This is a genomic window from Paracoccus sp. MA (genome assembly GCF_020990385.1).
GTDB lineage: Bacteria > Pseudomonadota > Alphaproteobacteria > Rhodobacterales > Rhodobacteraceae > Paracoccus.
In genome coordinates this window covers 1,566,761-1,621,853 of the sequence record NZ_CP087598.1, presented here as the reverse complement: position 1 = coordinate 1,621,853, position 55,093 = coordinate 1,566,761, and the positions used below count along the sequence as shown (strand labels likewise).

54 protein-coding genes, 1 tRNA gene and 1 pseudogene (2 of these 56 cut by a window edge) are annotated in these 55,093 nt (G+C 69.2%); 31 read left to right on the top strand and 25 right to left on the bottom strand.

The window, feature by feature from the left end:
- Positions 1-462 carry the 3' portion of a LuxR family transcriptional regulator gene (locus LOS78_RS15105; RefSeq protein ID WP_230377368.1) on the top strand. 420 nt of this gene lie to the left of the window's left edge, so 462 of the gene's 882 nt are visible here — the last part of the coding sequence; its start codon lies beyond the left edge, outside the window; it ends in the stop codon at positions 460-462.
- Between the two features lie 89 nt (positions 463-551).
- Here LOS78_RS15105 and tsf read toward each other — a convergent pair whose 3' ends face one another.
- Both tsf and rpsB read right to left on the bottom strand, forming a co-directional pair.
- Positions 552-1,463, bottom strand: a complete 912-nt coding sequence (gene tsf / locus LOS78_RS15100) for a translation elongation factor Ts (RefSeq protein WP_028712296.1) — start codon at positions 1,461-1,463, stop codon at positions 552-554.
- Positions 1,464-1,573: 110 nt separating this feature from the next.
- The gene (gene rpsB / locus LOS78_RS15095; RefSeq protein ID WP_084637792.1) at positions 1,574-2,359 is read right to left on the bottom strand and encodes a 30S ribosomal protein S2; all 786 of its coding nucleotides are present in this window, start codon (positions 2,357-2,359) and stop codon (positions 1,574-1,576) included.
- Between the two features lie 293 nt (positions 2,360-2,652).
- On the opposite strand from rpsB, the gene LOS78_RS15090 reads away from it, so the two are divergent.
- The 10 genes from LOS78_RS15090 (at position 2,653) to trpB (ending at position 10,131) form a co-directional block, all read left to right on the top strand.
- A complete protein-coding gene (locus tag LOS78_RS15090; protein ID WP_230377367.1) occupies positions 2,653-3,039 on the top strand; it encodes a response regulator in 387 nt (128 codons plus the stop codon).
- 55 nt (positions 3,040-3,094) lie between these two features.
- Positions 3,095-3,170, top strand: a tRNA-Thr gene (locus LOS78_RS15085).
- Positions 3,171-3,244: 74 nt separating this feature from the next.
- Entirely contained in the window at positions 3,245-3,895 is a 651-nt protein-coding gene (locus LOS78_RS15080; RefSeq protein WP_230377366.1) for a d(CMP) kinase, read from the top strand.
- Positions 3,892-4,971, top strand: a complete 1,080-nt coding sequence (locus LOS78_RS15075; RefSeq protein ID WP_230377365.1) for a nitronate monooxygenase family protein — start codon at positions 3,892-3,894, stop codon at positions 4,969-4,971. The genes LOS78_RS15080 and LOS78_RS15075 overlap by 4 nt, the downstream gene beginning before the upstream one ends.
- 163 nt (positions 4,972-5,134) lie before the next feature.
- Entirely contained in the window at positions 5,135-6,814 is a 1,680-nt protein-coding gene (gene rpsA / locus LOS78_RS15070; RefSeq protein ID WP_028712301.1) for a 30S ribosomal protein S1, read from the top strand.
- A 198-nt stretch (positions 6,815-7,012) separates the two neighbouring features.
- Positions 7,013-7,300, top strand: a complete 288-nt coding sequence (ihfB, locus tag LOS78_RS15065; RefSeq protein ID WP_028712302.1) for an integration host factor subunit beta — start codon at positions 7,013-7,015, stop codon at positions 7,298-7,300.
- 36 nt (positions 7,301-7,336) lie between these two features.
- Positions 7,337-7,744: a LapA family protein gene (locus LOS78_RS15060; RefSeq protein WP_230377364.1), complete on the top strand. Its 408-nt coding sequence runs from the start codon at positions 7,337-7,339 to the stop codon at positions 7,742-7,744.
- A gap of 4 nt (positions 7,745-7,748) precedes the next feature.
- Positions 7,749-8,396 (top strand): phosphoribosylanthranilate isomerase, encoded by a 648-nt coding sequence (locus LOS78_RS15055; RefSeq protein WP_230377363.1) that lies wholly within the window; start codon positions 7,749-7,751, stop codon positions 8,394-8,396.
- The gene (locus tag LOS78_RS15050) at positions 8,393-8,845 is read left to right on the top strand and encodes a GNAT family N-acetyltransferase (protein WP_230377362.1); all 453 of its coding nucleotides are present in this window, start codon (positions 8,393-8,395) and stop codon (positions 8,843-8,845) included. The genes LOS78_RS15055 and LOS78_RS15050 overlap by 4 nt, the downstream gene beginning before the upstream one ends.
- A 53-nt stretch (positions 8,846-8,898) precedes the next feature.
- Positions 8,899-10,131: a tryptophan synthase subunit beta gene (trpB, locus tag LOS78_RS15045; RefSeq protein WP_230377361.1), complete on the top strand. Its 1,233-nt coding sequence runs from the start codon at positions 8,899-8,901 to the stop codon at positions 10,129-10,131.
- Between the two features lie 16 nt (positions 10,132-10,147).
- On the opposite strand, the gene LOS78_RS15040 is transcribed toward trpB, so the two are convergent.
- A complete protein-coding gene (locus LOS78_RS15040; RefSeq protein WP_230377360.1) occupies positions 10,148-10,765 on the bottom strand; it encodes a DsbA family protein in 618 nt (205 codons plus the stop codon).
- A 67-nt stretch (positions 10,766-10,832) separates the two neighbouring features.
- Here LOS78_RS15040 and alkB point away from each other — a divergent pair, with 67 nt between their 5' ends.
- Positions 10,833-11,489: a DNA oxidative demethylase AlkB gene (gene alkB, locus LOS78_RS15035; protein WP_230377359.1), complete on the top strand. Its 657-nt coding sequence runs from the start codon at positions 10,833-10,835 to the stop codon at positions 11,487-11,489.
- Positions 11,490-11,565: 76 nt separating this feature from the next.
- Here alkB and LOS78_RS15030 read toward each other — a convergent pair whose 3' ends face one another.
- Both LOS78_RS15030 and puuE read right to left on the bottom strand, forming a co-directional pair.
- Positions 11,566-12,393, bottom strand: coding sequence for a bifunctional allantoicase/(S)-ureidoglycine aminohydrolase (locus tag LOS78_RS15030; RefSeq protein ID WP_028712309.1), 828 nt, complete (start codon positions 12,391-12,393; stop codon positions 11,566-11,568).
- Between the two features lie 87 nt (positions 12,394-12,480).
- On the bottom strand, positions 12,481-13,893 hold the full coding sequence (gene puuE, locus LOS78_RS15025) for an allantoinase PuuE (RefSeq protein ID WP_028712310.1): 1,413 nt from the start codon (positions 13,891-13,893) through the stop codon (positions 12,481-12,483).
- 219 nt (positions 13,894-14,112) lie between these two features.
- On the opposite strand from puuE, the gene LOS78_RS15020 reads away from it, so the two are divergent.
- Positions 14,113-15,477, top strand: coding sequence for an NCS2 family permease (locus LOS78_RS15020; protein WP_198019322.1), 1,365 nt, complete (start codon positions 14,113-14,115; stop codon positions 15,475-15,477).
- A 357-nt stretch (positions 15,478-15,834) separates the two neighbouring features.
- Here LOS78_RS15020 and LOS78_RS15015 read toward each other — a convergent pair whose 3' ends face one another.
- The gene (locus LOS78_RS15015; protein WP_230377358.1) at positions 15,835-16,659 is read right to left on the bottom strand and encodes a DUF6635 family protein; all 825 of its coding nucleotides are present in this window, start codon (positions 16,657-16,659) and stop codon (positions 15,835-15,837) included.
- Positions 16,660-16,719: 60 nt separating this feature from the next.
- A complete protein-coding gene (locus LOS78_RS15010; protein ID WP_230377357.1) occupies positions 16,720-17,739 on the bottom strand; it encodes a YeiH family protein in 1,020 nt (339 codons plus the stop codon).
- 102 nt (positions 17,740-17,841) lie between these two features.
- Here LOS78_RS15010 and LOS78_RS15005 point away from each other — a divergent pair, with 102 nt between their 5' ends.
- Positions 17,842-18,744 (top strand): LysR family transcriptional regulator, encoded by a 903-nt coding sequence (locus tag LOS78_RS15005; RefSeq protein ID WP_028712314.1) that lies wholly within the window; start codon positions 17,842-17,844, stop codon positions 18,742-18,744.
- Positions 18,745-18,846: 102 nt separating this feature from the next.
- On the opposite strand, the gene LOS78_RS15000 is transcribed toward LOS78_RS15005, so the two are convergent.
- Positions 18,847-20,145 (bottom strand): C4-dicarboxylate transporter DctA, encoded by a 1,299-nt coding sequence (locus tag LOS78_RS15000; RefSeq protein WP_230377356.1) that lies wholly within the window; start codon positions 20,143-20,145, stop codon positions 18,847-18,849.
- 202 nt (positions 20,146-20,347) lie between these two features.
- On the opposite strand from LOS78_RS15000, the gene LOS78_RS14995 reads away from it, so the two are divergent.
- From LOS78_RS14995 to LOS78_RS14985, 3 genes are all read left to right on the top strand, one after another.
- Positions 20,348-21,244, top strand: a complete 897-nt coding sequence (locus LOS78_RS14995; RefSeq protein WP_230377355.1) for a LysR family transcriptional regulator — start codon at positions 20,348-20,350, stop codon at positions 21,242-21,244.
- 51 nt (positions 21,245-21,295) lie between these two features.
- Positions 21,296-21,856 (top strand): DinB family protein, encoded by a 561-nt coding sequence (locus LOS78_RS14990; protein ID WP_230377354.1) that lies wholly within the window; start codon positions 21,296-21,298, stop codon positions 21,854-21,856.
- Positions 21,857-22,003: 147 nt separating this feature from the next.
- Entirely contained in the window at positions 22,004-24,136 is a 2,133-nt protein-coding gene (locus tag LOS78_RS14985; RefSeq protein ID WP_230377353.1) for a DEAD/DEAH box helicase, read from the top strand.
- 7 nt (positions 24,137-24,143) lie between these two features.
- On the opposite strand, the gene LOS78_RS14980 is transcribed toward LOS78_RS14985, so the two are convergent.
- The 6 genes from LOS78_RS14980 to LOS78_RS14955 form a co-directional block, all read right to left on the bottom strand.
- Positions 24,144-25,382 (bottom strand): Hsp70 family protein, encoded by a 1,239-nt coding sequence (locus LOS78_RS14980; protein ID WP_230377352.1) that lies wholly within the window; start codon positions 25,380-25,382, stop codon positions 24,144-24,146.
- Between the two features lie 66 nt (positions 25,383-25,448).
- The gene (locus tag LOS78_RS14975) at positions 25,449-26,186 is read right to left on the bottom strand and encodes a sulfite exporter TauE/SafE family protein (protein ID WP_230377351.1); all 738 of its coding nucleotides are present in this window, start codon (positions 26,184-26,186) and stop codon (positions 25,449-25,451) included.
- 160 nt (positions 26,187-26,346) lie between these two features.
- A complete protein-coding gene (locus LOS78_RS14970) occupies positions 26,347-26,772 on the bottom strand; it encodes a heme-binding protein (RefSeq protein WP_230377350.1) in 426 nt (141 codons plus the stop codon).
- Positions 26,773-26,800: 28 nt separating this feature from the next.
- Positions 26,801-28,018 carry an MFS transporter gene (locus tag LOS78_RS14965; RefSeq protein ID WP_230378526.1) on the bottom strand — a complete coding sequence of 406 codons (1,218 nt, stop codon included), beginning with the start codon at positions 28,016-28,018 and terminating at the stop codon, positions 26,801-26,803.
- 2 nt (positions 28,019-28,020) lie between these two features.
- On the bottom strand, positions 28,021-28,494 hold the full coding sequence (locus LOS78_RS14960; protein WP_230377349.1) for a nucleoside deaminase: 474 nt from the start codon (positions 28,492-28,494) through the stop codon (positions 28,021-28,023).
- A gap of 11 nt (positions 28,495-28,505) precedes the next feature.
- Positions 28,506-29,171: an ankyrin repeat domain-containing protein gene (locus tag LOS78_RS14955; protein WP_230377348.1), complete on the bottom strand. Its 666-nt coding sequence runs from the start codon at positions 29,169-29,171 to the stop codon at positions 28,506-28,508.
- A 328-nt stretch (positions 29,172-29,499) separates the two neighbouring features.
- On the opposite strand from LOS78_RS14955, the gene LOS78_RS14950 reads away from it, so the two are divergent.
- Positions 29,500-30,888 (top strand): L-cystine transporter, encoded by a 1,389-nt coding sequence (locus tag LOS78_RS14950; RefSeq protein WP_028712325.1) that lies wholly within the window; start codon positions 29,500-29,502, stop codon positions 30,886-30,888.
- Between the two features lie 95 nt (positions 30,889-30,983).
- Here the strand turns inward: LOS78_RS14950 and LOS78_RS14945 are convergent, their stop codons facing one another.
- The gene (locus LOS78_RS14945) at positions 30,984-31,937 is read right to left on the bottom strand and encodes a LysR family transcriptional regulator (protein ID WP_230377347.1); all 954 of its coding nucleotides are present in this window, start codon (positions 31,935-31,937) and stop codon (positions 30,984-30,986) included.
- 145 nt (positions 31,938-32,082) lie between these two features.
- On the opposite strand from LOS78_RS14945, the gene araD1 reads away from it, so the two are divergent.
- Genes araD1 through yjfF form a run of 8 tightly spaced genes read left to right on the top strand, consistent with a single transcriptional unit; the run spans position 32,083 to position 41,794 of the window.
- Positions 32,083-33,072, top strand: a complete 990-nt coding sequence (araD1, locus tag LOS78_RS14940; protein WP_230377346.1) for an AraD1 family protein — start codon at positions 32,083-32,085, stop codon at positions 33,070-33,072.
- Positions 33,072-34,820, top strand: a complete 1,749-nt coding sequence (gene araD, locus LOS78_RS14935; protein ID WP_230377345.1) for an L-arabinonate dehydratase — start codon at positions 33,072-33,074, stop codon at positions 34,818-34,820. Before araD1 ends, araD begins: the two co-directional genes overlap by 1 nt.
- On the top strand, positions 34,820-35,731 hold the full coding sequence (locus LOS78_RS14930; protein ID WP_230377344.1) for a Gfo/Idh/MocA family protein: 912 nt from the start codon (positions 34,820-34,822) through the stop codon (positions 35,729-35,731). Before araD ends, LOS78_RS14930 begins: the two co-directional genes overlap by 1 nt.
- A 10-nt stretch (positions 35,732-35,741) precedes the next feature.
- Entirely contained in the window at positions 35,742-37,250 is a 1,509-nt protein-coding gene (locus LOS78_RS14925; protein ID WP_230377343.1) for an aldehyde dehydrogenase (NADP(+)), read from the top strand.
- A 41-nt stretch (positions 37,251-37,291) separates the two neighbouring features.
- Positions 37,292-38,254 carry a galactofuranose ABC transporter, galactofuranose-binding protein YtfQ gene (gene ytfQ / locus LOS78_RS14920; protein ID WP_230377342.1) on the top strand — a complete coding sequence of 321 codons (963 nt, stop codon included), beginning with the start codon at positions 37,292-37,294 and terminating at the stop codon, positions 38,252-38,254.
- 56 nt (positions 38,255-38,310) lie between these two features.
- Positions 38,311-39,807 carry a sugar ABC transporter ATP-binding protein gene (locus LOS78_RS14915; RefSeq protein ID WP_230377341.1) on the top strand — a complete coding sequence of 499 codons (1,497 nt, stop codon included), beginning with the start codon at positions 38,311-38,313 and terminating at the stop codon, positions 39,805-39,807.
- Positions 39,804-40,823 (top strand): ABC transporter permease, encoded by a 1,020-nt coding sequence (locus LOS78_RS14910; RefSeq protein ID WP_230377340.1) that lies wholly within the window; start codon positions 39,804-39,806, stop codon positions 40,821-40,823. The genes LOS78_RS14915 and LOS78_RS14910 overlap by 4 nt, the downstream gene beginning before the upstream one ends.
- A complete protein-coding gene (gene yjfF / locus LOS78_RS14905; protein WP_230377339.1) occupies positions 40,820-41,794 on the top strand; it encodes a galactofuranose ABC transporter, permease protein YjfF in 975 nt (324 codons plus the stop codon). Before LOS78_RS14910 ends, yjfF begins: the two co-directional genes overlap by 4 nt.
- A 201-nt stretch (positions 41,795-41,995) precedes the next feature.
- Here yjfF and LOS78_RS14900 read toward each other — a convergent pair whose 3' ends face one another.
- Positions 41,996-42,265 carry a hypothetical protein gene (locus LOS78_RS14900; RefSeq protein ID WP_230377338.1) on the bottom strand — a complete coding sequence of 90 codons (270 nt, stop codon included), beginning with the start codon at positions 42,263-42,265 and terminating at the stop codon, positions 41,996-41,998.
- Between the two features lie 178 nt (positions 42,266-42,443).
- Here LOS78_RS14900 and LOS78_RS14895 point away from each other — a divergent pair, with 178 nt between their 5' ends.
- The 3 genes from LOS78_RS14895 (at position 42,444) to LOS78_RS14885 (ending at position 44,331) form a co-directional block, all read left to right on the top strand.
- Positions 42,444-42,665 carry a hypothetical protein gene (locus LOS78_RS14895; RefSeq protein ID WP_230377337.1) on the top strand — a complete coding sequence of 74 codons (222 nt, stop codon included), beginning with the start codon at positions 42,444-42,446 and terminating at the stop codon, positions 42,663-42,665.
- 72 nt (positions 42,666-42,737) lie between these two features.
- Positions 42,738-43,244 (top strand): MFS transporter, encoded by a 507-nt coding sequence (locus tag LOS78_RS14890; RefSeq protein WP_230377336.1) that lies wholly within the window; start codon positions 42,738-42,740, stop codon positions 43,242-43,244.
- Positions 43,245-43,473: 229 nt separating this feature from the next.
- The gene (locus LOS78_RS14885; protein WP_230377335.1) at positions 43,474-44,331 is read left to right on the top strand and encodes a DUF2189 domain-containing protein; all 858 of its coding nucleotides are present in this window, start codon (positions 43,474-43,476) and stop codon (positions 44,329-44,331) included.
- 109 nt (positions 44,332-44,440) lie between these two features.
- On the opposite strand, the pseudogene LOS78_RS14880 reads toward LOS78_RS14885, so the two are convergent.
- The 4 genes and pseudogenes from LOS78_RS14880 to LOS78_RS14865 form a co-directional block, all read right to left on the bottom strand.
- Positions 44,441-44,933, bottom strand: a pseudogene (locus LOS78_RS14880) (transposase); the annotation flags it as partial.
- Between the two features lie 309 nt (positions 44,934-45,242).
- Positions 45,243-46,592 carry a PepSY domain-containing protein gene (locus LOS78_RS14875; RefSeq protein ID WP_230377334.1) on the bottom strand — a complete coding sequence of 450 codons (1,350 nt, stop codon included), beginning with the start codon at positions 46,590-46,592 and terminating at the stop codon, positions 45,243-45,245.
- Positions 46,593-46,653: 61 nt separating this feature from the next.
- Positions 46,654-47,160 (bottom strand): copper chaperone PCu(A)C, encoded by a 507-nt coding sequence (locus LOS78_RS14870; RefSeq protein ID WP_230377332.1) that lies wholly within the window; start codon positions 47,158-47,160, stop codon positions 46,654-46,656.
- A 56-nt stretch (positions 47,161-47,216) separates the two neighbouring features.
- On the bottom strand, positions 47,217-47,651 hold the full coding sequence (locus tag LOS78_RS14865; protein ID WP_230377331.1) for a hypothetical protein: 435 nt from the start codon (positions 47,649-47,651) through the stop codon (positions 47,217-47,219).
- Between the two features lie 147 nt (positions 47,652-47,798).
- Between LOS78_RS14865 and LOS78_RS14860 the strand changes: the two genes are divergently transcribed.
- A complete protein-coding gene (locus tag LOS78_RS14860) occupies positions 47,799-47,963 on the top strand; it encodes a hypothetical protein (RefSeq protein WP_230377329.1) in 165 nt (54 codons plus the stop codon).
- A 230-nt stretch (positions 47,964-48,193) separates the two neighbouring features.
- Here the strand turns inward: LOS78_RS14860 and guaD are convergent, their stop codons facing one another.
- Genes guaD through xdhA form a run of 4 tightly spaced genes read right to left on the bottom strand, consistent with a single transcriptional unit; the run spans position 48,194 to position 53,953 of the window.
- Positions 48,194-49,471: a guanine deaminase gene (gene guaD, locus LOS78_RS14855; RefSeq protein ID WP_230377328.1), complete on the bottom strand. Its 1,278-nt coding sequence runs from the start codon at positions 49,469-49,471 to the stop codon at positions 48,194-48,196.
- A complete protein-coding gene (xdhC, locus tag LOS78_RS14850) occupies positions 49,459-50,202 on the bottom strand; it encodes a xanthine dehydrogenase accessory protein XdhC (protein ID WP_230377327.1) in 744 nt (247 codons plus the stop codon). Before xdhC ends, guaD begins: the two co-directional genes overlap by 13 nt.
- Entirely contained in the window at positions 50,199-52,511 is a 2,313-nt protein-coding gene (gene xdhB / locus LOS78_RS14845) for a xanthine dehydrogenase molybdopterin binding subunit (protein WP_230377326.1), read from the bottom strand. The genes xdhC and xdhB overlap by 4 nt, the downstream gene beginning before the upstream one ends.
- Complete coding sequence (xdhA, locus tag LOS78_RS14840; protein WP_230377325.1) at positions 52,508-53,953, bottom strand: xanthine dehydrogenase small subunit; 1,446 nt, start codon at positions 53,951-53,953, stop codon at positions 52,508-52,510. Before xdhA ends, xdhB begins: the two co-directional genes overlap by 4 nt.
- 118 nt (positions 53,954-54,071) lie before the next feature.
- Between xdhA and LOS78_RS14835 the strand changes: the two genes are divergently transcribed.
- Complete coding sequence (locus LOS78_RS14835; RefSeq protein ID WP_230377324.1) at positions 54,072-54,968, top strand: LysR family transcriptional regulator; 897 nt, start codon at positions 54,072-54,074, stop codon at positions 54,966-54,968.
- Here LOS78_RS14835 and LOS78_RS14830 read toward each other — a convergent pair.
- Positions 54,934-55,093: the end of a class I SAM-dependent methyltransferase gene (locus tag LOS78_RS14830; protein WP_230377323.1), read on the bottom strand. It continues 578 nt past the right edge of the window; 160 of the gene's 738 nt are visible here — the last part of the coding sequence; its start codon lies beyond the right edge, outside the window — the gene reads right to left on this strand; the stop codon is at positions 54,934-54,936. The two genes, LOS78_RS14835 and LOS78_RS14830, sit on opposite strands and share 35 nt — an antisense overlap.

Sequence of the window (55,093 nt, the reverse complement as noted above, 5' to 3'; positions counted from 1 at the left end):
CTCGGCGGTCCGATCGGGATGCGGCAGGACAAGCTCGACGAGCTCTGGTCGCAGCATGGCCGGATGATCGAGGCGGTGAGCGGGCTGATGCATCTGCGGCTATCGAGCCTGCCCTATGCCGAGCCTGACTGCGTGCTGACCCTGCGCCAGCGCGAGGTTCTGGAATGCATCTCGGTCGGCCGCACCACGCAGGAAATCGCCGAGCTGCTGGACGTGACCCCGGCCACGGTCGAGAAGCACCTGCGCCTGGCGCGCAAGGCGCTGGGGGCAAGGACCACGGCGCAGGCCATCCTGCTGGCTACCAGCCGCAAGCAGATCTTTGTCGATCACGGCGCGCCCCGCTCGCCGGTGGCCCGGGCCACCGCCGCATCGCTGCAGGATGGGGCGCGGCTCGAGCCCTGGCACGCCCCGGGCCTGCATCCGCCCGGGCATCTGCAGCGGGCCCTGAACAGCGACGGCTGACCGCCGCCGCGCCGTGGCCAGCCGGGCCGCGCAATGCAAGACGCCGGTCCCGCGGGGCCGGCGTCTTTCGTTCTGCGTCAGGGGCGGGATCAGGCGCCGGCGCGGGTCTTGGCGACCTCGGCAGCGAAATCCTCTTCCTTCTTCTCGATGCCTTCGCCGACCATCACCCGGGCATAGCCGGTGATCTCGACGCCGGCTTCTTTCGCGGCCTGCTCGACGGTGACGTCGGGATTGACCACGAAGGGCTGGCCCAGCAGCGTGTTCTCGGCCACGAACTTCTTCATCCGGCCGGGGATGATGTTGTTCTGGATCACGGCCTCGGGCTTCGGCTTGGCCGAGGCGGCGTTCTCTTCCAGGGCCTTGGCGGTCTGCACTTCCAGCTCGCGCGCCAGCAGCGCCGGGTCCAGCGTGGCTTCCGACAGCGAGACCGGGTTGGTCGCGGCGATATGCATGGCGAACTGCTTGCCGATCGCCTGCGCCTTCTCGGCATCGCCCTTCAGCGCCACCAGCACGCCGATCTTGCCCAGGCCCTCGGCCGCGGCGTTATGGACGTAAGAGACGACGGTATCGCCTTCCAGCGCATGCATCCGGCGCAGGGTCATGTTCTCGCCGATGCGGGCGATGGCGTCGGTCAGCACGTCGGCGACCGGCTTGCCGTTCAGATGCGTGGCCCGCAGCACCTCGACATCGGTGGCGGTTTCCAGCGCCACGGCGGTGATTTCGCGCACCAGCTGCTGGAAATCGGCGTTCTTGGCGACGAAGTCGGTTTCCGAGTTGATCTCGACCGCGACGCCGCGGCCAGCCTTGACCTGCACCCCGATCAGACCCTCGGCGGCGACGCGGTCGGCCTTCTTGGCGGCTTTCGCCAGGCCCTTGGTGCGCAGCCAGTCGATGGCGGCTTGCATGTCGCCGCCGGTTTCGGTCAGCGCCTTCTTGGCGTCCATCATGCCCGCGCCGGTCGTCTCGCGCAGGTCCTTCACCATCGCAGCGGTGATAGCCATTCGGGTGTCTCCTTGCTTTTCAATGCGTCAGGCGGGGTTTATCCCCGCCTGATGAACGTTCCGTAAACCCCTTGCGGAGTGCCGGGCCCGGGGCTCGGGCCCCTCCGAAATCAGGCTTGGGCGGCTTCTTCGGCGGTCTCGCCGGCCAGCTCTTCCTCGACGCCCGCTTCCAGCGCGCCCAGGTCCACGCCGGCGGCGCCCATCTGGGCGGTCATGCCGTCCAGCGCGGCGCGCGAGGCCAGGTCGCAATACAGCGCGATGGCGCGGGCGGCGTCGTCATTGCCCGGGATGATGTAGTCGACGCCCTTGGGCGAGCAGTTGGTATCGACCACGGCGACGACCGGGATGCCCAGCTTCTTGGCTTCCAGGATGGCCAGGTCTTCCTTGTTCACGTCGATGACGAACAGCAGGTCCGGCAGGCCGCCCATTTCGCGGATGCCGCCCAGCGAGGCCTGCAGCTTGGCCTGCTCGCGTTCCATCTGCAGCCGCTCTTTCTTGGTCAGGCCCTCGGCGCCCGAGGACAGCGTCTCGTCGAGCGCCTTCAGGCGCTGGATCGACTGCGAGACGGTCTTCCAGTTGGTCAGCGTGCCGCCCAGCCAGCGGTGGTTCATGTAATATTGGGCCGATTTCTCGGCGGCCTCGGCCACGGCCTTCTGGGCCTGGCGCTTGGTGCCGACGAACAGAACCCGGCCGCCCTTGGCGACGGTGTCGCGCACGACCTGCAGCGCCGCGTCCAGCATCGGCACGGTCTGGGTCAGGTCGACGATGTGGATGCCGTTGCGTTCACCATAGATGAACTCGGCCATGCGGGGGTTCCAGCGCTGGGTCTGGTGGCCGTAATGAACGCCAGCTTCAAGCAGCTGACGCATGGAGAATTCGGGAAGCGCCATGTCCATGTCCTTTCCGGTTTGCGCCTTGGCGGGGCTTTCAGGGGCTAGCCCCAACCGGTGGACCGTCGGAGGATGTCTCCCTCCGGGGCCCGACCCCGCCTGTGAAGTGCGCGCGAAATAGTCCCTTCCCGCCGCGAATGCAAGCCCCGGCGGCAGGAAATGCGCCCGCCCGCGCAAGAAAACCGCAGGGATGAGGGATCGCCGGGTGGTTCGGGCACGCGCGTCAACCGAAGCTTAATTCTTCTGCGCCATCTTGCAACCAACGGTTCGGATTCGGAGGACGGCATGGAACGACGACGGTGCGGTGGCAGGGGGCCGAGATGGCGCTGACGGTGCTGGTCCAGCATGCCAACAGCGAGCTGCGCGAGCAGGTCGCCGCGGTGCTGGAGGCGGCCGGGATGGTGGTGCGGCGGGCCGCCGACGGCGCCGAGGGGCTGGCCGCGCTGGAGGCGGGTCCGGCGGACGCCATCCTGACCGGCCTCAACATGCCGCAGCTGGACGGTTTCGGCTTCATCGAGGCGGTGCGGCGCCACGACCGGCTGCGGGCGATCCCGATCCTGGTCATGGCGGTCTCGGCCGCGCCCGAGCTCAAGACCCGCGCCCGCAATGCCGGGGCTGCGGGCTGGCTGCCGCATCCGCTCGACCCCGCCCGGCTGGTCGAGACGGTGCGCATCGTCACCGCCTGACCGGCCACGCCAAGCTTGCGCCCGCGCCCGTGAGGCGCTACGGAACGGGCAGGATGCCGGTTTAGCTCAGCTGGTAGAGCAGCTGATTTGTAATCAGAAGGTCGCGGGTTCGATTCCTGCAACCGGCACCAAGATCCAGTTGCGGACGGGCCGCCGTCCGGCCGGCATCCTTGACGGTTTCTCGTGCATTCGCGGCTGGGCCGGCATGCGCGACCCCGAACCGAGGTCTGCGCCGGGCCGCCGCCGCCAGAACCCGAGGACCCCCGAGGACATGCCCTTCACCATCGCCATCGACGGACCCGCCGCCTCGGGCAAGGGAACCATCGCGCGGGCGCTTGCCCGGCATTTCGGCTTTGCCCATCTGGACACCGGGCTGCTTTATCGCGCGGTCGGCGCCAAGGGCGGCGATCCGGTCGCCGCCGCCCGCGCGCTGGTCCCCGAGGACCTGGCCCGCGACGACCTGCGCAGCGCCGAGGCCGGGCAGGCCGCCAGCCGCGTCGCCGCCATCCCCGAGGTGCGCGCGGCGCTGGTCGAGTTCCAGCGCCGCTTTGCCCGCTCCGAGCCCGGCGCGGTGCTGGACGGGCGCGACATCGGCACGGTGATTTGCCCCGGGGCCGAGCTGAAGCTCTATGTCACCGCCAGCGACGAGACCCGCGCCCGCCGCCGGGCGCTGGAACTGGGCGCCGACGAGGCGCGCATCCTGGCCGAGCTGCGCGAGCGAGACGCCCGCGACGCCGCCCGCGACGTGGCACCGATGCGCCCGGCCGAGGATGCGCTGCTGTTCGACACCACCGAGATGAGCATCGACGAGGCCGTCGCCCACGCCATCGCCCGCGCGCAGGAGGCAGGGGCATGAACCGGCGTTTCCAGCTTTCCGATCTGCGGGTGCCGGTGATCCAGGCGCCGATGGCCGGCACCGCGACACCGCTTCTTGCCGCCGAGGTCAGCCGGGCAGGGGGGATGGGCTCGATCGGCGTGGCCGCCGCCACGGCGGCCCAGGCCGCGGCGATGATGGCCGAGACGCGGGAGCGGCTGGGCTCGGACCGCTATGGCGTCAATCTGTTCTGCCACCGCCCCGCCCAGGCCGATCCGGCGCGCGAGGCGGGCTGGCTCGACTACCTGGCGCCCGAGTTCCGCCGCTTCGGCGCCGAGCCCCCGGCCCGGATCGAGGAGATCTATCGCAGCTTCCTTGAAGATGAGGAGATGCTGCGCGCGGTGCTGGCGGCGCGGCCGGTGCTGGTCACCTTCCATTTCGGCCTGCCGCCGGCCGGGCACATCGCCGCGCTGCGCGACAGCGGCGCCACCCTGGGCGCCACCGCGACCTCTCGGGCCGAGGCGCTGGCGATCCGCGAGGCCGGGCTCGACCTGATCATCGCCCAGGGCTACCAGGCCGGGGGGCATCGCGGCATCTTCGATCCCGACGGCCCCGACGACCGGCTTGCGACCGAGGCGCTGCTGCGCGAGTTGCGCGACCTGGGCCTGCCTCTGGTCGCCGCCGGCGGCATCATGGACGGCGCCGATGCCGCGCGCTGCCTCGGGGCGGGCGCGGCCGCGGTGCAGATGGGCACCGCCTTCGTCGCCTGTCCGGAATCGGCGGCGAACGACGCCTATCGCGCCCGGCTGGCCGATGCGAAGCCGGGCGACACGGTGATGACCCGCGCCATTTCCGGCCGCCCGGCGCGCGGCCTCGCCAACCGGCTGACCGCGCTGGGCGAGGCCGAGGACGCGCCGCCCCTGCCGGATTACCCGATCACCTATGACGCGGCCAAGCGGCTGCAGGCGGTGGCTGGCGGCTCGGATTACGCGGCGCAATGGGCCGGAACCGGGGCGCCGCGCGCCCGTCCCATGCCCGCGGCCGCGCTTGTGGCGCTGCTCGAGCGCGAGATCCGGGCGCATTTCCCCGGTCTCGGCGCTTGCCAGAACGGCGAATGAGGGCTATATCGCGCCCGTCAGGGCAAGCGATGGGGCCATAACGGGCCGCTTCAACAGGGTCGGGCGTATGCCGCGACCCTTATGCGCTTATCCCTGCATCTACAAAAAGACCGGCGGAGCCAACCGCATGGCCAGCAATGATCGAAAAGGAAACTGGATCTATATGTGCGCTAAAGCGACCATGGAGGAATTCGAGGCCCTCCTGAACGAAAGCCTCGCCATCGACACGCCCGAAGAGGGCTCGGTCGTCAAGGGCAAGGTCATCGCCATCGAGGCGGGCCAGGCCATCATCGACGTCGGCTACAAGATGGAAGGCCGCGTCGATCTCAAGGAATTCGCAAATCCCGGCGAAGCCCCCGCCATCGCCATCGGCGATGAGGTCGAGGTCTATCTCGACCGCGTCGAGAACGCCCGCGGCGAGGCCAGCATCTCGCGCGAGAAAGCCCGCCGCGAAGAGGCCTGGGACCGCCTGGAGAAAGCCTATGCCGCGGAAGAGCGCGTCGAAGGCGCCATCTTCGGCCGCGTCAAGGGCGGCTTTACCGTCGACCTGGGCGGCGCCGTGGCCTTCCTGCCCGGCAGCCAGGTCGATGTCCGCCCCGTGCGCGACGCCGGCCCGCTGATGGGCCTGAAGCAGCCCTTCCAGATCCTCAAGATGGATCGCCGCCGCGGCAATATCGTCGTGTCGCGCCGCGCCATCCTGGAAGAGTCCCGCGCCGAACAGCGCGCCGAGGTCATCGCCAACCTGACCGAAGGCCAGACGGTCGAGGGCGTGGTCAAGAACATCACCGAATACGGCGCCTTCGTCGATCTGGGCGGTGTTGACGGCCTGCTGCACGTCACCGACATGGCCTGGCGCCGCGTCAACCACCCGTCCGAGATCCTGTCGATCGGCGAGACCGTCAAGGTCCAAGTCGTCAAGATCAACAAGGACACCCACCGCATCAGCCTGGGCATGAAGCAGCTGCAGGCCGATCCGTGGGATACCGTGGCCTCGAAGTTCCCGATCGGCTCGGTCCATACCGGCCGCGTGACCAACATCACCGATTACGGCGCCTTCGTGGAGCTGGAAGCCGGTGTCGAGGGCCTGGTGCACGTCTCGGAAATGAGCTGGACCAAGAAGAACGTCCATCCCGGCAAGATCGTCTCGACCTCGCAGGAAGTCGACGTCATGGTGCTGGAGATCGACGAAGCCAAGCGCCGCGTTTCGCTGGGTCTCAAGCAGACCATGCGCAACCCGTGGGAAGTCTTCGCCGAGACCCATCCGGTCGGCACCGTCATCGAGGGCGAGGTCAAGAACATCACCGAATTCGGTCTGTTCGTCGGCCTGGAAGGCGATATCGACGGCATGGTGCACCTGTCGGACATTAGCTGGGACACCCGCGGCGAGGAAGCCATCCAGGACTTCCGCAAGGGCGACGTGGTGAAGGCCGTGGTCCAGGAAGTCGACATCGAGAAGGAGCGCATCTCGCTCTCGATCAAGGCGCTGGAAAACGACGCCATGGCTGAAGCGGTCGAGGGCGTGAAGCGTGGCTCGGTCATCACCGTCACCGTGACGGCGATCGAGGACGGCGGCATCGAGGTCGAATACAACGGCATGAAGTCCTTCATCCGTCGTTCGGACCTGGCCCGCGACCGTCAGGACCAGCGCCCCGAGCGCTTCCAGGTCGGCGACCATGTCGACGTCCGCGTCACCAACATCGACACCAAGACCCGCCGCCTGGGCCTGTCGATCAAGGCGCGCGAGATCGCCGAAGAGAAGGAAGCCGTCGAACAGTATGGCAGCTCGGATTCGGGTGCCTCGCTGGGCGACATCCTGGGCGCCGCGCTCAAGGGCCGCGGCTGAGCCTCGCATCGGCCGAACCTTGCGCCCCCGGAGCGATCCGGGGGCGCTTTTCATTGCGCATTTCCGCCGACTGAACCATAAAGGCTTGAAAAACACGGCAACCAATCCGGCCGGAATGCGTTCTGACATTGAATGCCGCGATGTCTGCCCTATGATCGGGCGGCAGGAGTTTGTTGGAACACCCAGACAGGAACCGCAATGATCCGATCCGAACTGATCCAGAAAATCTCCGAGGAAAACCCGCACCTGTTCCAGCGCGACGTCGAGCGGATCGTGAACACCGTGTTCGAGGAGATCATCGACGCCATGGCCCGCGGCGACCGGGTCGAGCTGCGCGGTTTCGGCGCCTTCTCGGTCAAGAAGCGCGACGCGCGGCAGGGCCGCAATCCGCGCACCGGCGAAACCGTCAGCGTGGACGAAAAGCATGTGCCCTTCTTCAAGACCGGCAAGCTCCTGCGCGAGCGGTTGAACGGCGGCGCCGAATAGGCCAGATTGCCGGCGACAATCTCTGCGGGGTAAGGCATGCGCGCGATCCGGATCTTCTTCATCGTCATTCTGGCCATCGTGCTGATGCTGCTGGCTGCGGCGAACCGCGATCTCGTCACCATCAGCCTGATGCCGGAAAGCCTGGCCCAGTTCGCCGGCGGGCGCTGGTCGCTGACCATGCCGGCCTTTGTCGCGCTGTTCCTGGCAATGGTCTTCGGCGTGCTGGTCGGGCTGGTCTGGGAATGGCTGCGCGAATCGCATCTGCGCGCCGAATCCAGCCGCCGGGCGCATGACCTCGCGCAGCTGCAGCGCGAAGTCGGGGATCTGCGCCGCACCCATGCCGCGCCGCGCGACGACGTGCTGGCGATCCTGGACGAGGCGGCGCGCAAGCCGGCGGCGCCTGCGGGCTCGGGCTCGGGCTCGTCGCTGCCCGCGCCCCGCTGATGCCATGGCCGTTTCCGTCAAGATCTGCGGCCTGACCGAGGCCGCCGGCCTCGCCGCGGCGGTCGGGGCCGGGGCGCGCTATGTCGGCTTCGTCTTCTTCCCGAAATCACCGCGCCATGTCTTGCCCGAGGCGGCGGCAAAGCTTGCCGCGCAGGTGCCGCTGGGCGTGGCCAAGGTGGGCCTGTTCGTGAATCCCGATGACGCGGCGCTGGATGCGGTCCTCGCTCGCGTGCCGCTGGACCTGATCCAGCTGCACGGCGCCGAGACCCCCGCCCGGGTGGCCGAGGTCAAGGCGCGCACCAGCCTGCCGGTGATGAAGGCGGTGGGCGTGGCCGAGCCGCAGGATCTCGATGCGCTCTGGGACTACGGCCTCGTGGCCGACATGCTGCTGATCGACGCCAAGCCGCCGAAGGATGCCGTGCTGCCGGGCGGCAACGGCCTGGCCTTCGACTGGCGGCTGCTGGCCGGACGGCAGATTCTCAAGCCCTGGCTGCTTGCCGGCGGCCTGACGCCCGAGAACGTGCATGAGGCGGTGCGCCTGACCCGCGCGCCGGCGGTCGATGTCTCCTCCGGCGTCGAAAGCGCCCCCGGCGTCAAGGATCCTGACCGCATCCGCCGCTTCATCGCCCGCGCCACGGCGCCGATCCTGTGACCGCGGCCGTCGCCTTCCGCGAGGCCCGGCGCAACGAGGTTCCCGCTGTCCTTGCGCTTCTGCGCGACGATATGCTGGGCCAGGCGCGCGAGGGCGACGAGCTCGGCCCCTATCTCGCCGCCTGGGAGGCGATGCAGAAGGAACCGGGCAACCAGTTGATCGTCGGGGTGATCGGGGACGAGGTGGTCGCCTGCTACCAGATCACCGTCATCTCCGGCCTGTCGCTCTCCGCCGCCCGCCGCGCCCAGATCGAGGGGGTGCGCGTCCGTCCCGACCTGCGCGGCCGGCGCGTTGGCGAGGCGCTGATCCGCGATGCCGAGGCGCGCGCCCGCGCCGCCGGCTGCGGGCTTCTGCAATTCACCACCAACCGCAGCCGGGCCGACGCGCATCGCTTCTACGACAGGCTCGGCTTTACCCCTTCCCATATCGGATATAAGAAACCCCTCTGACGGGCTTTCACCGTTTCCCAAATACTCATTCCGACCGCGCCGCGAGGAGAGCCATGGCCGAAGACCTCATCAACAGCTTCATGACCGGCCCGGACGAACAGGGCCGCTTCGGCATCTTCGGCGGCCGTTTCGTTAGCGAGACCTTGATGCCGCTGATCCTCGACCTCGAGGCGGAATACGACCGCGCCAAGGACGACCCGAGCTTCTGGGACGAGATGGACGATCTGTGGAAGCATTACGTCGGCCGCCCCAGCCCGCTCTATTTCGCCCCGCGCCTGACCGAGGAACTGGGCGGCGCGAAGATCTACCTCAAGCGCGAAGAGCTGAACCACACCGGCAGCCACAAGATCAACAACGTGCTGGGCCAGATCCTGCTGGCGCGCCGCATGGGCAAGACCCGGATCATCGCTGAGACCGGCGCCGGCCAGCACGGCGTGGCGACGGCGACGGTCTGCGCCCGCTTCGGGCTGAAATGCATCGTCTACATGGGCGCCCATGACGTCGAGCGCCAGGCGCCGAACGTCTTCCGCATGCGGCTTCTGGGCGCCGAGGTGGTGCCGGTCACTTCTGGCCGCGGCACGCTTAAGGACGCGATGAACGACGCGCTGCGCGACTGGGTGACGAACGTGCGCGACACCTTCTATTGCATCGGCACGGTGGCCGGCCCGCATCCCTATCCGGCCATGGTGCGCGACTTCCAATGCATCATCGGCCGCGAGACCCGCCGGCAACTGGCCGAGCAGGAGGGCGAGGGGCGGCTGCCCGACAGCGTGGTCGCGGCGATCGGCGGCGGCTCGAACGCCATGGGCCTGTTCCACCCCTTCCTGGACGATCCCTCGGTGCGCATCATCGGCGTCGAGGCCGGCGGCAAGGGCGTCGACGCGCGCATGCAGCATTGCGCCAGCCTGACCGGCGGCCGCCCCGGCGTGCTGCACGGAAACCGCACCTATCTCCTGCAGGACGACGAGGGGCAGATCCTGGAAGGGCATTCGATCAGCGCCGGGCTCGACTATCCCGGCATCGGCCCGGAACATGCCTGGCTCAAGGAACAGGGCCGCGCCGAATATGTCAGCGTGACCGATGACGAGGCGCTGGCGGCCTTCCAGACCCTCTGCCGGCTGGAAGGCATCATCCCGGCGCTGGAGCCCAGCCATGCGCTCGCCCATGTCGTCAAGATCGCGCCCGAATTGCCCAAGGATCACATCATGGTGGTGAACCTGTCGGGCCGCGGCGACAAGGACATCTTCACCGTCGCCAAGCATCTCGGCGTCGACATCCGCACCTGAGGGCGAAAGGCGCGCGCTATCGCGCGCCGCGCGCCTCGGCCACCAGTTCGGCCAGGTCCTCCTTGCCCAGATAGCCGAACACCGCCCGGTCCCCGGCGATGAAGCTGGGCGTGCCGACCAGCCCGATCTCGTCGGCCAGTTCCAGCGAGCGCTCGATCCTCTGCGTGATCTCGGGCGCCTGCATGTCGCGCTGCAGCCGCACCACGTCCAGCCCGACCTCGCGGGCGACGCGCAGCACCGAGGCCTTCTCGGCCTTGCCGCGCATCGCCATCAGGGCCCGGTGAAACTCGGGATACTTGCCCTGCGCCTGCGCGGCCAGCGCCGCCTCGGCGGCAAAGCGCGAGCCCTCGCCGAAGATCGGGATCTCATGCACCACCAGCCGCACGCCCGGATCCGCTTGCAGCAGCGCCGCCACCTCCGGCGCGCTCTTGCGGCAAAAGCCGCAATTGTAATCCGAGAACTCGACCAGCACCGTATCGCCCCGCTCATTGCCCATCACCGGTAGGCCGGGGCCGTTGAACACCGCTTCCTTGATTGCCGCGACCTCGGGCCCGCCGTGATCCTGCGCCTGAACCGGCACCAGGGGCAGGGCGCAAAGCAGCGCCAGGGCGATTGCGGCAAGGGGGCGGCGCATGGCAGGAATCCTTTGCTGTGACCCGACTTGAAAGCCATCGTCCAAGCCCCAGGTCAAGCCGCAGCACATGACAATCCCGTGGGAGGGCAGCATGGAGCCAGACCTGTTCGGAACCCGCCGCGACGAGCCCCTCGGCCCCGGCGCCATGATCCTGCGCGGCTTCGCGCCCGATCCCGCTCTCCTCGACGATGTCGCGCGCATCGCCGGCCTCTCGCCCTTCCGCCAGATGCAGACCCCCGGCGGGCGCAGGATCGGCGTCGAGATGACGAATTGCGGCGCGCTCGGCTGGGTCAGCGACCGCCGCGGCTATCGCTACGAACCGCGCGACCCGCTGACCGGCCGGCCCTGGCCCGAGATGCCGCCGCGCTTCCGGCAATTGGCCGAAGAAGCCGCCGCCCGGGCCGGCTTCCCCGGCTTCCGGCCCGATGCCTGCCTGATCAACCGCTATCGGCCGGGGGTAAAGATGGGCCTGCACCAGGACCGGGACGAGGCCGACATGGCCGCGCCCATCGTCTCGGTCTCGCTGGGCCTGCCGGCGACCTTCCAGTTCGGCGGGCCGCAGCGCGGCGACCCGGTGGCGAAGCACGCGCTGACCCACGGCGACGTGGTGGTCTGGGGCGGCCCGGCGCGGCTGAACTGGCACGGCATCCTGACCCTGAAGCCGGGGGAGCACCCGCTGACCGGCGCCGCCCGCATCAACCTGACCTTCCGCCGCGCCCGCTGACACGCCCGCTGACCGGCCTTCTCGGTTTTCCAAATACCCCGGGGGGAGCCGCGCAGCGGCGGGGGGCAGAGCCCCCTTACTTCCAGATCGGCGCGTGCCGGTTCACGTCCTTGTAAAGCAGATAGCGGAAATTCCCCGGCCCGCCGGCATAGCAGCATTGCGGGCAGAAGGCGCGCAGCCACATGAAGTCGCCGGGGCCGACCTCGACCCAGTCGCGGTTCAGCCGATAGACCGCCTTGCCCTCGATCACGAACAGCCCGTGCTCCATCACATGCGTCTCGGCGAAGGGGATCGAGCCGCCCGGCTCGAAGGTCACGATGGTGATATGCATGTCGTGGCGCAGGTCCGCCGGATCCATGAAGCGGGTGGTGGCCCAGCTGTCATTGGTGTCCGGCATCGGGATCGGGGCGATGTCGCGCTCGTTGGCGATGATCACCTCGGGCTTTTCCAGCCCTTCCACCGGCTGCCAGCGCTTGCGCCACCAGTGGAAGCGCGAGGTCGCATCGCCGTTCCGGACCGACCAGGCCATGCCGGCCGGGATATAGGCGAAGCCGCCGGGCTCCAGCTCATGCGCCTGGCCGTCGATGGTCAGGCTCAGCGCGCCTTCGGTGACGAAGATCGCCGCCTGCACGCCCGCATCGTCCTCGGGCCGGTCCGAGCCGCCCTGCGGCTGCAATTCGACGATATACTGGCTGAAGGTCTCGGCGAAGCCCGAGAGCGGCCGGGCGATCATCCACATCCGCATCCCCGTCCAGCCCGGCAGGAAGCTGGTGACGATGTCGCGCATCGTGCTGGCGGGAATGACGGCATAGGCCTCGGTGAAGATGGCGGTGTCGGTGGACAGGTCGGTCTGCGGCGGCAGGCCGGCGAAGGGCCCGGCATAGGTCGGGGTCTTGGCGGTCATTTCAGGTCTCCGTTGCGCCGGGATCGCACTGGCCCGGTCCGTCTGTGGCGGTTCCCGCCCGCCATGGCGGCAGGCGGGCGGCGGGGCTCAGGCGTCGCCCAGGATCTGCTGCAGGCGCAGCGCGCCGATGCGGCTGACCTGGCGCTCGGCCTCGGCGCGCTCGGTGGCGGTGTCGTTGTCGATGCGCCGGCGCATCGCGGCCATGATCCCCGGCTTGTCGTGGTCGCGCACCGCGATGATGAAGGGGAAGCCGTGCTTTTCCACATAAGCCGTGTTCAGCCGGTCGAACTCGGCGCGCTCGGCATCGGTCAGGCTGTCGAGGCCCGCGCTGGCCTGCTCGGCGGTGCTGTCGGCGGTCAGGCGTTTCGCCGCGGCCAGCTTGCCGGCCAGGTCCGGGTGCGCCCGCAGCACGCCCAGCCGCTCCTCGTCCGAGGCGCTGCGGAACACCTGCGCCATGCGCGCCGCCAGCCCGGCCGGAGTGTCGTGGATGGCGCCCATCTCGCCTTCCCAGACCCGCTCGGCGATCCAGGGCGAATGCTCGTAGACGCCGCCGAATGTCTCGACGAATTCCGCGCGCTCCATCTGCGAGGGGCGCTGCTTCGGCTGGTAGGGATGCGTCCTGGCCCAATGCCGCGCGATGTCGAGCCGGGTGGCGAACCAGACGCCCTCATGCTTGCGGGCATGTTCGATGAATTTCTGCACCGCGATGGCGCGGCCCGGACGGCCGGCCAGGCGGCAATGCAGCCCGATGGACATCATCTTCGGCGCCCCGGCCTCGCCCTCGGCATAGAGCACGTCGAAACTGTCGCGCAGGTAGTCGAAGAACTCGACCCCGGTGCCGAAGCCCTGGCCGGAGGAGAAGCGCATGTCGTTGGCGTCCATGGTATAGGGCACCATCAGCTGCGGCTTGCCGTTATGGACATGCCAATAGGGCAGGTCGTCGGCGATGGTGTCGGCCAGGTATTCGAAGCCGCCCTCCTCGCAGCCCAGGGCCACGGTGTTCATCGAGGTGCGGCCCTGGTAGAAGCCGCGCGGCCGCTCGCCGGTGACGCGGGTGTGCAGCTCGATGGCGCGGGCGATATGCTCGGCCTCGACCTCGCGCGGGATATCGCGGTAGTCGATCCATTTCAGGCCGTGGGTGGCGATCTCCCAGCCGGCCTCCTGCATGGCGGCGACCTGCTCGGGCGCGCGCTCGAGCGCGGTGGCGACGCCGTAGATGGTCACCGGCACGTCCTTCAGCAGCCGGTGCAGGCGCCAGAAGCCCGCGCGCGCGCCGTAGTCGTAGATCGATTCCATGTTCCAGTGCCGCTGGCCCGGCCAGGGCTGGCAGCCGATGATCTCGGACAGGAAGGCTTCCGAGGCGGCGTCGCCATGCTCGATGCTGTTCTCGCCGCCTTCCTCGTAATTGATGACGATCTGCACCGCGATCCGGGCGTTCCCGGGCCATTTGGGGTCCGGCGTCCGTGCCCCGTAACCGATCATGTCGCGGCTGTATCGCATCGCTTGCTTCCCTTTCCCTTTTCTGGCTCACTAGCACTCATCACCCTGCCGCCCATTCAGGCAACCCGCGAATTGCCATAAACAGAACCAAGATTTTCTTGAAAATCCCTGTTTATAAACATCTCGTTGAAACTCTGTCGCTATACCTTGCATTCTCGTTGAAGATGCCCGGGCATATTCTGGCCAGCACGGCGGGCGAACCGCCAATTGGGAGGAACCATGCCAGACAAGCAATCCGGCCTGACGGCCAGCGGCGCCAGCATCAGTCCAGGGGAAGGAACCGTGCTAGACAAGCAATTCGGCCTGACGGCCCATGGCACCAGCATCAGGACGGAGGTGATCGCGGGGATCACCACCTTCCTGACCATGGCCTATATCATCTTCGTGAACCCCGAGATCCTGTCCTCGACCGGCATGGACCGCAATGCGGTCTTCGTCGCGACCTGCCTTGCCGCGGCGCTGGGATCGGCGATCATGGCGCTTTGGGCCAACTGGCCCATCGGCATGGCGCCGGGCATGGGGCTGAACGCCTTCTTCGCCTTCACCGTGGTCGGCACGCTGGGCTTCACCTGGCAGCAGGCGCTGGGGGCGGTGTTCATCTCGGGCCTGATATTCCTGTTCCTGTCGGTGACCGGCATCCGGCGCTGGCTGATCGCGGGCATTCCCACATCCATGCGCAGCGCCATCGCCGCCGGGATCGGCATGTTCCTGGGGCTGATCGCGCTGAAGAACGCGGGCATCGTGGTGGACAATCCGGCGACGCTGGTTGGCCTGGGCGACCTGACCCAGACCGGCACGCTGCTGGCCATCGTCGGCTTCTTCATCATCGCGGCGCTGGACGCGCTGAAGGTGCGCGGCTCGATCCTGATCGGCATCCTGGTCATCACGGTGGTGTCCATTGCCATCGGCGCCAGCCCCTTCGGCGGGGTGATCTCGATGCCGCCCTCGATCGCGCCGACCTTCCTGCAGCTCGACGTGGCGGGGGCGCTGACCGTGGGCATCTTCCACGTCATCCTGGTCATGGTGCTGGTCGAGGTCTTCGACGCCACCGGCACGCTGATCGGCGTGGCCAAGCGCGCCGGGTTGCTGACCGAGGGGCCGACCCATACCAACAAGAACCTCGGCCGGGCGCTGATGGCGGATTCGACGGCGATCCTGGCCGGCTCGATGCTGGGCACCAGCTCGACTACCGCCTATGTCGAAAGCGCCTCGGGCGTGCAGGCGGGCGGGCGCACCGGGCTGACGGCGCTGGTCGTCGCGGGGCTGTTCCTGCTGGCGGTGTTCTTCGCGCCGCTGGCCGGCTCGGTCCCGGCCTATGCCACCGCGCCGGCGCTGCTTTACGTCGCCTGCCTGATGGTGCGGGAGTTCGAGGAAATCCAGTGGAGCGACGTGACCGAAAGCGCGCCGGCGGTGCTGACGGCGCTGATGATGCCCTTTACCTATTCCATCGCCAACGGGCTTGCCTTCGGCTTCGTCAGCTACGCCGCGATCAAGCTGGCGACCGGCCGCGCGCGCGAGGTGCATGCCGCGACCTGGGTGGTGGCGGCGCTGTTCGTCATCCGCTTCGCCTTCTTCATGGAGTGAGCGCGGCTGCCGGGGGGCTGTCTGCCCCCCGGACCCCCCGAGGATATTTCGGCAAGAAAGAAAGGGCCCGCCGGAAAGGCGGGCCCATTGCTTTGGGGTTGGAGGGTCCCGGCCGGCATCGCAAGGCGCCGCGCAGGGGATGCGCAACCGTCCGGGGCGGCAGGGGCCGGGTTCCCGCAGGTCGACGGCCTGGCGTGAAGGGCTTGGTCGGCTCGGGGCCGGCGGTGCCGCTTGGGGATGCGGTTCTTCAACCGGGAGCGGCCGGCGCGTCGCCAGCCGCGGCGTGAGGAAGGGGCCGGGAACAGCCGGCCTTTTCAACGCGAAAGCATTGGCGTCGGGCCGACGGGGCGGGTCTCTCTAGCCCCTCAAGCTGCGCCACAGGCTCAGCGCCGCGTCGGAAAGGTCGCCCAGCCGCGCCAGCACATGTTCGCGCCCGATCCCCGGTCCGGTCTTAGCACGGTCCAGCCGGTGCAGCAGCCGCATGATGCGGCGGCGGTGGATGCCGGCGGCCGTCTGGATCGGATCGGCGGCCAGCCCGGCAAAGGTGGTCAGGACCGAGGCCAGCATGGCCAGCACCGTGCCGGTCAGCAGCAGGTCCAGGGTGGAAAGCTCGCGCGGGAAGGCACCGTACCACATGCGCCCGGCCCAGCTTCCCAGCGCGAAATTCTCGATCGCCTGCGCCTGTGCCCGCAGATGCGCGATCGGCCCGGCCAGCGAGATCACCCCGGGGGTCGCGCGGTGGAACAGCAGCAGCCCCGAGAGCAGGACCAGCAGCGACGTGGTGATCTCGGAGACCGCGTTGCGGGTCTCGGCATAGTCCGAGACGGCGCGGGCCACGGTCTCGGGCGGCGCCCTGGGGGCCAGGCCCTTTGCCGCCAGATCGTCGAGGAAGCCGGACAGATCCGCCTCGATCCGCTGGGCCACGTCGGATTTCAGGAAGATCTGCCGGCGCGACAGCCAGTCGCCCGCCCGGACCAGCCCGATTCGCCGCAACAGCGGCGCGACCAGCCGCACCAGCAGGAACAGCGGCGACAGCATGACGTTGACCGGCGCGCGCAGCAGGTCGAGGCCGAGGGCGTGGCGATGCAGCGCCAGCGTGCCGCGCAGCCCGTAGCGGGCGCGGACGAAGCGGCGCACCTCGGTCTCGCGCCGGGTCAGCGGGCGGGTGTCGGCGGGCTGCATCGCGGCTCCGGTCGGCGGGGTTTCCCCTTATCTAGGTGGTGCCGCGCCCGCGCTCAATGCCTAGATCAGCGCCACCAGTCCCAGGCCGAGGGTCGAGATGAACAGCCAGGCCAGCGCGCCGAGCGCCAGCGGCCGGATGCCCTTGGCCCGCAGCTTGCGGATGTCGGTTTCCAGCCCCATCGCCGCCAGCGCCATGGTCAGCAGGAAGGCGGTCAGGCCGACGACCTCGGCCTGCAGCGCCTCGGGCAGGGGCAGGGCGCTGTTCAGCAGCACCACCGCGACGAAGCCGAGCACGAACCAGGGCGCCGGCGCCGCGCCATGCGCGGCCTTGCCGCCCCGGCGGGCCAGCGCGCCCAGCACCAGGATCAGCGGCGCCAGCATGATGACCCGGCTGAGCTTGGCGACGGTGGCGGCCTGCCCGGCCTCGGCCCCGTGCTGGAAACCGGCGCCGACCACCTGCGCCACCTCGTGCACGGTGGCGCCGACCCAGATGCCGTAATGCGCCGGCCCCAGCGCCATCATCTCGCCCAGCAGCGGCATGGCCAGCATCGAGAGCGAGCCGAAGACCGTCACGCAGGCGATGGCATAGGCCACGTCCTCGTCCGAGCCGCGGGTGACGGTGTTGGTGGCGATCACCGCCGAGGCGCCGCAGACCGAGGTGCCGGCCGCGATCAGTTCGGCCAGCCGCGCCTCGACCCCCAGCGCCCGCCCGGCCCATCTGGTGAACAGGAAGGTCGCGGCCAGCGTCACCGAGATCACCGCCAGCCCCGGCAGGCCCACCGCGCGCAGCTGCTCCAGCGTCAGCTGGAAGCCCAGCAGCACGATGGCAAGGCGCAGCACCCGGCGCAGCGAGAAGGCGATGCCCGGCCGCGCCGCCGCGGGCGTGCCGAAGAGGTTGCGCAGCGCCATGCCCAGCACCATCGCCACCACCAGCGGGCTGAGCGCCGGGATGCCCGAGAGCCGCTGCACCGCCGTCGCGGCGACCGCGATGGCGAGGGTCAGCCCCAGTCCCGGCAGGGTGGCGCCCAGCCAGCCGGCGACGGCAAGAGAATTTTGCTGGCCCTGGTCGGTCGAGGACATGATCGTGCTCCTTTGCCTGTGGGGTGGAACATGGTCCTGAAACGACGTTCAATCCATCGCATTGTATTTGCCATACCGTTCGGTTTTTCTTATGAGTGGCGCATGACCCTGGAACAGCTCCGCATCTTCCTGGCCGTGGCCGAGCGCCAGCATGTCACCCGCGCGGCCGAGGCGCTGAACCTGACGCAATCGGCGGTCAGCGCCGCCGTCTCGGCGCTGGAGGCGCGGCATGGCGTGCGGCTTTTCGACCGGGTGGGGCGGCGCATCGTGCTGACCGAGACGGGCGAGGCCTTCATGGCCGAGGCCCGGGCCGTGCTGGACCGGGCCGAGACCGCCGAGATGGTGCTGGAGGATCTGGCGCGCGAGCCGCGCGGGCGGCTGCGGGTCCATGCCAGCCAGACCGTCGCCAGCTATTGGCTGCCGCCGCGGTTGGTGGCCCTGCGCGAGATGCATCCGGGAATCGAGCTGCGCCTGACGGTCAGCAACACCACCCAGGTCGCCGATGCGGTGCAGGAGGGCGGCGCCGATCTGGGGCTGGTCGAAGGGGCGGTGGCGCATGGCGAGCTGCACCGGCAGGTTGTGGCGCGCGACCGGCTGGTGCTGGTCATGGGCGCCGCGCATCCCTGGGCCGGGCGCGAGGCGCTGCCGCCGGCCGAGCTTGCCACGCAAGGCTGGGTGCTGCGCGAGCCGGGTTCGGGCACGCGGTCGGAATTCGAGACCTGGCTGGGCGGGCAGGGGCTTTCCGTCTCCGCGCTGCCGCTGGCGCTGGAGCTGCCCTCGAACGAGGCGGTGCTGGGCGCGGTCGCCTCCAGCCGGTGTCTTGCGGTGCTGTCGCAGCGCGCGGTGGCGCGGCCGGCCGCCTCGGGCTGGATCCGCACCCTGCCGCTGCCGGGGGCCGAGCGGCCGTTCTCGTTGCTGACCAATCCGCGGCGCCACCGCACACGGGCCGCGCAGGCGCTGATCGGTATCCTGACCGACGAAGGCTTCACGACCGGACTGCCCTGACATGAAAGGGCCTGCGCCATCGGGAGGGAAGGCGCAGGCCGTCTTCTCGGCAGGGCGACCGGGTCCGTCGCGCTGGTCCCGGCCGATCCGCGAGGGACCTCGTTACCCGTGCTGCGGCTGCGACATGGGCGCATCCTCGTCCAGCACGTCCAGGGTCGGCATGTCCTCGCCGTCGAGGATGCGGCGGGCGCGGTCGCGGTCGATATCGCCCACCCAGGAGGCGACGACCACGGTGGCCACGCAATTGCCCAGATAGTTTCCCAGCGCCCGGGCGATGCCCATGAACCAGTCCACCGACAGCACCAGCACCAGCCCGATGGCGGGAATGGCCGGGATCGCGGCCAGCGTCGCGGCCAGGATCACGATGGCCGAGCCCGGCACCCCGTGCGCGCCCTTCGACGTCACCAGCGCCACGCCCAGGATGGCCAGCAGGTCGGTGGTGGACAGCGGCGTGTTGGTCGCCTGGGCGATGAACACCGCCGCCAGCGTCAGATAGATCGAGAAGGCGTCGAGGTTGAAGGAATAGCCCGTCGGCACCACCAGGCCCACGGTCGAGTCCTTGATGCCCAGATGCTCCAGCTTGCGCATGGTCTGCGGCAGCACCGCGTCGCTGCTGGCGGTGCCGGCGACGATGCCGACCTCGGTGCGCATGTAGCGCAGCAGCTTGATGATGCTGAAGCCCGACAGCCGCAGCACGAAGCCCAGCACCACGAAGACGAAGATGGCGATGGTGACGTAGAACAGCCCGACCAGATAGCCCAGCTGCGCCAGCGAGCCGATGCCGTATTGCCCGACGGTGAAGGCGATGGCGCCGAACACCCCCAGCGGCGCCAGCCGGACGATGAAATACATGACCTTGAAGGTGACGTCACCCGTCAGCTCGATCATGTGCAGCAGCGGCTTGCCGCGTTCGCCCACCAGCGACAGGGCGCAGCCGAACAGGATCGCGACCAGCAGCACCTGCAGGATGTCGCCCTGGGCGAAGCCGCTGATCATCGTGGTCGGGATCAGCTTCATCAGGAAGTCGACGGTGCCGCCGCTGGTGACTTCATGCGCGCGGTCCACATAGGCCGACAGCGCCGAGGCATCCAGCTGGCTCACGTCGATGTTCATGCCGTGGCCGGGGCCGAACAGATAGGCGACCGCGATGCCCAGGGCCAGGGCGATGGTGGTGATGATCTCGAAATAGACGATGGCGCGCACGCCGACCTTGCCGACCTTCTTCAGATCGCCCGCGCCGGCGATGCCATGCACCACGACGCAGAACACGATGACGGGGATCAGCATCTTGATGAGCTTGATGAACCCGTCCCCCAGCGGCTTCATCTTGGCGGCGAATTCCGGCGCGAAGAAGCCGGCGACGACCCCCAGCACCAGCGCCACGCAAACCTGTCCAAACAAGGACCTGGACCAATTCGGCATGTGTTTCCGTTCCTCCCTGTGACGGAAGGGGCGGGCCGCGGCCCGGCGCGCTTCCGGATGCGTCTCCTCTCGCATCGGCGGCGCGCGGTCGCGGCTGACCCCTCATGCCAAGATTGTTGGCGAATGTTGCATCCGTGTCTAATATCGATTTACCGCTGATCTATACGGTGATGCTATGAGAATGCGCCAGCTCCGCTGCTTCGTCGTCCTGGCCGAAGAGCTGAACTTCACCCGCGCCGCCCGACGGCTAAACATGTCGCAGCCGCCGCTGAGCACGCAAATCCAGACACTTGAGCGCGAGGTGGGCGCGGAACTCATCCACCGCACCAGCCGCAAGGTGGCGCTGACGCGGGCCGGCGCGCTGTTTCTGCCCCGGGCGCGCAACATGCTGGACCAGTATGAGCGCAGCCTGCAGGAGATCCGCGAAATCCAGCAGGGCCAGGACGGTTTGCTGGAAATCGGGGCAACCGGCTCGATCCTGCGCGGGGGCCTCTCCGAGCTTCTGGCGCATTTCGCCCGGCTGCATCCGCGAATCACCCTGCGCGTCCACGAACAGACCCCGGCCACGCAGATCACCGAGGTGCTGAGCCGGCGCACCGATGTCAGCTTCAACCGTTCGGTGCCGCGCGACGAGGAGCTGGTCCATGAATACGGCTGGCGCGAGGAGATGGTGGCGCTGGTGCGCAGCGACCACCGGCTGGCCGGGCGCACCTGCGTGTCGATCGACGACCTGCGCGAGGACCAGCATGTCGTGCTGCGCCCCGACAGTTCCGATTTCGCGGCCTATGTCATGGCCTGCATCGTCGCCTCGGGCTATCGGCCGCGGGTCTCGCAGCAGGTGGTAGACGCGCAGTCGATCCCCAGCCTGATCGTCGCGGGCTTCGGGGTCAGCATCGTGCCGGCGGGCATCGCCAGGCTGACGGCGGGACCGCTGACCTTCCTGCCGATCCGCCCCGATCCGCCGGTCTCCGAGGTCTATATCGTCTATCACCACCGCGACCCGGTGCCGGCGCTGCAACTGTTCCTGGCCGAGATCCGCCGCAGCCTGGGCCACGATCCCGCCGGGCCGCGGCGCTAGAGGCTCGACCCGGCGGGCGCGGGGCGGCATCATCGCGGCAGGAGGTGCCCGATGACCCTGATGCTGCGCATGCTGCGCAAGCTGGCGCAGATGAACCGGCTGGCCAATGCCCGGCTGCATCGCGCCTGCGCCGCCCTGCCGCCCGGCGCCTATGAGGCGCCGCGCCCGTCCTTCTTCGGCTCGATCCGCGCCACGCTGAACCATATCCTGCTGGTCGACCGCTTCTATATCGACGCGCTGGAGGGCCGGCCGCTTGATGAGGCCGCGCAGGCCGAGGCGCGGGATTGCCCCGACCTCGCGCGGCTGTCCGAATGGCAGGTGCGGATGGACGACCGCCTGCTGGCGCTGGTCGCGGCGCTGACGCCGGACGCCCTGGCGGAAATCGTGGCGGTGGACCGGGGCGCGCGCGTCCAGCACGACCGCCGCGACGACCTGCTGTCGCATCTGTTCCAGCACCAGACCCATCACCGCGGGCAGGTGCATGGCCTGCTGTCGCAGGCCGGCACGGTCCCGCCGCAGCTGGACGAATTCATCGTCGGCGACGATGCGGCGGTGCGGGCCGAGGACATGGCGCGGCTCGGCTGGACCGAGGATCAGCTGATGCGGCCCTAGTTTCGCTTTGACTTGCGGGCCCGGACAGGATAGGCGGGCGGCTTGGCTCCGCGTTCCGGGCCGGCGGGCCGTTGGGAGGGCCCGGCCGCAAAGGGGAATGGTGCCTTTCACCGGATGCGCCCCCGCATCCCCTTTCTGGCGAAGAAGATGAACGAACATGATATTGCCGCGCCCTTGGCCGCGGCGCTGGCGGCCAAGGGCTATGCCAGCCTGACTTCCGTGCAAGAGGCCGCCCTGGCCCCCGAGGCGCGGGGCCGCGACGTGCTGGTCTCGGCGCAGACCGGCTCGGGCAAGACGGTGGCCTTCGGGCTGGCCATGGCCGGCGACATCCTCGACGGCGACAGCCTGCCCGAGGCGGGCCGGCCGCTGGCGCTGGCCATCGCGCCGACGCGCGAGCTGGCCTTGCAGGTCGCGCGCGAGCTGGGCTGGCTTTACGAGCAGGCGGGCGTGCGCATCGCCACCTGCGTCGGCGGCATGGACTATCGCACCGAGCGCCGGGCGCTGGAGCGCGGGGCGCATATCGTCGTCGGCACCCCCGGCCGGCTGCGCGACCATATCGAGCGCGGCTCGCTGGACCTGACCGGTCTGCGCGCCTGTGTGCTGGACGAGGCGGACGAGATGCTGGATCTGGGCTTCCGCGAGGATCTGGAATTCATCCTGGGCTCGGCGCCGGCCGAACGGCGCACGCTGCTCTTCTCGGCCACGGTGCCGCCGGCCATCGAGGCGCTGGCCCGCGACTTCCAGCGCGACGCGCTGCGCATCCAGGCGATGGGCGAGGCGCGCCAGCACGGCGACATCGAATATCGCGCCCTGTCGGTGACCACCCGCGACCGCGAGCACGCGATCTTCAACACCCTGCGCTATTACGAGGCCAGCCGGGCGATCATCTTCTGCAAGACCCGCGCCAATGTGAACCACCTGCTGGCGCGCATGGGCAATCGCGGCTTCAAGGTCGTGGCGCTGTCGGGCGAACTGTCCCAGCAGGAACGCAGCCATGCCCTGCAAGCCCTGCGCGACGGAAGGGCGCGGGTCTGCATCGCCACCGACGTGGCGGCGCGCGGCATCGACCTGCCGGGGCTGGAACTGGTGATCCATGCCGACCTGCCGACCAATCCCGACACGCTGCTGCACCGTTCCGGCCGCACTGGCCGGGCGGGCGCCAAGGGCACCTCGGTGCTGATCGTGCCCTCGGCGGAATACAAGCGGGCGCAGCGGCTCTTGCAGCGCGCCAAGCTGGTCGCGGACTGGGGCAAGGCGCCCTCGGCCGACGAGGTGCAGGCCCGCGACGACGAACGCATGCTGGATCATCCGGCGCTGGCCGAGGCGCCGGGCGAGGAGGCGGGGCTGGCCGCCGCGCTGCTCGACCGCTTCGGCGCGGAACGGGTCGCATCGGCCTTCGTGCGGCTGTGGCGCGAGGGGCGCCCGGCGCCCGAGGAGCTGTCGGAAAGCGTGGGCCCTGCGCCTTCTGCGCCGCGCGAACGGGGCGAGTTCGGCCCGGCGGTCTGGTTCCTGCTCTCGGTCGGTCATTCCGGCCGGGCCGAGGCGCGCTGGCTGCTGCCCAAGATCTGCGAGGCGGGCAACATCACCCGCGACGCCATCGGCGCGATCCGGGTCAAGACCGAGCAGACCTTCGTGCAGATCGCCGCCGCCGTCGCGTCGAATTTCGGCGAGCGGATCGAGCTGGAGCCCGGCCTGACCATGCGCCGGATCGAGGGCGAGCCGGTTTTCGAGACTGCCGCCGGGCGCGACAAGCGGCCCGGTCGGCAGGAGTATTTGCAAAACGGTGAAACGGCAGGGGCGGCGTCCCCCGCGCGCGAGAAAAAGCCGCATCGCGGCCAGGCGCCGCGCCCCGCGCGGCCCGAAACGCCGGAGCCGCGCTTCGAGGACAGGCCGAAGGCCGAGCCGAAGCCCAAGCCGGCCCGGCGTCCGGCGCTGCTGGACCCGGAGGCGGTGAAGCCGCGCGCCGCCCGTCCCGCGCCCGTCCGCGAGCCTGCGCCGGAAGCCGAACCGGCGGAAGCGCCGCGCAAGGCCCGCTGGAGCAGCGAGAAGAAGCAGGCGCAGAAGACCGCCGCGCCGAAGCCCGGCCCGCGTGCGGGCCTGAAATCGGCGGGCTTCAAGTCGCATGGCGCGCTGCGCGACGACCGGCCGGTCCGGGGCGAGGGCGCCGAGGCGCGGCCGAAACGCGCCGCGGGCTTCAAGTCGCACAAGGCCGCGGGCGGCTGGCAGGGCAAGGGCGGCGACAAGCCCTTCCGCGCCGGGCCGAAATCCGGCAAGCGTTAACGCGCGGTCAACGCGCCGTCGCCAGAGCCAGCCCGTCCACCACGGCGGTGAAGGCCCCCGCGCGCAGAAGCTGCGCGCCGGGGCAAAGCCGCAGCGCCTCGTCGGCGACCAGGCCCATCAGGCTGGAGCCGCCGACCAGGATGATGCTGCCGACCTGATCCGGCGCGATGCCGGCCAGCCGCAGCGTCTCGGCGGCGGCGTCGTGGAGTTCGGCGCGATGGCCCGCCAGCGCCGCGTCGAGCGAGGCGGGCGAGATCGCCGGCGCCAGCCCCGGCGCGACGAATCCCATGGCGATCTGCGCGCCCTCGCCGGCATTGGCGGCGATCTTGCCGCGCTCGACCGCGAAGGCCAGCTCGTGGCCCAGTTCCTCGTCCAGCACCGTCACAAGGCGGTCCATGGCGGCGCGGTCCACCGCCATGCGGGCCATCCCGGCGGCCATGCGCCGCGTCTCGGGCACATAGAGGAAGGGGATCTTCGCCCAGGTCGCCAAGTCGACATAGATCGCATTCGGCACCGGCAGCAGCCCCGGCCCCATGGCGCGGCGCAGTTCGCCGCCATGACCCAGTGCCGGCATGGCATGGCTGAGCGAGACCTGCTGGTCGAAATCCGTGCCGCCCAGCCGGATGCCGTGATTGGCGAGGATGTCCAGCCCGTCGCCCCGGCTGCGGAAGGCCGAGAAATCCGAGGTGCCGCCGCCGATATCGACGATCAGCCCGATCTCGTCCGGCCGGCCAAGGCCGTGGCTGGCCAGCGCCGCCGCCTCGGGTTCCGGCAGGAAGGCGACCTCGTCGAAACCCGCCGCCAGATAGCAGCCGCGCAGGTCGGCCTGGGCCTGCGCGTCGCGCGCCGGGTCGTTCGAGTGGAAATGCACCGGCCGGCCGGAAAGCGCCCGGCGGAAGCGGCGTCCGGCCGCCGTCTCGGCCCGCTCGCGCAGGGTGGCGAGGAAGGCGGCGACGATCTCGGAGAGGGTGCGGCGCTTGCCGGCGATCAGCCGCGATTCGTGGAACAGGCCGGTCCCGAGCACGCTTTTCAGCGCCCGCATGTAGCGGCCCTCGTCGCCCGCGATCAGCGCCTCGGCCGCCGCCGCGCCGATGCGCATGGCGCCGCCGCGGGCCGGGAAGAACACGGCGGTGGGCAGGGTCTCGGCCCCCGGCTCGATGGCGAGGCGCCGCGGCCGTCCGTCCTGCAGGATCGCCGCGGCCGAGTTCGAGGTTCCGAAGTCGATGGCGAGCATGTCGTTTGGCATTTCCTGCGCCTTCTTTTCGCAAAGCCCGGGCTGGTAGCCTGTCCGGCGGCGCGGCGCAAGCCGGGGTCAGAGCAGGCCGGCCAGCGCCCGCGCCCCGGCAAGCCCGGCCGACAGCGCCATGACCCCCAGCGCCAGCCCGCGATAATGCCGCGGATCGAGCCGGCGGAACAGGTGCCCGCCGACCCAGGTGCCCGAGACCAGCAGCGGCAGCAGCGCCAGGCTGAGCCCCAGCGTGCGCAGCTCCACCGCACCGGCGACGGCCAGTCCCGGCAGGGTGATCAGCGCCGAGACGAAGAAGAAGATCATCATCGAGGCCCGCGCCCGCGCGGCCGGGGTGCCGCTGGCGACGAAATAGGCCACGGCGGGCGGACCGGGCATGGCGGCGAGGCTGCCGAACAGGCCCGACAGCGCCCCGGCCGCCAGCGCCACGCCGGGGCCCGGGGCCACGCGGCGATGCGGCTGGCGCAGCATCATGCCCAGCCCGGCCAGCGAGATCGCCGCGATGGCGAGCCGCCCGGCATCGGGATCGAACAGCGCCAGCGCCGCGATGCCGAAGGGCATGCCCAGCAGCGAGCCCAGCGACAGCCGCAGCACCTCGGCCCGGTCATAGCTGCCGTGCAGATGCATGAGGTCGCGAAAGCCGACCATCACCTGCAGCAGGATGGTGCTGGCCACCGCCATGCGCGGCTCGACGATCAGCGACATCAGCGGCACCGCCGCCAGGGCGAAGCCGAAGCCGGTCAGGCCGCGCAGGATGGCTGCGCCGAAGACGGCCGCGGCGATGGGCAGGAACCAGAGCAGCATGATCTCTTGCAGGCAGGTGAGGCCTCCCCGGGCCCGGGCGGCAAGGGAACGCGCCTGCCTTATCCGGCAGGCTGCCTGGCGTCCAGACCCGGCCCGGCCTGCGCCCGCCCGCCGTGGCCTGCGGGGAACGGCCGGGATCCCCGGCCCGTTCCCCCGGCGATCAGGCGCGCTGCGCCCGCCAGTGGTCGATGCCGGCCTGCGCCACCGCCTGGTCCTGCGCCGGCGTGCCGGACGAGACGCCGATGCCGCCGACGGTCTGGCCGTCATGCTCGACCGGCAGCCCGCCGCCCACCACCATCAGCCGGCCGCCGATGGCCGAGGAAATCCCCCAGGCCGGTGCGCCGGGCTGGCTGGCGGCGCCGTATTCATGCGTGGCCTTGCGCGCCGCGGCAGCGGTGAAGGCCTTGTCGATGGCGATGGTCGCCGATGTCACCTTGCCGCCATCCATGCGCGAAAAGGCCAGAAGCTGGCCGCTTTCGTCGGTGACGGCGATGCACATGGGCACGCCGACCTCGCGGGCATGGGCTTCGGCTCCGGCGATCAGCAGGCGTGCGTCCGCCTGGTCCAGTCGGGTGATGGTCAGCATGGTTTTCCTCCTCCTTGTCGAAAATCGTTCACTCGGCCGGTGCGGCGTCAGCGCCTCGGGGGCCGGGATGGCGCAGGGCGCCGCGATAGCTTGCCGGCGACAGGCGCAGCGTCAGCCCGCCGACCGCCAGCACCGCGGCCAGATGCAGCGCCCAGCCGGGGGTGAAGCTGCCGGTCAGATCGTGCAGCAGCGCCAGGATCCAGGGCGGGATCGCCGCCAGCAGGAAGCCGCCGCCCTGCATCAGCGCTGCCAGCGCGCCGGCCTGCGCCGGGTCGGGCAGGTGGTCCAGCGCCACGATCATCATCAGCGAGAAACAGCCCCCGAGCCCGGCGCCCAGCAGGAAGGCGATCGCATGCGGGGCCGCTTCGGGGCGCAGGGCCAGCATGGCGAAACCCAGCAGCTGCAGGGCGATGCAGCCGCCCAGCCAGGGCCGGCGGTCGCTGCCGCGGCTGGCCAGGACCGGCGTGGCCAGGGCCGAGACGGCCTGCCCGACCGCCAGCACCGCCAGCAGCCCGCCACTGGCGCCGGCCGGCCAGCCGAGATCCTGGAAGGCGGGCGCAAGCCAGGCCACCGAGGATGAATAGCCGCCGTTGATCAGCCCGAAACAGGCCATGAGCAGCCAGACCCGCGGCAGGCGCAGCCAGCGGCCCAGCCCCGCCCTGCCGCCGGCCTCCCGGGTCCGGGTCTCGCGCGGCAGGGCCAGCGCCACCAGCAGCGCGGTCAGGGCGGCGGGCAGGGCCAGCCAGCCAAGCGCCAGCCGCCAGCTTCCCGACCATGCGGCGATCAGCGGCGCGGCCTGCGCGCCGAAGGCGCCGCCGCCCATCATCATCGCGGCGTAAAGCCCCATGGCCAGGTTGATGCCGCGCGGGAATTCGCGCTTGATGATGGTCGGGAACACCGCCTGCACCACCGCCGCGCCCAGGCCCAGCAGCACGGCCGAGCCCAGCATCTCCAGCGCCGAATGCGCCGCCAGCCGCAGGCCCGAGCCGAGGCTCAGCACCATCAGCGCCAGCACGGTGGCGCGTTTCGCGCCCAGCCGCGCCTGGATCGCCGGTCCGAAAAAGGCGCCCGCCCCCATCAGCAGGACCGGCAGCAGGGTCAGCAGCGACAGGCCCTGCATGGACAGGCCGGTCTCGGCCGAAATCGGCGCCGCGACGGGGCCGACCCCGGTCAGGAAGGGCCGCAGCGTTAGCCCGACCATGGCCACCACGGCCAGCATCAGCGGCCGCGCCGCCCGGCCCGGCATGGTCACGCCCGGCCCTGCCGCGCCTTCCACTCGGCGTAAAGGTCGCCGGCGCCCTTTGGACGCACCGGCAGATGGCGGATTATCATCGCCTGCTGGGCCAGCGGCTTCGCCAGCTCCTCGTAAAGCGCGGCGGTGGACAGGCCGAAGGGCGCGCCCTCCTGGTTCGAATAGGCGAAATGCACCTCGGTCACGCCGGCCAGCCGCATGGCGGCCAGGCACATCGGGCAGGGCTGGCCGCTGGCATAGACCGCGCAGCCCGAAAGATCGGGCGAGCCCAGCCGCAGCGCGGCGGCGCGCAGGGCCACCAGCTCGGCATGGGCCGTCGGGTCATGGGTGGCGACGGTCTCGTTGACGCCGGTCGCCAGCACCTCGCCGCCCCGCACCACAACCGCGCCAAAGGGGCGCCCGCCGGCCTGCATGTTGCGATGCGCCAGCATCACCGCCTGTTCCAGATAATGCCTTGCCTGATCGGACATCGCCCTTCCTTTCATCTTGCGCCGGCTTCGGCCAGCCGTGCCGCGATCGCCGCGAATCCCATGCGGCGGGCATGGGCCAGGGGCGAGATCCCCTCGCCATCGGGCAGGTTCACGTCGGCGCCGGCCGCGATCAGCAGGTCGACGATCTGCTGCTGGCGCGGGCCGCCATCGCCAAGGAGGATCGCCTCCAGCAGCGCGGTCCAGCCCAGCCGGTTGACGTGATCGACATCGACCCCGGCCTCGATCAGGCGGCGGACGGTCCCGACATGGCCGCGCTCGGCGGCCGGGATCAGCGCCGTGCCGCCAAAGCGGTTGGTGCTGGAGAGATCGGCGCCATGGGCCAGCGTCAGCTCGAGAATCTCCAGATGCCCGCGCGCCCCGGCATAAAGATAGGGGCTGTCGTGGATGGCGTCCCTGGCGTTCACGTCGGCGCCGGCCTCGATCAGCGCCCGCGCCGCCTCGACCCGGTTGGCATGGGTCGCGACCAGCAGCGGCGTGCGCCCCTCGGCATCGCGGGGATCGACGGGCGCGCCCCGGGCCAGAAACTCGCGGATCAACGCGGCGTCGCCCTCGGCGGCCGCGCGGAACAGGGCCGCTTCATGCAGGGTCCCTGCCGCGCCGGAACCCGCCGAGGCGCCCAGCAGGAACGCGAAAAGGATGGCGAGAAGCTTGGGCATGGCCTGCCTTCGGATTGCGGAGCGCGCGCGTGCGGGCTGGCCCGGTCCTTGCGCGGCGACGAGGGATCGCAATGGCCCGCAAGGGCCGGGCCGCCTGCACGATATCGCAGCAGCTGGCCGGGAATAACCCCCGATATCCGAATACAGTCTAAAGAATCCGTTGAATATCGTGCCGCCAGGCCGGAATCGGGGGGCTTGCGAAGCGCGCGCCTGCTTCCTTTATCGAGGAAATGGCCCGCAGGCCGCGCGAAATCCGCGCCGCCATGCCTATACGCCGGACGGGCAATATGGCTTCATGGGTCAACCTGAAATTGCCGGAGATGCGCGAATGGCATCCGTTTTCATCAATCTTCTGATCTTTGCCGCACTGGTCGTGGTGCTGGTCCGCCTGCAGGGCGGGCAGATGTCGCTGTCGGTGCGGGTCTTCATCGCCCTGATCCTGGGCACGCTGTTCGGGATCGGGCTGCAGCTGGCCTATGGCAACGACGCACCGTCGCTGCAGACCACCATCGACTGGATCAACGTGGTCGGCAACGGCTATGTGCAGCTCCTGCAGATGGTGGTGATGCCGCTGGTCTTCGCGGCGATCCTCAGCGCGGTGGCGCGGCTGCACGACGCCTCGGCGCTTGGCCGGATCTCGGTCCTGACGCTGGGCACGCTGCTTGCCACCACCGCCATCGCGGCCTTCGTGGGCGTGGTGATGTCGCTGGCCTTCGGCCTGACCGCCGAGGGGCTGGCCCAGGGCGCGGCCGAGACCGCCCGGCTGACCACGCTGGAGACCAGCTACGCGCCGCGGGTCGCCGACCTGACGGTGCCGCAGCTGCTGCTGTCCTTCATCCCCAGGAACCCCTTCGCCGACCTGACCGGGGCCAACCCGACCTCGATCATCGCGGTGGTGGTCTTCGCCGCCTTCCTGGGCGTCGCTGCCATCCGCCTGCTGCGCCGCGACCCGGAAAAGGGCCGCAGCCTGCTGAACCTGATCGACATCCTGCAAGCCTGGATCAGCCAATTGGTGCGGCTGATCATGGTGCTGACCCCCTATGGCGTCATGGCGCTGATGACCAAGATGGCGGCGACCTCGAATGCGGCCGACATCCTGAACCTGGGCAAGTTCGTCGTCGCCTCCTATCTGGGCCTGGCGATCATGTTCGTCGTGCATGCCGTGCTGCTCAGCCTGACCGGGGTGAACCCGCTGACCTTCTATCGCAAGATCGTCCCGGCGCTGACCTTCGCCTTCTCCAGCCGTTCCAGCGCCGCGACCATCCCGCTCAATGTCGAGATCCAGACCCGCCGTCTCGGCGTGCCGCAGACCATCGCCTCCTTCTCGGCATCCTTCGGGGCGACCATCGGCCAGAACGGCTGCGCCGGGCTCTATCCGGCGATGCTGGCGGTGATGGTGGCGCCGACGGTCGGCATCAACCCGCTGGACCCGGCCTGGATCATGACGCTGCTGGCCATCGTCACGCTGTCCTCGGCCGGGGTCGCGGGCGTGGGCGGGGGCGCCACCATGGCGGCGCTGATCGTGCTGCCGGCCATGGGGCTGCCGGTGACGCTGGTGGCGCTGCTGATCTCGGTCGAGCCGCTGATCGACATGGGCCGCACGGCGCTGAACGTCTCGGGCTCGATGACGGCGGGCACCGTCACCTCGCAGATCCTCGGCCAGACCGACAAGGCCATCCTGCAAAGCCGCGAAGAGCGCGGCATGCAGAACGCCTGACGACCGCGCCCGGCGCCGCCCGACCGCGCGGCGCCGGCTTTCACCGTTTCCCAAATACTCATGCGGCGGCGCGCGCTGGCACTGCCGGCGGCGCCTCAGCCGAATGCGTCCCGCACCGGACTTCTCGACAGCGCCACCAGCTTCTCGCGCAGCCGCATCGCCAGGGGCGACAAGGGCCGGCGCTTCAGGTCCAGCAGGTAATAGGGCGAGACGCGGATCTCATGCGGCACCGGCAGCATGGCGAAGCCCGCCCCGACCGGCGGCCGGATCAGCAATTCGGCGACCTCCTCCGACATCGGCGCCACCGCATCGCCCTGCGCCAGATAGGCGATCGTCAGCAGAAGCGAGGGGCTGTTCACGATGTTGCGCGGCTCGGCCAGCCCGACATTGGCAAAGGCCGCCAGGGCGGCCTCGCGGATCGGCGCGCCGCGGCTCTGCATGATCCATTCCTGCCCGGCCAGTTCGGTCAGCGTGACCGAGGCCGAGCGGCTCAGCGGGTGGCTGGCCCGCACCAGGAAGGCCACCTTTTCGTCCCGCATCGGCAGGATGTTGAAATCCCGGCTGTCGAATTCCGGCAGGATGCGGGCCAGCACGAAATCCATCTCTCCCGCCGCCAGATGCTGCAGCAGCTCGCGCGAGGGCATGACATCGACGGTGATGTCGGCATCCGGCGCGCCCTCCTTGATCTCGCGGATGGCCGAGACGAGATAGCTGACCGCCGGTCCTGTCACCGCGCCCACCCGCAGCGTGCCGCCGAACCCCTCGCGCAGCGCCTGCACGTCCGAGGCCATGCTGACCATCTCGCGCAGGATGACGCGGGCGCGGCGCAGCACGGCGCGGCCGATCTCGGTCGGCTCCATGCCCTTGGGCTGGCGCAGGAACAGCTGCGCGCCGACCTGGTTCTCGATCTCGGCCAGCATGCGCGAGGCGGCGGGCTGGGTCATGCCGACACGCTCGGCGGCCAGCTGCAACTGGCCGGTTTCGGCGATCTGCTGAAGCAGCCGCAGCTGCGCGGGTTTCAGCATCAGGCGGGCAGGCGGCATGGTCATAACAATTCCGGTATGCAGATTGCGAAGGATGTAATTTTACCATCATGTCGTTTCATGGCTAGATCAATCGCAAGCCATCAAGGCGGGTGGTGCCCGGGCCGCGCAAGGGCCGGCCGCCCGGACCGATTGCAGCGGGGGACCTGCCATGTTTTTGTCGCAACTTCTTCTGCCGGACGGAAGCCGCGCCGTCGCCCTGCGCGACGGCGAAGCCGCGCATCTGGTGCCCGGGGCGGACAGCACCCGCGCCCTGGCGCTGGCCGCCATCGCCGCCGGCCGCAGCCTGGCCGAAGAGGCCGCGCGCCGCGGTCCCGGCGCGGCGGTGGACCTGGAAGCCGCGCTGGCCGAGGGGCGGGTGCTGCCGCCCGTGGATCATCCCGATCCGGCGCATCTGCACCTGACCGGCACCGGGCTCACGCATCTCGGCTCGGCGGCGACGCGCGACGCCATGCATGGCGCCCCCGATGCCGGCGATCTGACCGACAGCATGAAGATGTTCCGCATGGGGCTGGAGGGCGGCAAGCCGCATCCCGGTGCGGTCGGCGTGCAGCCGGAATGGTTCTACAAGGGCAACGGGCATGGGGTGGCGCCGCCGGGTGCGGCGCTGGCCTCGCCCGGCTTCGCGCTGGACGCGGGCGAGGAGCCCGAGATCGCCGGGCTCTACCTGATCGGCCCGGACGGCACGCCCTTCCGCCTGGGCTTCGCGCTCGGCAACGAATTCTCGGATCATGTGACCGAGCGCGGCAACTATCTCTGGCTCGCCCATTCCAAGCTGCGCCCGGCCAGCTTCGGCCCCGAGATGCGCTTGGGCGATCTGCCGCAGCATGTCGAGGGCACCAGCCGCATCCTGCGCGACGGGGCGGTGCTCTGGGAAAGGCCGTTCCTTTCGGGCGAGGCGAACATGAGCCACAGCATCGCCAATCTGGAGCACCATCATTTCAAATACCCGCTGTTCCGCCAGCCGGGCGATGTGCACGTGCATTTCTTCGGCACGGCGACGCTGTCCTTTGCCGACGGCCTCCGCTGCCGTCCGGGCGATGTGTTCGAGATCGAGTCCCCGGCGCTGGGCCTGCCGCTGCGCAACCCGCTGGCGCCGGACCGGCCCGGCGACGCCCCGATCCGCGTCGAGGTGCTGTGATGACCAAGCCCTTCACCCCCGCGCCCTGGCCGCGCAAGCTGCGCTCGCAGCATTGGTATGGCGGCAATTCCCGCGACACGATCTATCATCGCGGATGGTTGAAGAATCAGGGCTATCCCCATGATCTGTTTGACGGAAGGCCGGTGATCGGCATCCTGAACACCTGGTCGGACCTGACGCCCTGCAACGGCCATCTGCGCGAGCTGGCCGAAAAGGTTAAGGCCGGCATCTGGGAGGCCGGGGGCTTTCCGCTGGAGGTGCCGGTTTTCTCGGCCAGCGAGAATAGCTATCGCCCGACCGCGATGATGTATCGCAACCTTGCCGCCATGGCGGTCGAGGAGGCGATGCGCGGCCAGCCCATCGACGGGGCGGTGCTGCTGGTCGGATGCGACAAGACGACGCCCAGCCTGCTGATGGGCGCGGCCTCGACCGACATCCCCTCGATCGTCGTCACCGGCGGGCCGATGCTGAACGGCTGGTTCCGGGGCGAGCGCATCGGCTCGGGCACGCATCTGTGGAAATTCTCCGAGGCCGTGAAGGCCGGCGAGATGACGCAGGAGGAGTTCCTGGAGGCCGAGGCCAGCATGTCCCGCTCCTCGGGCACCTGCAACACCATGGGCACCGCCTCGACCATGGCCTCGATGGCCGAGGCGCTGGGCATGGCGCTGTCGGGCAATGCCGCGATCCCGGCGGTGGACTCGCGCCGCCGCGTCATGGCGCAGCTGACCGGCCGGCGCATCGTGCAGATGGTCAAGGACGACCTGAAGCCCAGCGACATCCTGACCCGCGCCGCCTTCGAGAACGCGATCCGCACCAACGGCGCCATCGGCGGCTCGACCAATGCGGTCATCCACCTGCTGGCCCTGGCGGGCCGGGTCGGGGTCGAGCTGACCCTGGACGATTGGGACCGGCTGGGCCGCGACGTGCCGACCATCGTGAACCTGATGCCCTCGGGCCAGTACCTGATGGAAGAATTCTTCTATGCCGGTGGTTTGCCGGTGGTTCTTCAAAGACTGGGCGAGGCGGGGCTGCTTCGCCGCGAGGCGCTGACCGTTTCGGGACGCACGATCTGGGATGAGGTGCGCGAGGCCCGCAACTGGAACGAGGACGTCATTCTGCCCGCCGACCGGCCGCTGACCGGACAGGGCGGCATCGCGGTGCTGCGCGGCAATCTGGCGCCGGGCGGGGCGGTGCTGAAGCCCTCGGCCGCCAGCCCGCATCTGCTGGTGCATCGCGGCCGCGCCGTCGTCTTCGAGGATATCGACGACTACAAGGCCCGCATCGCCGACGAGGCGCTGGACATCGACGAGACCTGCGTCATGGTGCTGAAGATGTGCGGCCCGCGCGGCTATCCGGGCATGGCCGAGGTCGGCAATATGGGCCTGCCGCCCAAGGTTCTGAGGAAGGGCATCACCGACATGGTGCGGATCTCGGACGCGCGCATGTCGGGCACCGCCTATGGCACGGTGGTGCTGCATGCCTCGCCCGAGGCGGCGCGGGGCGGGCCGCTGGCCGTGGTGCGCGACGGCGACATGATCGAGCTGGACGTGCCGAACCGGCGGCTGCATCTGGACGTGCCCGATGCCGAGATCGCCCGCCGCCTGGCCGAATGGCGCAACCCGGTGCCGCCGCCGGCGGGGGGCTATGCGCGGCTGTTCCACGACCATGTCGAGGGCGCCGAGACCGGGGCGGATTTCGACTTTCTGCGCGGCTGCCGCGGCCGCGCGGTCGGAAAGGACAGCCACTGATGAAGATCGCTCTTGTCGGCATCGGAAAGATCGCGCGGGATCAGCATGTTCCGGCGATTTCCTCATCCCCGGACTGGACGCTTGCGGCCAGCGTCTCGCGCCATGGCGGCGTCGAGGGGGTCGAGAGCTTCGCCCGCATCGAGGAGATGCTGGCCGCCCGGCCCGACATCCCTGCGGTCTCGCTCTGCCTGCCGCCGGTGCCGCGCTTTGCCATGGCCGAGGCGGCCTTGCGGGCGGGGCGCCATGTGATGCTGGAAAAGCCGCCCGGCGCCACGCTGGCCGAGGTGCAGGCGCTGCAGGCGCTGGCGCGCGCGCAGGGCGTGACGCTGTTCGCCAGCTGGCATTCGCGCGAGGCGCAGGCGGTGGCGGCGGCAAGACGCTGGCTTTCCGGGCGGCGCATCGAGAGCGGCCGGATCACCTGGCGCGAGGACGTGCGGGTCTGGCATCCCGGCCAGGACTGGATCTTCGCGGCCGGCGGCATGGGGGTCTTCGATCCCGGCATCAACGCGCTGTCGATCCTGACGCATATCCTGCCCGCGCCGGTGCATCTGACCGCGGCCGAGCTGGACTTCCCCGAGAACCGTCAGGCCCCCATCGCGGCGCGGCTGCGGCTCTCGCAGGGGATCGAGGCGGATTTCGACTTCCGCCAGCAGGGCCCGCAGACCTGGGACATGGAGTTCGTGACCGATGCCGGCCGCCTCGCGCTGCGCATGGGCGGCAATGTGCTGGAGATCGACGGGGCCGAGGCCGGGGGCGAGGCCAGCATCATGGGCGAATACCCGGCGCTTTACGCGCGCATGGCGGAGCTGGTGCGCAGGGGCGCCTCCGAGGTGGACCTGTCGCCGATGGTGCTGGTGGCGGACGCCTTTACCCTTGGCCGCCGCAATACCGTGGACGCATTCGAATTCTGAAGGAAGACCGATGGACTGGACACCGCAAGGCAAGCATCTGATCGCGGGCGAATGGGTCGGGGGCGAGGCGACATTCCGCTCGGCCCCCGCGCATGGCCCGGCGCATGGTTTCGCCAGCGGCACGGTCGAGCTGGTCGCGCGAGCCTGCGAAGCGGCCGAGGAGGCCTTCTGGTCCTATGGCTGGACCGCGCGCGAGGAGCGTGCGGCTTTCCTCGACGCCATCGCCGACGAGATCGAGGCCCGGGCCGAGGCGATCACCGCCATCGGCACGCAGGAAACCGGCCTGCCCGAGGCCCGGCTGCAAGGCGAGCGTGGCCGCACCGTGGGCCAGCTGCGGCTGTTCGCGGATCATATCCGCAAGGGCGATTACCTTGATCGCCGTCACGACAAGGCGCTGCCCGACCGCCAGCCGCTGCCGCGTCCCGACCTGCGGCTGATCCAGCGTCCCATCGGACCGGTGGCGGTCTTCGGCGCCTCGAACTTCCCGCTGGCGTTTTCGACGGCGGGCGGCGACACCGCCTCGGCCCTGGCGGCGGGCTGCCCGGTGGTGGTCAAGGGCCACCCCGCCCATCCCGGCACCGGCGAGATCGTGGCGGAAGCCATCGCGGCCGCGATCCGCGCCACCGGCATGCCCGCAGGCAGTTTCGGCTTCATCCACGGCGACCGGCACGAGGTCGGCGCGGCGCTGGTGCGCCACCCGCTGATCCGCGCCGTGGGCTTCACCGGCAGCCTGCGCGGCGGCCGGGCGCTTTATGACCTCTGCGCCGCGCGGCCCGAGCCGATCCCCTTTTTCGGCGAGCTTGGCAGCATCAACCCCTGTTTCGTGCTGCCCGAAGCCTTCGCGGCGCGCGGCCAGCAGATCGCGCGGGACTGGACCGCCAGCCTGACCATGGGCGCCGGGCAGTTCTGCACCAATCCGGGCCTTCTGGTGCTGCGCGCCAAGGATGCCGAGACCTTCACCGCCGCCGCCACCGAGGCGCTGGCGGACGCCCCGGAACAGGTCATGCTGACCGAGGGCATCGCCGAGGCCTATCGCGCAGGCGCCGCCCGTATCGGTGCCCATGCCGCGCCGGTGCTGGCCTGCGACAGCCGGGGCCGCAATGCGCGGCCCGGCATCTACCGGACCAGCGCGCGGGACTTCCTGCACAGCCACGCCCTGGGGGAAGAGGTGTTCGGCCCGCTCGGCCTTGTCGTCACCACCAGTTCGGAGGACGAGATGCTGGGCCTTGCCCGCGCGCTGGACGGCCAGCTGACCGCCACCTTGCAGATGGAGGCCGGCGACACCGCGCTGGCCCGGCGGCTGATGCCGATCCTGGAACGCAAGGCCGGCCGGGTGCTGGCCAATGGCTGGCCCACCGGGGTCGAGGTCGCCGACGCCATGGTGCATGGCGGCCCCTACCCGGCATCGACGAATTTCGGCGCCACCAGCGTTGGCACCCTGGCGATCCGCCGCTTCCTGCGGCCGGTCTGTTTCCAGAACCTGCCCGACGCGCTGCTGCCGGAGGACTTGCGGGGCTGAGAGGACAGCCCCGTAGAAAACGGTCATACAGGGAGGAAACCATGACCAGATTCCTGATGAGCACCGCCGCCGCTGCCGCGCTGGCGATCTCGGCCACGGCCGCCATGGCCGAGGGCGAAACCATCGGCTTTTCCCAGATCGGCTCGGAATCCGGCTGGCGCGCGGCCGAGACCACGTTGACCAAGACCCAGGCCGAGGAACGCGGCCTGAAGCTGCAATTCTCGGACGCGCAGCAGAAGCAGGAAAACCAAATCGCCGCGATCCGCTCCTTCATCGCGCAGGGCGTGGACGCGATCCTGCTGGCCCCGGTCGTCGCCACCGGCTGGGACGCCGTGCTGCAAGAGGCCAAGGAGGCCGAGATCCCGGTCGTGCTGCTGGACCGGCAGGTGGACAGCTCGGACGATCTCTACCTGACCGCCGTCGGCTCGAACCTGGTGCACGAGGGCGAGGTCGCCGGCAAATGGCTGGTCGATACCGTCGGCGACAAGGAATGCCGCGTGGTCGAATTGCAGGGCACCACGGGTTCCAGCCCCGCCATCGACCGCAAGAAGGGCTTCGAGAACGCGCTGGCCGGCCACGACAACCTGAAGATCGTGCGCAGCCAGACCGGCGACTTCACCCGCGCCCAGGGCAAGGAGGTGATGGAAAGCTTCCTGCAGGCCGAGAATGGCGGCAAGGACATCTGCGCGCTCTATGCCCATAACGACGACATGGCGGTCGGCGCGATCCAGGCCATCAAGGAGGCCGGGCTGAAGCCGGGCACCGACATCCTGGTCGTGTCCATCGACGGCGTGCCGGACCTGTTCCAGGCCATGGCCAATGGCGAGGCGAATGCCACCGTCGAGCTGACGCCGAACATGGCCGGCCCGGCCTTCGACGCGCTCGCCGCCTATTGGAAGGACGGCACCCAGCCGGCGAAGTTCCTGCAGACCGAGTCGAAGCTCTACACGCAAGCCGACGACCCGGCCGGCGAATACGAGCGCCGCAAGGGCCTGGGCTACTGACAGCCGGCGGCCGGGCCGTCCATGCGGCGGCCCGCGCCGAGCCGAGGAGGGGCGCGATGCTGCTGACCATCCGGTCTTTGACCAAGACGTTCCCGGGAACGAAGGCGCTCGACGCGGTGGATTTCGACCTGGCCGCGGGCGAGGTCCACGCGCTGCTGGGCGAGAACGGCGCCGGCAAGTCCACGCTGATCAAATGCCTGACCGGCGCCTATCGCCGCGACGGCGGCACCATCACCCTGGACGGCGCGCAGATCGACTCGCAATCCACGGTCGAGGCGCAGGAGCAGGGCATCGGCACCGTCTATCAAGAGGTGAACCTGCTGCCCAACCTGACCGTGGCGCAGAACCTGATGTTCGGCCGCGAGCCGCGCCGCTGGGGGCTGATCGACAGCCGCGCCCTGCGGGCCGGGGCGCGCGAGACGCTGCGGCCCTATGGCCTGGATATCGACGTGGACCGCGACCTGGGCAGCTATTCCGTCGCCATCCAGCAGATCGTCGCCATCGCCCGCGCCGTGGCGCTGTCGGGCAAGGTGCTGATCCTGGACGAGCCGACCGCCAGCCTGGACGCGGCCGAGGTGCGCATGGTCTTCGACGTGGTGCGGGGGCTGCGCGAACGCGGTCTGGGCATCGTCTTCGTGTCGCATTTCCTCGACCAGGTGTTCGACCTGACCGACCGCGTGACCGTGCTGCGGAACGGTCGCAAGATCGTCACCGAGCGCACGGCCGAGCTGGACCGGGTGAAGCTGATCGAGCACATGCTGGGCCGCGCGCTGGAGCATGAGGTGGCCGAGCAGGCCGCCCGGACCGCCGCCGCCCGTCCTCCCTTGCTGGAATTCCGCGGCTTCGGCCGGCGCGGCGTGGTCGAGCCCTTCGACCTGACCGTGGGGCAGGGCGAGGTGGTGGGGCTGGCGGGCCTGCTGGGCTCGGGCCGCACGGAAAGCGCCGAGATGATGTTCGGCGTGCGTCCCGCGCAATCGGGCGAGGCCAGCGACGCGCAGTCCCGGCTGGACCTGTCCAGCCCGCGCGCCGCCGTCGCCGAAGGGTTCGGCTTCGTCCCCGAGGAGCGCAAGACCGACGGCATCGTCGCCGAACTGTCGATCCGCGAGAACATCATCCTGGGCCTGCAGGCCCGGCGCGGCTGGGCGCGGCCGATTCCGCGCGCCGAGCAAAACCGCATCGCCGATGATTACATCAAGCGGCTCGACATCCGCACCTCGGGCCGGGAAAAGCCCATCGGCGAGCTGTCCGGCGGCAACCAGCAGAAGGCCATCCTCGCGCGCTGGCTGGCGATGAACCCGCGCTTCCTGATCCTGGACGAGCCGACGCGCGGCATCGATGTCGGCGCCCATGCGGAGATCCTGCGCCTGATCCGCGCGCTGACCCAGGCCGGCATGTCGATCCTGCTGGTCTCGAGCGAGATCGACGAGCTGGTCGCCAGCGCCGACCGGGTGATCGTGCTGCGCGACCGCCGCCATGTCGCAGAGCTGGACGGGCCGCGCCTGACCGGGGCCGAGATCATGCGCGCCATCGCCGGCGGGGAGGTGGCGGCATGACCCTGCTGAAGCGCATCGCCCCGCAACTGGTGGCGCTGGCGCTGCTGGTGGCGCTGGTGACGGTGTTCTATCCGGGTTTCCTGAAGATCGGCATCAGCGGCGACCGGCTGGTCGGGCCGATGATCGACGTCTTGAAGCGCGGCGCGCCGGTGGCGCTGCTGGCGGTGGGTATGACGCTGGTCATCGCCACGCGCGGCATCGACCTGTCGGTCGGCACCACCATGGCGATCTGCGGCGCGGTCGCCGCCTCGGCCGTGGCCGGCGGCTGGGGGCTGGGTCCGGCGCTGCTGCTGGCGCTGGCCGCCGGCGCGCTCGCCGGGCTGTGGAACGGGCTGCTGGTCGCCGTGGTCGGCATCCAGCCCTTTGTCGCCACGCTGATCCTGATGACCATGGGGCGCGGCATCGCCCAGCTGATCACCGAAGGGCGCATCCTGACCTTCAACGACGCGGGCTTCGCCTTCTTCGGCTCGGGCAGCCTCTTGGGCCTGCCGGTGCCGGCCTGGCTGTGGCTGGCCTGCGGTCTGGGCATGGCGGCGCTGATGCGGCGCACCGCGCTTGGCCTGCTGGTCGAATCCATCGGCATCAACCGCCGCGCCAGCGCCCTGGCCGGGGTGAACGCCACGGTGCTGCTGATCGCGGTCTATGTCGTCTCGGGGCTTTGCGCGGCGCTGGCCGGGATCGTCGTCACCGCCGACATCCGCGGGGCGGACGCCAACAATGCCGGGCTGTGGCTGGAGCTCGACGCCATCCTGGCCGTGGTGATCGGCGGCAATTCCCTGCTGGGCGGGCGGTTTTCCATCATCGCCTCGCTGATCGGGGCGCTGATCATCCAGACCATCGACACCGGCATCCTGCTGGCCGGTTTCCCGTCCGAATACAACCTGGTCATCAAGGCCGGGCTGGTGCTGGTGATCCTGGTGCTGCAATCGCCGCGCATCGCCGGGGAATGGCGGCTGTGGCGCGACAGCCACCGCGCCAGCCGAGAGGCCGCCCTGCACCGAGGAGCCGCGAAATGAACACCCGCGCCCTGCCGCTTTACGCGACCGTCGTGATCTTCCTGCTGGCCTATCTGCTGTGCTGGCTGCAATTCCCCAACATCCTGTCCACGCGGGTGGTGGGCAACCTGCTGACCGACAACGCCTATCTGGGCATCGTCGCGGTCGGCATGACGCTGGTGATCCTGTCGGGCGGCATCGACCTGTCGGTGGGCAGCGTCATCGCCTTTTCCGGCGTCTTCATCGCCGTGATCCTGCGCGAGACGTCGCTGCACCCGCTGGTCGTTTTCGCCCTGCTACTGGCGCTGACCACCGCCTTTGGCGCGGCCATGGGCTTTTTGATCGACCGGCTGGCCATGCCCGCCTTCATCGTCACGCTGGCCGGCATGTTCCTGGCGCGCGGCGCGGCCTATATGCTGTCGATCGACTCGGTGCCGATTGCGCATCCCTTCTACAAGACCCTGCAATCGGCCTATTGGCTGATGCCCGGCAAGGGCCGGCTGACGCTGATCGGCGTCGTCATGCTGCTGACGGTGCTGGCGGGCATGGTCGTCGCCCACAAGACCCGCTTCGGCGCATCCGTCTATGCGCTTGGCGGTGGCGAGGCGACGGCGCGGCTGATGGGCGTCCGGCAGGGGCGCACGACGATGCTGGTCTATGCCTTTTCGGGACTGATGGCGGGACTCTCGGGCATCGTGTTCTCGATCTATACCGGCTCGGGCTATTCGCTGGCGACGGTGGGGACCGAACTGACCGCCATCGCGGCGGTGGTGATCGGCGGCACATTGCTGACCGGGGGGGCGGGCTACATGTTCGGCACGCTGGTCGGCGTGCTGACCATGGGGCTGATCCAGACCTACATCGTCTTCGACGGCACGCTGTCGAGCTGGTGGACCAAGATCGTCATCGGGGTGCTGCTGCTGGTGTTCATCCTGCTGCAGAAGGGGCTGCTGAAACTGTCGCAATCGCGGCTGGAAGGCTCGGGCGCCTGACCGCCGCAGCTGTCCGGCCGGCTTGTGTAAGGCAAGCAGCGGGTTGGCCTTTTGCCGTCATCGTCGAGGCCGTCGATCATCTCGGTCGGGCGATATGGGGACGGGGTCCCGACCGACCGGAGCCGAGGACCGTATTGGTGATGACGCATGCGCTGATACCGGCACGCCGCGCAATGCTGCGGAGGCCATGCGGCACCTGCCTTATGCGAGGTCCGCGCATCTTGCGGTTATTTTCCAGCCCGCATCGTCCTGCCGCAGCAACCATGTCTTGCGCGGGATCGAGGTTCCCGCCGCGGTGCGATAGCTTGCGATTTCCAGCCGAAGACCGTCAGCCGATGGGGCGAGGCGGCCTGGCGCCTCGATCCCGTCGGCAAAGCACAGGACAACGTCGATCTCGCCTGCAGGTGGATCTGCGGGCAATCTTGCGCGACAGCCCGGATAAGCGTGACTGTCCTGGAGGAATATCTGCATCCCGGCTCTCCTCTCTCTCTCTCTCTTTCGGCCAGTCCATGCGGCACGGCCGGCAAGGCGGCCTTCAGGATGGAAACCGTATAGTCCTTGCGGCCAAGCTGCCAGGAAAGCGCGGTCCCGCCATGTCCGTTTGCTGCTTGTCCGCGCCATCGGCCATGAAGCCGTCCCGCAGCTGAACATGTCGCTCGCCGCCATCGGCCACCAGCCGATGGACGCCGCGCACCAAAGGCTTCACTCGTGCCGCGACCGTCTGAGGACAGAACCGGTTCTCCTGCGCGCGATCATCCTCGCCACGGCAGGGTTCGCGCTGGTCGAGCACCCGTTGAAGGACGGCCAGGCCGAACCATCAGCCGAATTTGGCGCCAAGCCCGGTCGATTGGCCGACCTGCTGGAATTCTAATGCTTCCTGAGAGGATATTCCGGCTTCTTCTGGTTCTGCCAGGTCGGGCCATTCTTCGGCATCTTCACCTTCATGATGCCGGTGCTGGAGTCGCTGGGCCTGCGGGATGCGACGGCGGTGGACATGTCGCTGAACGCCATCCAGATCGCCGGAGCCGTGGTCGGCGTCTTCCTGCTGCACTGGATGAGCCGCCGCGGTTTCGTGATCTGGACCTTCGTGATGGTGCTGCTGACCTTCCTGGCGCTGGGCCTGCTCCCGCAGGCGCCGACCTGGGTCGTCGTCGTCCTGTTCGCGACCTACATGTTCGTCGCCCCGGCCGCGAACAACATCCAGTTCGTCTATCCGCCCGAAATCTTCGACACGCATGTGCGGGCGACGGGGGGGCGGGTTTTCGGCCGCCTTCTCGCGGATATCGGCAGCCGGCGTGACTTATCTCCTGCCATATTTTCTGCAAAGGTTCGGATTTTCCACCACCCTGGTGATGATGACCGCGTTTCCCCTGCTGGGGCTGGTCCTGTCGATCCTCTGGGCTCCGGAAACCAAGGGCAAGCACTTGCGCTGAGCGCCGGTGCGGGCTGACCTCTCCCGGCAGCCGGGGCGCAGCATGCGGATGCCGCCGGTGGTGCGGCTTGCGCGGCCAAGGGCGGGAGCGCGTAATCGCGTCGATTCCGGGCGTGCAACCTGACGCTGCATCTGCTAGACTGGCGGCCGAGGACGGTTCGGCCCGACATGTTCGCGGGCGGCGAGCCGGGTTCTCCGGCTGGCGCCTCGCCCGGTTCCGGGCCCTCCAGGAAGGGAGGATGCAGCCATGCACCGAGAAACGATTGGAAACCCGCTCAGCTGGAGCGCGCAGAGGCTCGCCGGCATCGGCCGCGGCGCCGGCGCGGCGGTGGACGGGATCGGCAGCCACGAGATGGCCCTGCCCGAGGTCAACCAGATCGGCCTGGGCGACATTCGCGCGGCGCTTCGCAAGGGCATCGAGGATTTCGGCGCGCTCCGCACCGATGTGATCACCGCGGTGGCGCTTTATCCGGTGATCGGCTTCGTCCTTGCCGCCTGGGCCTTCAACGCCGGACAGGTGCATCTGCTCTTTCCGCTGGCCGCGGGCTTTCCCCTGATCGGGCCGGTCGCGGCTCTCGGCCTCTACGAGATGAGCCGGCGGCGCGAGCGGGGCGAAGAGACGGATTGGGGCGCGGTGCTGGCCACGCTGAGCGGCCGGGTGCTGGGGCCGGTGCTGGCCCTGGGCTGCCTTCTTGCGGTGATCTTCGCCTTCTGGCTTATCGCCGCCCATGCGATCTGGGCCGTCACCCTCGGACCCGAGCCCTATGACAGCCTCCTCGTCTTCCTGCGCGACGCCGTCACCAGCAGCGCGGGCTGGACGATGATCCTGGCCGGGTTCGCCGTCGGCTTCGTCTTCGCGGCCGTGGTGCTCTGCGTCAGCCTGGTGTCGTTTCCGATGCTGATCGACCGCCCGGTGGGGGTGCCGGTGGCGCTGGCGACCTCGCTTGCCGTGGCGCGCCGCAATCCGGGGACGACAGCCCTCTGGGGGCTGATCGTGGCCGTTTCGCTGGTGCTGGGGATGATCCCGCTGTTCGCCGGGCTGATCGTCGTCCTGCCCATCCTCGGCCATGCGACATGGCATCTTTACCGCCGGGCGGTGGCCTAGCCTGATCGAGGCGCGCTGCGCCGGGCCGCGGCGCCGGCGCGCCTGGGGGCCGGGTCATGTTGCGTGGCGATGATCCTGCGATCCGGCCGGTTTTCCTTGGGAGGAAGCGCACCCAACGGGCCTTGATGGCCCCGGCCAGTTTCTTGAGCGGTGTGTCGGCCGGCAGGTTGCTGAGGTCGTATTTGCGCTTGCCGGTGGAACGGTGCTCGCCGACCAGCCAGACCTCCTCGCCGGGCAGATGCTGCTGGCCAAGAGTGCCAATGCGCTGCGGCGGTCCGTCGGCGACACGGACACGCATGGCAGCGAACCGGGCTGAGAGCCTGCCTTTCGTGCCGCGCCGCCAACTCACGGCCTGCCACTTCGCCTTCTCAAGTATCTCCTGCGCCGGACGAGATGGGACATCGGGGACATGGTTCTACGCGGTCGCCCGCGACCGGCGACCGGGAAGATCAGGGCAACCTTGGCCGGGTAGACCTTCTGCTTGTGAGGGATGCCCACGGCCAGGTCAGTCCACGCTCGGTGAGCGCCTGCCGGAACGGGCCAGACAGGCCATGGCCGGCGTCGGCCAGGATGCCGCCAAAGCGCGCAGCTGCGCTGCGCACATGCGCTCAGGACCATGCTCGCGTTCGCCTTCCTGCAAGCCCGACGCCTGAAGGCAGCGGGTCGGAAAAAAGGGCCCCAGCTGCCCCGCCGCGACCGAGCCTGCCAGCTATCAGCCAGACGATCTTGATCCAGCTCAGTCACTCGCCGCCCAGCTGTCCCCACTGCCGTAGGAAGTGGCGAAAAATGCTCAACAGACTTCTGCCAAAGTAGTGCTAGGGTGACATGACACATCTTTGTGCGGGTTTCTCGCGCAGCCCGATCGGAGCCGCGCGAGGGAGAAGTCACTGTGGACACGGCGGTAGATCGGATCAGGCCGCGACCGCGGGGTTACGCCTCGACAGCCGGACATAGGCCATGTCCAGCGCCAGCATGACCAGCAGCGAGGCACCGACCAGCGGGAAGATCACGCCGCCGACCGCGAGGATCGCGATCAGGCCGCGAAACACCCGCCGGTCCTGCGGCAGCGGCGGCACGCCGAGCGAACCCGAGGGCCTGCGCTTCCACCACATCACCGCCGCCGAGACGGCCAGCAGCACGATGGCCGCGCAGGCCGCCAGCAGGATGATCTGGTTCAGCACGCCGAAGGTCTGGCCCATATGGGTGTTGATGCCCCATTCCAGCCATTTCCCCAGCGGGCCGTAATCGGCATAGCCCATGTCCAGCAGCGGCTGCCCGCCATACTGGTCCAGATGCACCACGCGCTGCCGGCTCAGGTTGTCGGGATAGACCGAGCCGCTGAACACGCCTTCGGGCTTTTGCGGCAGGCCGACGGCATAGCCGCGATGCAGGCCCAGCCGGTCGAAGGCCGCGACCGCATCGTCCAGCGTGATCGGGGTGCCGCCGGGCGCCGGGCTCTCAGGGATCTGCGCCTGTTCCAGCGACCAGGAGGTCTTGGCAATCTCATCCAGCTTCTGCTGCGACATCGGCACGTTCACCCGCACTCCGTTCGGATAGCCGAAATTATTGCCGTTGGCCCATTCGTTCACCTTGCCGCCCCAGACCCCCGACCAGGGCATGCCCGTGACGGCCAGGAAGACGATGAAGAAGCCCACGAACAGCCCCGTCACCGCATGCAGGTCGCGCCAGAATACCCGCCGCTGCGGCCGGCCCCGGACCGAGACGATGCCGCCCTTCTGCCCGCGCGGCCACCACAGCCAGATGCCGGTGCCGACCAGCAGGATCGACCAGCCCGCCGCGATCTCGATGAGATAGCGCGTCCAGGTGCCGAAATACTTGAAGCTGTGCAGCGTGCGGACCGTCCACATGATCGTCGAACGATCCGGCATCGCGCCCAGCACCAAGCCGTTATAGGGGTTCACATAGACCGCCATCCTGCCGCGATCCGTGCTGACGGTGACCTCGGTCGAGGCGCCGGGGTCGGCCGGGTCGGTGTATTTGACCGCCGTGCCCGGAACCGCATCCAGGGCCGAGGCGACCTGCGCGGTCGGTGCCAGCCTCTGGCTGTCCTGCACCTGCACGCGCTTGAGGTCGGCGTGATACCAGTTATCGATCTCGTCGCGGAAGACATACATCGCGCCGGTGATCGACAGCGTGATCATGAAGGGCAGCACCAGCAGCCCGGCGTAGAAATGCCAGCGCCAGACGGCGCGATAGAGATCGCCCACACCCTGGCGAGCGGTATCGGGAATTGCAGACATGGAGTCCTCGCACATGCGGCGGCCCGCCGAGGCAGGGCCGATATTGGCTGGGAGCGGGCGCTCAATGGCCCGAATGATCCGAGGCGTGGCCCTGGTGGCCTGCGGGCGCGGCATTCATGGCGCGCACCGCGAACGGCAGGGCGATTTCGCCCGCCTTCTCGAAGACCAGCGTCGCCTCGACGGTCTCGCCCTCGGCAAAGGGTTCCGCGACCTGCATGAACATCAGGTGATAGCCGCCGGGCTTCAGCTCGACCGAGCCGCCCGCCGGGACCGGCAGGCCATCGGGCAGTTCGCGCATCTTCATCACGTCGCCGTTCATGGTCATCTCGTGGATCTGCACCGCGCCCGCCCGCGGCGAACGGGCCGCGACCAGGCGGTCGTCCTGGCTGCCCTTGTTGGCGATGGTGACATAGCCGCCTGCCACCGGCGCATTGGGCGGCATGGCGCGGACATAGCCGTCCGAAAGTCGCAGATCTCCATGCGTTACGGGATCGGCCGAGGCCGAGGCGGCAAGGAGGCCAAGGAAAAGCGCGCCCAGCATCGGGGCGGCCAGAATTCTGGATTTCATGGTTCTATCTCGTGTCTGGAACTGCCTTCACCGCCCCCAGTGGGCGATGGCGAGGATCAGACGGCGGGCGGCCCCCGGGCGGAGGGGGCAAGCACCTGCGCGCGCAGGATGCGCAAGTCATGGGCGGGTGCCGGTTCGGCGGGACGGGGTGCATCCGGCTTGGCCGATTGCACCGTGGGCGCCGTCTCCAGAACCGGCTGGGCGTGGGCCGACCAGTCGCAGGGCGGCTTCGGCGTCCTGGGGATGGGCGCATCCTGCCGGGCGCGGTATTCATCGGCCGTAATGACGCTGCCGTCATCATCCAGCACCATCTCGACCGGCAGGTGATCGGCGCAAAGCACCACCATGAAGCTTTGCGGCGTCGGCCCGGCCGCGACCATCGTGCCTTGCGCCATCAGCGACAGCAGCACGAAGGGCAGCACCATGAGCAGCGCCAGCACCCGGCCGCAAGCCGGACGAACGCGTGCAGATGATGGCGCGATTCTGCTCACCGAAAACCCTTTCCCCTGTCTCTATAGCGCGCGATGCGGCACGCGCGCCAGACGTCTGAGTTTTCCTGGCGATATTGCTGCTGATGCGCGCCCTTTTCCAGGGCTGGGCTGTCCGGTGAGCGTTTTTCCCCTCATCGGAGACAGAGAATGGCCCTCAGAAGCCGTTTCGGCGCTGTTGCGATCTGCGGTCTTGCGGCGGGCATGGCGCCGGCGACCGATTATCCGCTTTCCATCGGGAATTGCGGCCAGACCCTCGTGTTCGACGACGCGCCCGAACGCGTGGTGACCATCGGCCAGTCCACCAGGTGGTGACGGTATCTCTAAGTCATTGATTCATTGGAATATGGGGTCTTTGCCGGTTTCCCTTGATGCGCGCGGAATCGTCCCGGCGGGCCGCAGCGCGCGCATCTACGATCGCAGCGAAGTGGCCGATCTGCTGGTGCAAATCAGCCCGCCGGAGAAAATCCGCTTGACGGCCTTGCGCACACGATTGCTTTCGCTTGCGCATGCTTATCCTTTCTTTGGCACCCTTAGTCCCCACCTCACCCGAGCATCGGTTTTCCGGCAACATAGGTCTGGGCGATGGCGCGGTCGTCGCCGAGGATCTGCAGGATGAAAAGCTCTTCGGCCAGGGTCTCGGCCCGGTCCATGCGCAGCGCCATCGCAGGCGTGGCGCGGCTGTCGAGCACCACCAGGTCGGCATCGCTGCCGGGGTCGAGCGTGCCGATGCGGTCGGCCATGCCGAGCGCCAGGGCATTGCCGCGCGTCACCCAGTGGAAGGCGGCATAGGGATGCAGCTTCTGGCCGCGCAGCTGCAGGATCTTGTAGCCCTCGTTCAGGGTCTGTAGCATCGAGTAGCTGGTGCCGCCGCCGACATCGGTGGCGATGCCGCTGACCACGCCCGCGGCGCGCAGGCCCGCCTCGTCGAAAAGGCCCGAGCCCAGGAACAGGTTCGAGGTCGGGCAGAACACCGCGCGCGAACCGGTCTCGGCCATGCGGGCGATCTCGCGCGGTTCCAGGTGGATGGAATGGCCGAGCAGCAGCTTATCCGAAAGCAACCCATAGGTCTCGTAGATGTCGAGATAGTCGCGCGCCTGCGGATAGAGGCTGAGGGTGAAGGCGATCTCGTCCTTGTTCTCGGACAGATGCGTCTGGATATGGCAATCGGGATGTTCGCGCACCAGTTGCCCGGTCATCTCCATCTGCTCGGGCGTCGAGGTGATGGCGAAGCGCGGGGTGATGGCATAGCGCAGGCGGCCGCGGCCGTGCCATGTTTCGATCAGCCGCTTGCTGTCGTCATAGCCCTGTTGCGGGGTGTCCAGAACCGCCTCGGGGGCATTGCGGTCCATCATCACCTTGCCGGCGACCATCGCCATGTCCCGCGCCTCGGCGGCCTGGAACAGCGCCTCGGCCGATTGCGGATGTACCGAGCAGAAGGCGACGACGGTGGTGGTGCCGTGCGAAAGCAGCAGGTCGAGGAACTTCTCGGCCATCAGCGGCGCATGGCCCTGCTGGGCGAAGCGCGATTCCTCGGGGAAGGTATAGGTGTTGAGCCAGTCGAGCAGCTGCGCCCCCCAGCTGGCGATCACCTGCACCTGCGGGAAATGGATATGGGTGTCGATGAAGCCGGGCAGGATCAGGTGCGGCCGGTGGTCGATCTCCGGCAGGGCGGGGTCGCGCAGGCTGGCATAGTCGCCGATGGCCGCGATCTTGCCGTTCTCGGTGATGACGGCGCCGTCCTCGTGATAGGTGAAGGCGTTCTCGACCTCGGCGGGGTCGGCGTGGAAGGAGAGCGTGCGCCCCCGGATCAGCTGTCGCATGAGTATTTTTCAAACGGTGAAACGGTTTCGGTCAGGCGGCCGATGATCTCGGCGGCGGTGAAGGCGGCGATGACCTCGGGGCGCTTGTCGCGCGACCAGCCGGCGCCGATGGGGCAGGTCAGCCGGTCGGTGTCGAGCCCTTGGGCGCGGGCGAAGCGGCGGAACTGCGCCAGTTTCGTCCGGCTGCCGATCATGCCGATATAGGGCGCGTCCAGGCGGCGCAGCGCCTCGGCCGCCAGCAGGAAGTCCAGCGCGTGGTCATGGGTGACGATGATGTGGCTGGTGCCGAAGGGGGCATTGCGGATCTCGGCCTCGGGCAGGGGGGTCAGGCGGGTCTCGCCTGTCACTTGCGCCAGTTCGCTTGCGCGCTGGTCGATCAGGACCGGGCGCAGCGGCAGGAGCGCCAGGGCCTTGGCGAGCGCCCGGCCGACATGGCCGGCGCCGAAGATCAGCACCTGCGGATGCTCGGGGCCGGCCGGGGCTTCGGCCACGCGGGTCAGGGCAAGCTCGACCCTTCCGCCGCAGCATTGGCCGATCTCGGGACCCAGGGGCACGTCCATGCGGGCGGCGGTCTCGCCGCGTGCCAGCATCTGCCGGGCGCGGTCGATGGCCATGTATTCCAGCTGGCCGCCGCCGATGGTGCCGGTCAATCCCTCGGGGGTGACGAACATCGCCGCCCCTTTCTCGCGCGGCGAGGAGCCGCGGGTGCGGGTGATCTCGACCCGGATCATGGCCGCAGCCGCTCGATGGCCATCAGCACGCGCTCGGGGGTGGCGGGCGCGTCGATGCGCGGGTTTTCGCGGTAGCCGTTGAAGCTCGCCACCGCCATGTTCAGCGCCTGGAAGACCGAGATGCCCAGCATGAAGGGCGGCTCGCCCACCGCTTTCGACCGCTTGATCGTCGCCTCGCGGTTCACCGACCAGTCGGCCAATGCGACGTTGAAGACCTTGGGGCGGTCCGAGGCCAGCGGGATCTTGTAGGTCGAGGGGGCGTGGGTGCGCAGCCGGCCCTTCTGGTCCCACCAGAGTTCCTCGCTGGTCAGCCAGCCGGTGCCCTGCACGAAGGCGCCCTCGACCTGGCCCTTGTCCAGCGCCGGGTTCAGGCTGCGGCCCACGTCATGCAGCACGTCGGCGCGCTCGATGACATATTCGCCGGTCAGCGTGTCGACCGAGACCTCGGAACAGGCGGCGCCATAGGCGAAGTAATAGAACGGCCGGCCCTGCCCGGTGTCGCGGTTCCAGTGGATCTTGGGGGTCTTGTAGAAGCCCGCCGCCGACAGCTGGATCCGCGCCAGATAGGCGGTGTTGATGAAATCCTCGAAGGGCATTTCCTCGTTGCCGATCTGCACCGTCTCGCCGATGCTGACCAGTTCGGGCGGCACGCCCCTGGCTTCGGCGGCGAAGGCGGTCAGCCGCTCGATCAATTGCCGGCAGGCGTCCAGCGCCGCCATGCCGTTCAGGTCCGAGCCCGAGGAGGCGGCGGTGGCCGAGGTGTTCGGCACCTTCTCGGTCGTCGTCTTGGTGATCCTGATGCGGTCGATGCTGACCCCCAGCGCCTCGGCCACCACCTGCGCGACCTTGGTGTTCAGGCCCTGGCCCATCTCGGTGCCGCCGTGGTTCAGGTGGATCGAGCCGTCGGAATAGATGTGGATCAGTGCGCCGGCCTGGTTGTACCAGGTCGCGGTGAAGCTGATGCCGAACTTGACCGGGGTCAGGGCGATGCCCTTGCGGATCGCGCCGCCCTCGCTTTCGGCGCGCGCGTTCCAGTCCAGCACCGCCTGGCGGCGGGCGTGATAGTCGCTGCTGGCCTCCAGCTCCTCGAAGATGCGCGGCAGGATCTGGTCCTCGACCTCCTGGTGATAGGGGGTGAGCTGGCCGTTCTCGTAGAGGTTCAGCTTGCGGATCTCCAGCGGGTCGCGGCCGAGCTGATAGGCGATGTCCTCGACGATGCGCTCGGCCATGACCACCCCTTGCGGGCCGCCGAAGCCGCGGAAGGCGGTGTTCGAGCAGGTGTTGGTCTTCATCGGATGGCTGCGCAGCTCGACCGCCGGGTAGTAATAGGCGTTGTCGGCATGGAACAGCGCCCGGTCGGTCACCGGCCCGGAGAGGTCCGCGGAAAAGCCGCAGCGGGCATAGAAATCGGCATCGACGGCGTGGATCTTGCCGGTCTCGTCATAGCCCACCTCGTAGTCGATGACGAAATCGTGGCGCTTGCCGGTGATCGAGAAATCGTCGTCGCGGTCGGGGCGCAGCTTGACGGCGCGCTTGAGCTTCTTGGCCGCCAGTGCCGAGATGCAGGCGAAGGGGTTCATCTGCGATTCCTTGCCGCCGAAGCCGCCGCCCATGCGGCGCACGTTCACCACCACGGCGTTCGAGGGCACGCCCAGCACATGGGCGACCATGTGCTGCACCTCGCTGGGATGCTGGGTCGAGACGTTGACCGTGACCTCGTCGTCCTCGCCGGGGATCGAGAAGGCGATCTGGCTTTCCAGGTAGAAATGTTCCTGCCCGCCGACCGTCAGCCGGCCGGACATGCGCCGGGGCGCGCGGTCCATTTCGGCCATGTCGCCGCGCTTGAGCTTCAGCGGCTTGGTCACATAGCCCAGCCCGGCGTCGCGGGCCGAGATGGCGTCGATGGCGAAGGGCAGTTCCTCGTATTCCACGCGGGCCAGCTGGCAGGCGCGGCGGGCCTGGTCGCGGGTCTCGGCCACCACGGCGAAGATCGGCTGGCCATGGAACTGCACCTCGTCCTCGGCCAGCAGCGGCTCGTCGTGCAGCCCGGTGGGCGAGATGTCGTTATGGCCGGGAATGTCCGCGGCGGTCAGCACCAGATGCACGCCGGGGGCCTTGCGCACCGCGTCGAGATCCATCGAGACGATGCGGCCATGCGCGACGGTGGAAAGGCCCAGATAGGCGTGCAGCGTGCCGACCGGCTCCAGCAGGTCGTCGGTGTAATCGGCCTGGCCGGTGACATGTTTCACGGCCGAGTCGTGGATGATGGGGGTATGGGCGGCGCCCTTGACGAAAACGTCCTGTTTCATTCGACCCTCCTCAGGCGGTGGTCTGCGCCCTGCTGTTCAAGCCAGAAGCGGCGGAAGAAGTTGGCGGCGAGTTGCTGGCGATATTCCTTGCTGGCCCGCCAGTCGCTGAGCGGCTGGAAGTCGTTTGCGACCGCACGCGCGGCGGCCTCGAAGGTCTCGGCGGTGAAGGGTTGGCCCTTCAGCGCCGCCTCGGCCTGGGTGGCGCGTTTCGGCGTCGCGGCCATGCCGCCGAAGGCCACGCGCGCGTCGATGATCGTGGCGCCGTCGGTTTCCACCCGGAACGCGGCGGCCGAGGCGGTGATGTCGGCGTGATGGCGCTTGCTGACCTTGTAGGCGGCGATCTTCGCCTCGCCCTTCAGCGGCACGGTGATCGCCTCGACGAATTCGCCGGGGCGGCGGTCCTGCTTGCCGTATTCGATAAAATAATCCTCGATGGGCAATTCGCGGGTGCCCCCGGCGCTGCGCAGCCGCAGCGTGGCCCCCAGCGCGATCAGCAGGGGCGGCGTCTCGCCGATGGGCGAGCCGTTGGCGACATTGCCGCCGATGGTGCCGGCGTTCCTGACCTGCCAGCCGCCGATGCGCAGCCAGTAATCCACCGCCTCGGGGAAATGTTCGCGCAGGAAGGGCTCGAACTCGGTATAGGTCACGCCGGCGCCGATGGTGATCCGGCCGTCCGCGAGTTCGATCCGCTTGAGGTCCTGCAGATGGCCGATGAACACGGCCGGAGAGATGTCGCGCAGGAATTTCGTCACCCACAGGCCCACGTCCGTGGCGCCGGCGACGATGGTCGCCTTGGGGTTCTCGGCCAGCACCTGCGCGAGGTCGGCGGCATCGGCCGGCAGGATGGCGCGGTCCTCGCCGCGCGAGACCTCGACCCGCTCGGCCGGGATGGCTTGCAGGGCGGCGGTGACGCGGTCGCGCTCGACGGTCAGCGCGTCCATGTGCTGCCCGCCGGCTTCCGAGGCGGCGAAGGCGGCCTTCACGATCGGCTCGTAGCCGGTGCAGCGGCACAGGTTGCCCTGCAGCGCCGTCTCGATCGCCAGCATGTCGGGGCGCGGGTTCTGCATCCACAGCCCGTAAAGCGCCATGACGAAGCCCGGCGTGCAGAAGCCGCATTGGCTGCCGTGATGCTCGACCATGGCGGCCTGGACCGGGTGCAGCCCGCCATCGGCGCCGCGCAGATGCTCGACGGTGACGACATGGCAGCCGTGGCACGAGGCCAGGAAGCGGATGCAGGCGTTGATCGGTTCGTAATGCAGCCGGCCTTCATGCAGGCGGCCGACCAGCACCGTGCAGGCGCCGCAATCGCCTTCGGCGCAGCCCTCCTTGGTGCCGGTCAGACGGCGGTTCAGCCGCAGGAAGTCCAGCAGCGTGTCGCGCGAGCCCGCCTCGGTCAGGCGGATCTCGGTATTGTTCAGAAGAAAGCGCAATTCGTGGCCCATTCGGTCCTCGCTCGGGATGGCTGGGTATGGGAAAAGCCTAGATGCGAATTGCTCTTTGCGAAATCTCGGATTGAGCATAAGACTTTCAGCGATTCCTTGAAAGAGGCGGGTTGAAGCCATGCCATATCTTGAAAGTCTGCGGGTCTTCGTCCGGGTGGTCGAACTGGGCTCGATCACCGCCGGCGGGCGCGACCTGCGCATGTCGCCGGCGGTGGCCTCGAACCGCATCAAGGACCTGGAGACGCGCTACGGGGTGCGGCTTCTGAACCGCACCACGCGCAAGCTGGTGCCGACCGAGGTGGGGCGGGCCTTCTACGACAATGCCCGGCGGGTGATCGAGACGCTGGACGAGGCCGAGGCGGTGGTCTCGGGCTTTTCCGGCATGCCGCATGGCGCCTTGCGGGTGACGGCGCCCCTGGGCCTGGGGCGGCGGCTGATCGCGCCCCTGGTGCCGAAATTCTGCGACGAATATCCCGGCGTCGAGGTGCGGCTGCGGCTGTCGGACCGCAACGTGGACATCATCGCCGACGGGATCGACCTGGCCTTCTTCCTGGGCGAGCCGCAGGATTCGGCGCTGAAATGGCGGCGGATCGCGGAATGCCGGCGGGTGCTGGTGGCGACCCCGGCGTATCTGGAGGCGCATGGCCGCCCCGAGCGCCCCGAGGACCTGACCGCGCATAACTGCCTGCTGCTGCGCTATCCGCGCAGCCCGGAATATTACTGGGTGCTGCAGACCCCCGAGGGGCCGCAGAAGCTGCTGGTGAACGGCAAGTTCGACGCCGACGACGGCGACGTGCTGAGCAACTGGGCGCTGGGGGGCAGGGGGATCGTCAATCGCCCCCGCTACGAGGTGGCTGAGCATCTGGTCGCGGGGCAGCTGGTCGAGGTGCTGCCGGACTACCCGCCGATTCCCTCGCAATTCGGCGTGCTGACGCCGCATCGCCGCCTGCAGGACCCGAAGGTGCGGCTGTTCGCCGATTTCATCGCGCGGGAGGTGCGGGGTCTGTTCGCCTGACCGCCTCGTCCCGCTGCCATTCCATGACGTGCAGATAGGGGGCGCGGCGATAGCGCGCCACCTGCCGCGGCTCACCGCCCTGCGGGGCGGGCTCGTCGAAATGCACCAGCCGCAGCCCCTGCGCC

Bases quoted from the DNA above. Each gene is read 5' to 3' on its own strand.
- tsf (WP_028712296.1), bottom strand. From the start codon at position 1,463: ATGGCTATCACCGCTGCGATGGTGAAGGACCTGCGCGAGACGACCGGC.
- rpsB (WP_084637792.1), bottom strand. From the start codon at position 2,359: ATGGACATGGCGCTTCCCGAATTCTCCATGCGTCAGCTGCTTGAAGCT.
- LOS78_RS15080 (WP_230377366.1), top strand. From the start codon at position 3,245: ATGCGCGACCCCGAACCGAGGTCTGCGCCGGGCCGCCGCCGCCAGAAC.
- LOS78_RS15075 (WP_230377365.1), top strand. From the start codon at position 3,892: ATGAACCGGCGTTTCCAGCTTTCCGATCTGCGGGTGCCGGTGATCCAG.
- rpsA (WP_028712301.1), top strand. From the start codon at position 5,135: ATGTGCGCTAAAGCGACCATGGAGGAATTCGAGGCCCTCCTGAACGAA.
- ihfB (WP_028712302.1), top strand. From the start codon at position 7,013: ATGATCCGATCCGAACTGATCCAGAAAATCTCCGAGGAAAACCCGCAC.
- LOS78_RS15060 (WP_230377364.1), top strand. From the start codon at position 7,337: ATGCGCGCGATCCGGATCTTCTTCATCGTCATTCTGGCCATCGTGCTG.
- LOS78_RS15055 (WP_230377363.1), top strand. From the start codon at position 7,749: ATGGCCGTTTCCGTCAAGATCTGCGGCCTGACCGAGGCCGCCGGCCTC.
- trpB (WP_230377361.1), top strand. From the start codon at position 8,899: ATGGCCGAAGACCTCATCAACAGCTTCATGACCGGCCCGGACGAACAG.
- LOS78_RS15040 (WP_230377360.1), bottom strand. From the start codon at position 10,765: ATGCGCCGCCCCCTTGCCGCAATCGCCCTGGCGCTGCTTTGCGCCCTG.
- alkB (WP_230377359.1), top strand. From the start codon at position 10,833: ATGACAATCCCGTGGGAGGGCAGCATGGAGCCAGACCTGTTCGGAACC.
- LOS78_RS15030 (WP_028712309.1), bottom strand. From the start codon at position 12,393: ATGACCGCCAAGACCCCGACCTATGCCGGGCCCTTCGCCGGCCTGCCG.
- puuE (WP_028712310.1), bottom strand. From the start codon at position 13,893: ATGCGATACAGCCGCGACATGATCGGTTACGGGGCACGGACGCCGGAC.
- LOS78_RS15020 (WP_198019322.1), top strand. From the start codon at position 14,113: ATGCCAGACAAGCAATCCGGCCTGACGGCCAGCGGCGCCAGCATCAGT.
- LOS78_RS15015 (WP_230377358.1), bottom strand. From the start codon at position 16,659: ATGCAGCCCGCCGACACCCGCCCGCTGACCCGGCGCGAGACCGAGGTG.
- LOS78_RS15010 (WP_230377357.1), bottom strand. From the start codon at position 17,739: ATGTCCTCGACCGACCAGGGCCAGCAAAATTCTCTTGCCGTCGCCGGC.
- LOS78_RS15005 (WP_028712314.1), top strand. From the start codon at position 17,842: ATGACCCTGGAACAGCTCCGCATCTTCCTGGCCGTGGCCGAGCGCCAG.
- LOS78_RS14995 (WP_230377355.1), top strand. From the start codon at position 20,348: ATGCGCCAGCTCCGCTGCTTCGTCGTCCTGGCCGAAGAGCTGAACTTC.
- LOS78_RS14990 (WP_230377354.1), top strand. From the start codon at position 21,296: ATGACCCTGATGCTGCGCATGCTGCGCAAGCTGGCGCAGATGAACCGG.
- LOS78_RS14985 (WP_230377353.1), top strand. From the start codon at position 22,004: ATGAACGAACATGATATTGCCGCGCCCTTGGCCGCGGCGCTGGCGGCC.
- LOS78_RS14980 (WP_230377352.1), bottom strand. From the start codon at position 25,382: ATGCCAAACGACATGCTCGCCATCGACTTCGGAACCTCGAACTCGGCC.
- LOS78_RS14975 (WP_230377351.1), bottom strand. From the start codon at position 26,186: ATGCTGCTCTGGTTCCTGCCCATCGCCGCGGCCGTCTTCGGCGCAGCC.
- LOS78_RS14970 (WP_230377350.1), bottom strand. From the start codon at position 26,772: ATGCTGACCATCACCCGACTGGACCAGGCGGACGCACGCCTGCTGATC.
- LOS78_RS14965 (WP_230378526.1), bottom strand. From the start codon at position 28,018: ATGCCGGGCCGGGCGGCGCGGCCGCTGATGCTGGCCGTGGTGGCCATG.
- LOS78_RS14960 (WP_230377349.1), bottom strand. From the start codon at position 28,494: ATGTCCGATCAGGCAAGGCATTATCTGGAACAGGCGGTGATGCTGGCG.
- LOS78_RS14955 (WP_230377348.1), bottom strand. From the start codon at position 29,171: ATGCCCAAGCTTCTCGCCATCCTTTTCGCGTTCCTGCTGGGCGCCTCG.
- LOS78_RS14950 (WP_028712325.1), top strand. From the start codon at position 29,500: ATGGCATCCGTTTTCATCAATCTTCTGATCTTTGCCGCACTGGTCGTG.
- LOS78_RS14945 (WP_230377347.1), bottom strand. From the start codon at position 31,937: ATGACCATGCCGCCTGCCCGCCTGATGCTGAAACCCGCGCAGCTGCGG.
- araD1 (WP_230377346.1), top strand. From the start codon at position 32,083: ATGTTTTTGTCGCAACTTCTTCTGCCGGACGGAAGCCGCGCCGTCGCC.
- araD (WP_230377345.1), top strand. From the start codon at position 33,072: ATGACCAAGCCCTTCACCCCCGCGCCCTGGCCGCGCAAGCTGCGCTCG.
- LOS78_RS14930 (WP_230377344.1), top strand. From the start codon at position 34,820: ATGAAGATCGCTCTTGTCGGCATCGGAAAGATCGCGCGGGATCAGCAT.
- LOS78_RS14925 (WP_230377343.1), top strand. From the start codon at position 35,742: ATGGACTGGACACCGCAAGGCAAGCATCTGATCGCGGGCGAATGGGTC.
- ytfQ (WP_230377342.1), top strand. From the start codon at position 37,292: ATGACCAGATTCCTGATGAGCACCGCCGCCGCTGCCGCGCTGGCGATC.
- LOS78_RS14915 (WP_230377341.1), top strand. From the start codon at position 38,311: ATGCTGCTGACCATCCGGTCTTTGACCAAGACGTTCCCGGGAACGAAG.
- LOS78_RS14910 (WP_230377340.1), top strand. From the start codon at position 39,804: ATGACCCTGCTGAAGCGCATCGCCCCGCAACTGGTGGCGCTGGCGCTG.
- yjfF (WP_230377339.1), top strand. From the start codon at position 40,820: ATGAACACCCGCGCCCTGCCGCTTTACGCGACCGTCGTGATCTTCCTG.
- LOS78_RS14900 (WP_230377338.1), bottom strand. From the start codon at position 42,265: ATGCAGATATTCCTCCAGGACAGTCACGCTTATCCGGGCTGTCGCGCA.
- LOS78_RS14895 (WP_230377337.1), top strand. From the start codon at position 42,444: ATGTCGCTCGCCGCCATCGGCCACCAGCCGATGGACGCCGCGCACCAA.
- LOS78_RS14890 (WP_230377336.1), top strand. From the start codon at position 42,738: ATGATGCCGGTGCTGGAGTCGCTGGGCCTGCGGGATGCGACGGCGGTG.
- LOS78_RS14885 (WP_230377335.1), top strand. From the start codon at position 43,474: ATGCACCGAGAAACGATTGGAAACCCGCTCAGCTGGAGCGCGCAGAGG.
- LOS78_RS14875 (WP_230377334.1), bottom strand. From the start codon at position 46,592: ATGTCTGCAATTCCCGATACCGCTCGCCAGGGTGTGGGCGATCTCTAT.
- LOS78_RS14870 (WP_230377332.1), bottom strand. From the start codon at position 47,160: ATGAAATCCAGAATTCTGGCCGCCCCGATGCTGGGCGCGCTTTTCCTT.
- LOS78_RS14860 (WP_230377329.1), top strand. From the start codon at position 47,799: ATGGCCCTCAGAAGCCGTTTCGGCGCTGTTGCGATCTGCGGTCTTGCG.
- guaD (WP_230377328.1), bottom strand. From the start codon at position 49,471: ATGCGACAGCTGATCCGGGGGCGCACGCTCTCCTTCCACGCCGACCCC.
- xdhC (WP_230377327.1), bottom strand. From the start codon at position 50,202: ATGATCCGGGTCGAGATCACCCGCACCCGCGGCTCCTCGCCGCGCGAG.
- xdhB (WP_230377326.1), bottom strand. From the start codon at position 52,511: ATGAAACAGGACGTTTTCGTCAAGGGCGCCGCCCATACCCCCATCATC.
- xdhA (WP_230377325.1), bottom strand. From the start codon at position 53,953: ATGGGCCACGAATTGCGCTTTCTTCTGAACAATACCGAGATCCGCCTG.
- LOS78_RS14835 (WP_230377324.1), top strand. From the start codon at position 54,072: ATGCCATATCTTGAAAGTCTGCGGGTCTTCGTCCGGGTGGTCGAACTG.